Source organism: Alteribacter salitolerans (assembly GCF_016901055.1).
Taxonomy (GTDB): Bacteria; Bacillota; Bacilli; order Bacillales; family Salisediminibacteriaceae; genus Alteribacter; species Alteribacter keqinensis.
The window spans coordinates 571,720-619,122 of the sequence record NZ_JAFEUX010000002.1 but is presented as its reverse complement, the minus strand read 5'-3'; the positions used below and the strand labels follow the sequence as shown (position 1 = coordinate 619,122).

The 47,403-nt window shown below is 47.5% G+C and carries 47 protein-coding genes (1 of these 47 only partly in view); 10 read left to right on the top strand and 37 right to left on the bottom strand.

Annotated elements, in window-relative coordinates:
* Positions 1-581: 581 nt before the first annotated feature.
* Entirely contained in the window at positions 582-1,424 is an 843-nt protein-coding gene (locus JSY36_RS06250; protein ID WP_336511450.1) for a pirin family protein, read from the bottom strand.
* 319 nt (positions 1,425-1,743) lie between these two features.
* On the opposite strand from JSY36_RS06250, the gene JSY36_RS06245 reads away from it, so the two are divergent.
* Positions 1,744-2,181: a MarR family winged helix-turn-helix transcriptional regulator gene (locus tag JSY36_RS06245; protein ID WP_205165705.1), complete on the top strand. Its 438-nt coding sequence runs from the start codon at positions 1,744-1,746 to the stop codon at positions 2,179-2,181.
* 90 nt (positions 2,182-2,271) lie between these two features.
* Positions 2,272-2,898, top strand: a complete 627-nt coding sequence (locus JSY36_RS06240; RefSeq protein ID WP_205165704.1) for an FMN-dependent NADH-azoreductase — start codon at positions 2,272-2,274, stop codon at positions 2,896-2,898.
* Positions 2,899-3,121: 223 nt separating this feature from the next.
* On the opposite strand, the gene JSY36_RS06235 is transcribed toward JSY36_RS06240, so the two are convergent.
* The 3 genes from JSY36_RS06235 to betB all read right to left on the bottom strand — a co-directional run bounded on the left by JSY36_RS06235 (position 3,122) and on the right by betB (position 6,372).
* Positions 3,122-3,433: a hypothetical protein gene (locus JSY36_RS06235; protein ID WP_205165703.1), complete on the bottom strand. Its 312-nt coding sequence runs from the start codon at positions 3,431-3,433 to the stop codon at positions 3,122-3,124.
* A 125-nt stretch (positions 3,434-3,558) separates the two neighbouring features.
* Positions 3,559-4,767, bottom strand: coding sequence for an iron-containing alcohol dehydrogenase (locus JSY36_RS06230; RefSeq protein WP_122901191.1), 1,209 nt, complete (start codon positions 4,765-4,767; stop codon positions 3,559-3,561).
* 144 nt (positions 4,768-4,911) lie between these two features.
* Positions 4,912-6,372 (bottom strand): betaine-aldehyde dehydrogenase, encoded by a 1,461-nt coding sequence (gene betB, locus JSY36_RS06225; RefSeq protein WP_236784641.1) that lies wholly within the window; start codon positions 6,370-6,372, stop codon positions 4,912-4,914.
* Positions 6,373-6,654: 282 nt separating this feature from the next.
* On the opposite strand from betB, the gene cudC reads away from it, so the two are divergent.
* A complete protein-coding gene (cudC, locus tag JSY36_RS06220; protein WP_122901187.1) occupies positions 6,655-7,209 on the top strand; it encodes a choline uptake/conversion transcriptional regulator CudC in 555 nt (184 codons plus the stop codon).
* A 127-nt stretch (positions 7,210-7,336) separates the two neighbouring features.
* Positions 7,337-8,968 carry a sodium:solute symporter family transporter gene (locus tag JSY36_RS06215; RefSeq protein ID WP_205165741.1) on the top strand — a complete coding sequence of 544 codons (1,632 nt, stop codon included), beginning with the start codon at positions 7,337-7,339 and terminating at the stop codon, positions 8,966-8,968.
* Positions 8,969-9,092: 124 nt separating this feature from the next.
* Here JSY36_RS06215 and JSY36_RS06210 read toward each other — a convergent pair whose 3' ends face one another.
* The 4 genes from JSY36_RS06210 to JSY36_RS06195 form a co-directional block, all read right to left on the bottom strand.
* A complete protein-coding gene (locus tag JSY36_RS06210; RefSeq protein WP_205165701.1) occupies positions 9,093-10,361 on the bottom strand; it encodes an MFS transporter in 1,269 nt (422 codons plus the stop codon).
* Entirely contained in the window at positions 10,358-10,858 is a 501-nt protein-coding gene (locus tag JSY36_RS06205; protein WP_205165700.1) for an ArsR/SmtB family transcription factor, read from the bottom strand. Before JSY36_RS06205 ends, JSY36_RS06210 begins: the two co-directional genes overlap by 4 nt.
* A 233-nt stretch (positions 10,859-11,091) precedes the next feature.
* On the bottom strand, positions 11,092-12,513 hold the full coding sequence (locus JSY36_RS06200) for a serine hydrolase domain-containing protein (RefSeq protein WP_205165699.1): 1,422 nt from the start codon (positions 12,511-12,513) through the stop codon (positions 11,092-11,094).
* Positions 12,514-12,541: 28 nt separating this feature from the next.
* Positions 12,542-13,108 (bottom strand): TetR/AcrR family transcriptional regulator, encoded by a 567-nt coding sequence (locus tag JSY36_RS06195; protein WP_205165698.1) that lies wholly within the window; start codon positions 13,106-13,108, stop codon positions 12,542-12,544.
* Positions 13,109-13,268: 160 nt separating this feature from the next.
* On the opposite strand from JSY36_RS06195, the gene JSY36_RS06190 reads away from it, so the two are divergent.
* The 3 genes from JSY36_RS06190 (at position 13,269) to JSY36_RS06180 (ending at position 17,144) form a co-directional block, all read left to right on the top strand.
* Positions 13,269-14,702 carry a 4-hydroxyphenylacetate 3-hydroxylase N-terminal domain-containing protein gene (locus JSY36_RS06190; RefSeq protein ID WP_205165697.1) on the top strand — a complete coding sequence of 478 codons (1,434 nt, stop codon included), beginning with the start codon at positions 13,269-13,271 and terminating at the stop codon, positions 14,700-14,702.
* A 277-nt stretch (positions 14,703-14,979) separates the two neighbouring features.
* On the top strand, positions 14,980-16,107 hold the full coding sequence (yfkAB, locus tag JSY36_RS06185; RefSeq protein ID WP_205165696.1) for a radical SAM/CxCxxxxC motif protein YfkAB: 1,128 nt from the start codon (positions 14,980-14,982) through the stop codon (positions 16,105-16,107).
* A 212-nt stretch (positions 16,108-16,319) separates the two neighbouring features.
* The gene (locus tag JSY36_RS06180; protein WP_205165695.1) at positions 16,320-17,144 is read left to right on the top strand and encodes an AAC(3) family N-acetyltransferase; all 825 of its coding nucleotides are present in this window, start codon (positions 16,320-16,322) and stop codon (positions 17,142-17,144) included.
* Positions 17,145-17,636: 492 nt separating this feature from the next.
* Here the strand turns inward: JSY36_RS06180 and JSY36_RS06175 are convergent, their stop codons facing one another.
* The 3 genes from JSY36_RS06175 to JSY36_RS06165 all read right to left on the bottom strand — a co-directional run bounded on the left by JSY36_RS06175 (position 17,637) and on the right by JSY36_RS06165 (position 20,331).
* Complete coding sequence (locus tag JSY36_RS06175) at positions 17,637-18,449, bottom strand: YfkD famly protein (protein ID WP_205165694.1); 813 nt, start codon at positions 18,447-18,449, stop codon at positions 17,637-17,639.
* A gap of 78 nt (positions 18,450-18,527) precedes the next feature.
* Positions 18,528-19,892, bottom strand: coding sequence for an MATE family efflux transporter (locus tag JSY36_RS06170; protein WP_236784581.1), 1,365 nt, complete (start codon positions 19,890-19,892; stop codon positions 18,528-18,530).
* A gap of 58 nt (positions 19,893-19,950) precedes the next feature.
* A complete protein-coding gene (locus JSY36_RS06165) occupies positions 19,951-20,331 on the bottom strand; it encodes an OsmC family protein (RefSeq protein ID WP_205165693.1) in 381 nt (126 codons plus the stop codon).
* A 353-nt stretch (positions 20,332-20,684) separates the two neighbouring features.
* Here JSY36_RS06165 and JSY36_RS06160 point away from each other — a divergent pair, with 353 nt between their 5' ends.
* On the top strand, positions 20,685-21,887 hold the full coding sequence (locus tag JSY36_RS06160; RefSeq protein ID WP_205165692.1) for an MFS transporter: 1,203 nt from the start codon (positions 20,685-20,687) through the stop codon (positions 21,885-21,887).
* Between the two features lie 568 nt (positions 21,888-22,455).
* Here the strand turns inward: JSY36_RS06160 and JSY36_RS06155 are convergent.
* The 23 genes from JSY36_RS06155 to JSY36_RS06045 form a co-directional block, all read right to left on the bottom strand.
* Complete coding sequence (locus tag JSY36_RS06155) at positions 22,456-23,736, bottom strand: TRAP transporter large permease (protein WP_205165691.1); 1,281 nt, start codon at positions 23,734-23,736, stop codon at positions 22,456-22,458.
* Positions 23,733-24,212 carry a TRAP transporter small permease gene (locus JSY36_RS06150; RefSeq protein WP_205165690.1) on the bottom strand — a complete coding sequence of 160 codons (480 nt, stop codon included), beginning with the start codon at positions 24,210-24,212 and terminating at the stop codon, positions 23,733-23,735. Before JSY36_RS06150 ends, JSY36_RS06155 begins: the two co-directional genes overlap by 4 nt.
* A gap of 25 nt (positions 24,213-24,237) precedes the next feature.
* A complete protein-coding gene (locus tag JSY36_RS06145; RefSeq protein ID WP_336511449.1) occupies positions 24,238-25,278 on the bottom strand; it encodes a TRAP transporter substrate-binding protein in 1,041 nt (346 codons plus the stop codon).
* 38 nt (positions 25,279-25,316) lie between these two features.
* Positions 25,317-25,847 (bottom strand): FAD synthetase family protein, encoded by a 531-nt coding sequence (locus JSY36_RS06140; protein ID WP_205165689.1) that lies wholly within the window; start codon positions 25,845-25,847, stop codon positions 25,317-25,319.
* 15 nt (positions 25,848-25,862) lie between these two features.
* Entirely contained in the window at positions 25,863-26,063 is a 201-nt protein-coding gene (locus JSY36_RS06135) for a 2-hydroxymuconate tautomerase (RefSeq protein ID WP_122901159.1), read from the bottom strand.
* A gap of 12 nt (positions 26,064-26,075) precedes the next feature.
* Positions 26,076-26,855 carry a 2-keto-4-pentenoate hydratase gene (locus JSY36_RS06130; RefSeq protein WP_236784579.1) on the bottom strand — a complete coding sequence of 260 codons (780 nt, stop codon included), beginning with the start codon at positions 26,853-26,855 and terminating at the stop codon, positions 26,076-26,078.
* Between the two features lie 9 nt (positions 26,856-26,864).
* Positions 26,865-27,884, bottom strand: a complete 1,020-nt coding sequence (gene dmpG, locus JSY36_RS06125) for a 4-hydroxy-2-oxovalerate aldolase (RefSeq protein ID WP_205165688.1) — start codon at positions 27,882-27,884, stop codon at positions 26,865-26,867.
* A 2-nt stretch (positions 27,885-27,886) separates the two neighbouring features.
* Entirely contained in the window at positions 27,887-28,798 is a 912-nt protein-coding gene (locus tag JSY36_RS06120) for an acetaldehyde dehydrogenase (acetylating) (protein ID WP_205165687.1), read from the bottom strand.
* A 39-nt stretch (positions 28,799-28,837) separates the two neighbouring features.
* Positions 28,838-29,620 (bottom strand): 2-keto-4-pentenoate hydratase, encoded by a 783-nt coding sequence (locus JSY36_RS06115; RefSeq protein WP_205165686.1) that lies wholly within the window; start codon positions 29,618-29,620, stop codon positions 28,838-28,840.
* 20 nt (positions 29,621-29,640) lie between these two features.
* A complete protein-coding gene (locus JSY36_RS06110) occupies positions 29,641-31,122 on the bottom strand; it encodes an aldehyde dehydrogenase (protein WP_205165685.1) in 1,482 nt (493 codons plus the stop codon).
* Positions 31,123-31,196: 74 nt separating this feature from the next.
* Complete coding sequence (locus JSY36_RS06105; RefSeq protein WP_205165684.1) at positions 31,197-31,658, bottom strand: RidA family protein; 462 nt, start codon at positions 31,656-31,658, stop codon at positions 31,197-31,199.
* Positions 31,651-32,667 carry an amidohydrolase family protein gene (locus JSY36_RS06100; protein WP_205165683.1) on the bottom strand — a complete coding sequence of 339 codons (1,017 nt, stop codon included), beginning with the start codon at positions 32,665-32,667 and terminating at the stop codon, positions 31,651-31,653. The genes JSY36_RS06105 and JSY36_RS06100 overlap by 8 nt, the downstream gene beginning before the upstream one ends.
* Positions 32,652-33,191 (bottom strand): 3-hydroxyanthranilate 3,4-dioxygenase, encoded by a 540-nt coding sequence (locus JSY36_RS06095; protein WP_205165682.1) that lies wholly within the window; start codon positions 33,189-33,191, stop codon positions 32,652-32,654. The genes JSY36_RS06100 and JSY36_RS06095 overlap by 16 nt, the downstream gene beginning before the upstream one ends.
* Positions 33,192-33,264: 73 nt before the next feature.
* Positions 33,265-34,014 (bottom strand): IclR family transcriptional regulator, encoded by a 750-nt coding sequence (locus JSY36_RS06090; RefSeq protein WP_122901141.1) that lies wholly within the window; start codon positions 34,012-34,014, stop codon positions 33,265-33,267.
* A 22-nt stretch (positions 34,015-34,036) separates the two neighbouring features.
* Positions 34,037-35,521 carry a 4-hydroxyphenylacetate 3-hydroxylase family protein gene (locus JSY36_RS06085; RefSeq protein WP_205165681.1) on the bottom strand — a complete coding sequence of 495 codons (1,485 nt, stop codon included), beginning with the start codon at positions 35,519-35,521 and terminating at the stop codon, positions 34,037-34,039.
* Positions 35,522-35,535: 14 nt separating this feature from the next.
* Positions 35,536-36,015 (bottom strand): flavin reductase family protein, encoded by a 480-nt coding sequence (locus tag JSY36_RS06080; protein WP_205165680.1) that lies wholly within the window; start codon positions 36,013-36,015, stop codon positions 35,536-35,538.
* 703 nt (positions 36,016-36,718) lie between these two features.
* Complete coding sequence (locus tag JSY36_RS06075; protein ID WP_205165679.1) at positions 36,719-37,513, bottom strand: VLRF1 family aeRF1-type release factor; 795 nt, start codon at positions 37,511-37,513, stop codon at positions 36,719-36,721.
* Between the two features lie 643 nt (positions 37,514-38,156).
* Positions 38,157-39,488 carry a CitMHS family transporter gene (locus tag JSY36_RS06070; protein ID WP_205165678.1) on the bottom strand — a complete coding sequence of 444 codons (1,332 nt, stop codon included), beginning with the start codon at positions 39,486-39,488 and terminating at the stop codon, positions 38,157-38,159.
* A gap of 138 nt (positions 39,489-39,626) precedes the next feature.
* The gene (locus JSY36_RS06065; RefSeq protein ID WP_205165677.1) at positions 39,627-40,313 is read right to left on the bottom strand and encodes a response regulator; all 687 of its coding nucleotides are present in this window, start codon (positions 40,311-40,313) and stop codon (positions 39,627-39,629) included.
* Positions 40,310-41,968 (bottom strand): ATP-binding protein, encoded by a 1,659-nt coding sequence (locus JSY36_RS06060; RefSeq protein WP_236784573.1) that lies wholly within the window; start codon positions 41,966-41,968, stop codon positions 40,310-40,312. Before JSY36_RS06060 ends, JSY36_RS06065 begins: the two co-directional genes overlap by 4 nt.
* 923 nt (positions 41,969-42,891) lie before the next feature.
* Positions 42,892-43,353, bottom strand: a complete 462-nt coding sequence (locus tag JSY36_RS06055) for a hypothetical protein (protein ID WP_205165676.1) — start codon at positions 43,351-43,353, stop codon at positions 42,892-42,894.
* A gap of 170 nt (positions 43,354-43,523) precedes the next feature.
* Positions 43,524-44,495, bottom strand: a complete 972-nt coding sequence (locus tag JSY36_RS06050; protein WP_205165675.1) for an MBL fold metallo-hydrolase — start codon at positions 44,493-44,495, stop codon at positions 43,524-43,526.
* Positions 44,496-44,782: 287 nt separating this feature from the next.
* The gene (locus JSY36_RS06045) at positions 44,783-45,241 is read right to left on the bottom strand and encodes a ferritin-like domain-containing protein (RefSeq protein WP_205165674.1); all 459 of its coding nucleotides are present in this window, start codon (positions 45,239-45,241) and stop codon (positions 44,783-44,785) included.
* A gap of 177 nt (positions 45,242-45,418) precedes the next feature.
* On the opposite strand from JSY36_RS06045, the gene JSY36_RS06040 reads away from it, so the two are divergent.
* A complete protein-coding gene (locus JSY36_RS06040) occupies positions 45,419-45,559 on the top strand; it encodes an FbpB family small basic protein (protein ID WP_122901118.1) in 141 nt (46 codons plus the stop codon).
* Positions 45,560-45,593: 34 nt separating this feature from the next.
* On the opposite strand, the gene JSY36_RS06035 is transcribed toward JSY36_RS06040, so the two are convergent.
* On the bottom strand, positions 45,594-45,923 hold the full coding sequence (locus JSY36_RS06035) for an SCP2 sterol-binding domain-containing protein (RefSeq protein ID WP_205165673.1): 330 nt from the start codon (positions 45,921-45,923) through the stop codon (positions 45,594-45,596).
* An 87-nt stretch (positions 45,924-46,010) separates the two neighbouring features.
* On the bottom strand, positions 46,011-46,754 hold the full coding sequence (locus JSY36_RS06030) for a lysophospholipid acyltransferase family protein (RefSeq protein WP_205165672.1): 744 nt from the start codon (positions 46,752-46,754) through the stop codon (positions 46,011-46,013).
* 146 nt (positions 46,755-46,900) lie between these two features.
* Between JSY36_RS06030 and JSY36_RS06025 the strand changes: the two genes are divergently transcribed.
* A complete protein-coding gene (locus JSY36_RS06025) occupies positions 46,901-47,179 on the top strand; it encodes an acylphosphatase (protein ID WP_205165671.1) in 279 nt (92 codons plus the stop codon).
* Positions 47,180-47,270: 91 nt separating this feature from the next.
* On the opposite strand, the gene JSY36_RS06020 is transcribed toward JSY36_RS06025, so the two are convergent.
* Positions 47,271-47,403, bottom strand: partial view of a lysine N(6)-hydroxylase/L-ornithine N(5)-oxygenase family protein gene (locus JSY36_RS06020; RefSeq protein WP_205165670.1) — the final stretch only. The gene runs 1,187 nt beyond the window's last position; 133 of the gene's 1,320 nt are visible here — the last part of the coding sequence; its start codon lies off the right edge, out of view; the stop codon is at positions 47,271-47,273.

Here is a 47,403-nt window from a genome sequence, read left to right as displayed (position 1 = left end):
TTTGTAATTTCGATTATGATGCATCAAAAGGTCCTCCTCTTGGTGTATTGGGTTCGCAACCTGCATCATAACGGAGGACCTTTTTTTGTGCAAGAGGCCACTTCACCTACTAACAGGAATGCTCCTGCGGGATGAAAGGAAGCCACTGAAAAAGTACAAAACAACTTTTTTAGTGGCTTTTATTATAGTGGCAATGGCTTCAGCGGTTGCGCGCCTGATACGAGAAACCCACTCATACCAGGCTTTAAAAAATGGCAACCGTTACGCTCATTGCTTAGAAGGCACTGGAAAAGTTAAAAATCGAACTTTTTCAGTGCCTTCTGAAAAGCAAAGGTGAGACCCCGCAGGGCGTAGCACGCGGAGGGTAACCCGCTTCCCGCGGAAAGCGAAGTATATTTCAGGAGCGGTTTATTTGCACCGCACATGATCCGTTCGGATTCTCGTTGGCTAAAAAACTGCTGTCCCAGCCTCTATTTAGACTATCGTTTGGTTTAGGTTTTGACGTTCGTATTCTTTCACTTTTTGATTGGTCTCGGATTTGGATATTCTATAGTATTGTGGCATTCAAGATACCGCTGGATTTATTTAGGCGCTTTAAATTTCCCGGCATGAAAATCCTGAAAAGCCTGTTTGATTTCATCCATGGAATTCATCACAAACGGACCGTAGGGAACGATGTCCTCTTGGATCGGCTTCCCGGAGTAGACGAGCACTTTTGGCCGGCGGCTCTTTGCTTTGATCTGAAGCTCGCTCTTCCCCTCTGCTCCTCCTTCGTACGTAAGAGTTGCGACACCGTGCTTTTTCAGCGTGACCGGGTCTTCGCCAAAGGCCATTTCTCCTCTTAATACATAAAGAAAGGCGTTGTGACCGGCAGGCAGCTCGTGGATGTACGAAGCTCCTTCCTCAAGAGACACTTCAGTCACAGTCATAGGAACAACGGCGTTTAACGGTCCTTTCTTCCCGTGTACCTCTCCGGCAAACACCTTCGCCGATCCTCCTTCTACTTCCACAACGGGTGCGTCTTCACTTAGCACGTTCTGATAAAACGTTTCCGAGTTTTTCAATTCAGCAGGAGAATTAATCCAAAGCTGCAGTGTGTGAGCGATGTCGTCCTCCACGCCTTCTTCGGCATGGCGTGCCGTCCAGCCTGCGTTCATATACTGAATGTCACCGGGCTCGAGGATTCCGTGTCCCCCAGCGTTATCGCTGTGCTCCAGCCGTCCGTCAATCACATAGGTGAGCGTCTGAAAGCCCCTGTGGGGATGATCGGAGAATGCCCCCTTTTTAAACCAGTCTTCGGCCATCAAAATGAATGGATCAAAATCCTTCCACCGGTCAGCGGGCAAAACCCAGCCTTTCTGGATAAAGGGAAAATCAGCCTCTTCATACTTCACGTACCAATGCTCTTTTACATTTCGTCTCACGGTAATCACTCCTCTGATTATGAAGGTACCAGCAATTCGTTGCTATAGCAACTTATTTGCTCAAACCTATTGACAAAGGACCTGAGCTTTCTTTATACTCGTACCAGCATCAGCGAAGGTACTGAAAAAGTTCGATCTTTACCTTTTTCCAATGCCTTCTAAGCAATGAGCGTAACGGTTGCATCTTTTAAAAGCCTGTTATGTGTGGGATTCCCGTAACAGGCCGAATGGAGCCATTGCAACTTAAATAAAAGGCACCGAAAAAGTTGTTTTGTACTTTTTCAGTGGCCTCAGCATCAGCAGCCAGGAGGCGAACCCGATGAAGCTATCATTTACAGACTATATCAGCATTAAAATTCATAAGACAGACCTCATTCTCACGAGCTTTATTAAAGAAAAGCTCAAGGAATTTAATCTGGCACCTGAACAGAACCTGATTATGATGCTTCTCTGGGAAAAAGACGGCATGGAACAAAGCCAGCTTGCCTTTCACTTAAACAAGGACAAGACGAACATTGCCAGAATGGCGTCCAGCCTTGAGAGGAAAGGGTTTATTAAACGGCTCCCTGTAGAAGGTGACCGCCGCTCGCTGCGCCTTTGTCTGACCGAAAAGGGAAAAGCTCTCGGCGATCGAGTTATTCCTGTGGCAGAGGCGTTCAACGAAACCGTCTGTGACGGCATTTCCAAAGAAGAACTGCTGGAGCTGGAAAGACTGCTTACGAAAATGAACAGCAATGTGCTTTATGCTGGACAATAAGCTGTATTATCCTTTATAGTTGCTACAGCAACATTATCCATCCCTTAAGGTTGCTATAGCAACTAAAATACTCTAATGGAGGAATTCACCATGGCAAACGTATTATTCATCAAAGCAAATCCTCGTCCCTACGAGCAATCCGTGAGCGTGCAGCTATACCACACGTTCCTTGAGAATTATAGAAAATTCCACCCGGACGATCAGATTACAGAGCTCGACTTGTTTGAGGAAAACCTTCCTTACTATGACCTTGATAAAATCAACGGTATGTTCAAACGTGCGAAAGGAATGGAATTGACCGAGTCTGAAATAGAGGCAACAGAAACGGTTTCCCGTTACCTGAATCAGTTCCTTGATGCAGACAAGATTGTCTTTGCTTTTCCACTTTGGAACTTCACCGTTCCTGCGGCGCTTCATACGTATCTTGACTACCTTGCACAGGCCGGCGAAACGTTCAGCTACACGCCGGATGGACCCGTTGGTCTTTTAGACGATAAGAAGGCTGTGATCCTGAACGCCCGCGGCGGTGTGTATTCCGAGGGGCCGGCGCAGTCTGTGGAGATGGCGGTAAATTATGTGCAGAATATGCTCAGCTTCTGGGGTATCAAGGATATTTCTACGGTTGTTGTTGAGGGCCATAACCAGTATCCGGATAAAGCAGAAGAAATTATCCGTGATGGTCTTGAGCGTGCGGAAGAGCTGTCCCATCAGTTTTAGAGTCTGAATATGCACATTTCCCCCGGGACGATCACCATTCACAGGTGATCGTCCCGGGGTTTTTGGTTTTATGAACTCGACCGGAGGATTGCTCCTGCGAACAGCATCATGCTCAGGTCTAAACGTTTGTTTATCCTGAACATTTAGAGATATATCCTGACAAATTCTATTTTATCTTAAACAATCGAAGGCTTATGCTGAAAACCATATCATTTCAGCCCCATTATATCAGGATAAAAAACCGGACGAGCAAAACGAAAAAAATGGTTCCCAACAATATATAGGAAACAACTCTTCCAACCTTCTGTTTTTTCGAAGGCTTTTTCGAAGGATCGTTCTTCACCGCTTCCGGCTTCCATTTCACGGCTAAAAAATTACCGATGAAAAACCCCGTCATAATTCCAAACATTGATACAGGATTCGGCCAGCCAACCTCAAGCAAGATGAGCGTAACAAAACCGACGGCGCTCATCATCACCGGCCTGTATAAATAAACACGGCGTTTCTCTTTCTTCGTTAATGAAACGTCTGCCATAACAGATCCTCCCATATAAATCCATCTTCTACACTCATTCCCTTTTTCCTGGCCAGATTAAACGCATCCTACCAACAAAAAACACCCCGGAACCAGTGTCCCGGGATGTCTGTCTGAATCAATAATTAAACTTTCTTATCAACCTGGCCGAAGCAGCGCTTGTAGATCCACTCGTAGTCACGGACAGTGAGGTCACGTGGGTTTCCTACAGTCTGCGGATCATTCATCGCTTCTTTAGCAAAGCGCTCAAGCTGATCTGCAGGTACGCCTTGCTCTTCAAGGGATGGAATGTCGAGGTCTTCCACAAGCTCGTACATCCAGTTTACTGCAGCTCGTGCCGCTTCTTCTGTTGTCATGTTGAATGTGTTAATGCCGAATGCCTGTGCCATACGGGCAAACTTCTCAGGGTTTCCTTTCCAGTTGAACTCCATCACTGGTCCCATCATCGCTGCCACAGCCTGACCGTGTGCGACAGGGATGATACCGCCCAGTGTCTGACTCATGGCGTGGGCAGCACCGGCAGATTCACTTCCATAGGAAAGCCCTGCAAGCATCGCAGCCTGAGCCATACCATAGCGCGCTTCAAGGTCTTCCCCGTCAGCGTAGGCACGGCGGATATACGTTGCTGCGTATTCCATTGCTGTTAACGCAACAGAGTCCGTAATCGGCTGGGCAAATTTCATTGTGTAGCACTCGATGGCGTGGGCAAGTGCGTCTACACCTGTCATTGCCGTTACATGTGGAGGCATGGATACGTGCAACTTAGGATCAATGATTGTCAGGTGAGCCGCGATTAATGGCCCGCCAGTGTTAAATTTGAATTCACGGTCTTCGTCTGTGATAACCGCCCACTGCGTAACTTCAGAACCAGTACCGGCAGTTGTCGGGATGGTTGTCAGTGGAGGAATGCGGTTTTCCAGCGGCTTTTTGCCTTCTGCTGCTTCATAGTCAAGAACCGTTCCTTCGTGTGTCGCTTCTACCCCGATCGCTTTCGCTGTATCCATGGAGCTTCCGCCTCCAACAGCTACAAGACCGTTACAGCCTTCTTCTGCATACACTTTAGAGCCTTCAGATACAAGGCGTACTGGTGGGTTTGGCTCAACTTTGTTAAAGACAACCACGTCAACGCCGGATTTTTCAAGATGTTCAATTACCGGGTTTACAACACCTGCATCATAAATACCAGGGTCAGTTACGAGAAGAACTTTGTCTGAGCCCAATGCTTTAACTTCTTCCCCGATATGCTCAATCGCACCGATTCCGTGCTTGATAGTAGTAGGTATTTCAAATGTGTGATAGTTCATCATGTGTTCGACTTTCATGTTTAAACTCATGGTAAAAAACCTCCTGAAAAAGTTTTAGTCTTGTATTTGTTACCCAGGCGGCGGACGGACCGCCAGCCCGGTTTTTAAAATCTGGATGTTGATTTCCGCTCCTATGCGCTTCAATCAACACTTTTATAAATCAAAGAATACGGCCTAGGAATTAAACCAGTTAACCGGTGCCGGCTTTTTGTTCCGGAAGATGTGCTTCGCTTCCGTGTACTCTTCAAAGCCGATTTTCCCCAGCTCACGGCCGAAGCCGGACTGCTTGAAGCCGCCCCATGGTGCTTGCGCGAAGTATGGGTGGAAATCGTTGATCCATACTGTTCCCATGCGGAGTTTCGCCGCGGCGTCTTCCGCTTTACTGATGTCATTTGACCAGACAGCGCCGGCAAGACCGTAAATCGTGTCATTTGCCTTTTGAACCGCTTCGTCAGCTGTCTTGAACGTTTCTACAGTGAGGACCGGACCGAAGACTTCTTCCTGGACGATACGCATGTCCGATGTGCATCCTGTAAAGATCGCCGGCTCAAGGAAGAAACCGTCTTTCAGTTCGGAAGCTTCAGGGCGTTTACCGCCAACGGCCAGCGTCGCGCCTTCATCCTGGCCGATCTTAATATAGCTTTCTACTTTATCACGGTGTTCCGCTGAGATTAGGGGACCGCTTTCTGTCGCATCGTCAAATCCGTTACCAAGACGGATGCGTTTCGCACGCTCCACAAGAGCTTCAACGAACGTGTCGTGGATGCTTTCTTCCACAAGAAGACGGGAACCTGCTGAACATACCTGACCTGCGTGGAAATAAACCGCATTAAGGGCCTGGTCCACAGCTGTTTCAAAATCAGCATCTGCAAAGACGATGTTCGGGTTTTTCCCTCCAAGCTCAAGGGCAATCTTTTTCACATTGCCGCTTGCCGCCTGCATGATCTTCTTGCCTGTTTCAATTCCGCCTGTGAAAGAAACGAGATCAACCAGATGGCTTTCAGACATTTCAGCGCCGACAGTGCTTCCCGCACCAAGGACAAGGTTGGCTACGCCCTTAGGTACTCCTGCTTCTTCCATCAGCTCAAATACTTTTACTGTCGTAAGCGGTGTGATTTCACTTGGCTTCATAATAATTGTGTTTCCTGTTGCAAGAGCCGGAGCAATCTTCCATGCTGCCTGTAACAGCGGATAGTTCCAAGGTGTGATCTGTGAACATACTCCTACAGGCTCTCGGACAACCCGGCTTTCAGAATCAGGAATTGGTGATGCGATTACTTCGCCCGCATCTTTATCTGCAAGTCCGGCAAAATACTGAAAGACATTTGCAATGTCCGCCATATCTGCACGGCTTTCTTCTACTGTTTTTCCTGTATCAAGGGTTTCAAGCTTTGCCAGTTCTTCTTGATCCCGACGGATAAGATCGGCAATCTTCTGAACGAGTTCTCCCCGTTCACTGGCAGGCGTTTGGGCCCAGGAACCTTCATCAAAGGCACGACGCGCAGCTTCAATCGCTTTCTTCGCATCGTTTCGGTCACCTTCTACTGCTGTTGCAATGACTTCCTGGTTAAATGGATTAATGATTTCGCGAGTCTCACCGGACTGTGCATCGATCCATTCACCATCGATAAACATTTTTTGTAGTGTCAATGAACCTTCCTCCTTTGGCATTCATTCCAGGAATTAAGTTTGTTAAATTTTTATTTAACGTTCTGAACGAACAATACAAACCTAACATGACTAAAAAAAGTTGTCAAAGGATAACCTAAAAAGATTTTCACCGCCAAATCAGCCTATATAAGAAGAAAAAATAAATTCGGACATATGTTTGACAAATCTCTATCTTTCGTTAGTATAAAGGTTGTAAAGAAAAAACTTAACGAACTTAATTTTGATCTGGGCGAAGGAGGTTGTTATATGAGCCCTAACGAAGATCAAGATAAGCAGATCATCGATGACGCTAAAGATCTTGTCATTGATTCTATTGCAGAAACAATGGATTTGTACGGGGTCACACGAAGTACGGGTACGTTATACGGTACGATGTACTTTGAAGAGGATATGACGTTGGACCAGATGCGCACGAAGCTGGAAATGAGTAAACCGAGCATGAGTACCGGTGTCAAAAAACTTCAGGATTATGAAATTGTGAAGAAATCGTTTAAGCGGGGCAGCCGCAAAAACATCTACCAGGCTGAAAAAGATTTCTTCCGCTTCTTTAATAAGTTCTTCACACATAAGTGGGAACGGGAAGTAAAGCTGAATCTTGAAGCGATTGCCGATGCTCAGAAGATGCTGGACGAAGTATTACACTCAGAATCTTCTTCACATGAAGCCAGAGAAGAAGCATTGAAAGTGTACAGACAGCTTGAAAACTCGAAACCTTACTACTACTGGCTTGAAAGTCTCGTTGCAAGCATCCGAAGCGGAAGGATTTTTGAATCTGTTCCGGTGGAAAACAAAAAGGAGTAACGTCTTATTAAGAAAATGCGCGCACCTTTGGAATAGGTCCGTCTATTTTTTCAAAAAGGCGCATTTCCGAATGTAAATAACTGAATATTTAGAATTTTTCATTATTAAAACATCGTCGTTGGAGTTGATACAAGTGACAGAAACACAGAAAAATTCGTACAAAACGATAGGGTTTATTGCAATATTTGCAGGACTATTTGTGTATTTGGCTTTTAGCAACACCGACATGCACTGGGGCGGCTTTATAAGCATGCTTGTCTTTTATGCTCTCATCTATTACATCGGAGCCTTTGTTGCAGCCAAGCAGTCGAATACACTGAGTGATATGATGGTGGCAAAACGAAGCATCCCGATTACCGTTGCCATGTTCACGATGGCGGCAACCTGGGTCGGAGGCGGATACATTAACGGAACCGCCGAATTTACTTACAGTGACGGGCTCGTCTGGGCGCAGGCTCCGTGGGGCTACGCACTCAGTTTAATTATCGGGGGTATCTTTTACGCACGAAAGATGCGCCGCTATGAATTTATGACAATTATTGACCCTCTTGAACAGCGATTCGGAAGCAAGCTGGCCGGGGTTCTATACATTCCGGCACTTCTCGGTGAACTGTTCTGGAGTGCGGCAATCCTGACTGCTCTCGGGACTACCTTTGGCACGATTTTAGGGATTGATTTTACAACTTCCATCATTATTTCAGGTGTTATCGCAATTGCCTATACGGTACTCGGCGGTATGTGGGCCGTTGCCTACACCGATTTGATTCAATTAGGTATTTTAATAGTAGGTTTATTCCTTGTTCTCCCGTTTGCTTTGCCACATGTCGGAGGTCTGAGCACGGCATGGTCAACATACTCAGCTGAGCTTGGCTCCTATGCGAACCTGTTTCCTCCGCTGGATGGCTGGCGTCATGAAGACTGGGGCAACTGGTACTGGCACTGGTGGGACTACGCCCTGTTACTAGTATTTGGCGGTATCGCCTGGCAGGTCTACTTCCAGCGGGTGTTATCGGCGAAAAATGAAAAAACAGCCATGTGGCTTTCCATCGCGGCCGGTTTCATCTGTATTTTAGCTGCTATTCCGGCTGTCCTTATCGGGGTTATCGGCTACAATGCAGACTGGGCAGCTGTCGGTACAACGGCACCTGACAACCCGGCAATGGTTCTGCCGATGGTACTGCGCTTTTTAACACCGGAATGGATTGCAGCAATAGGGCTCGGAGCCCTGGCTGCGGCAGTCATGTCTTCCATGGACTCCTCCATTCTCTCTGCTTCTTCCATGGCAGGATGGAATGTGTACCGTCCACTGGTGAAAAAGCGTGTATCTGATGAACAAGTAAAGAAAATGATCAAGCGAAGCATCATTATTGTGGGAACAACAGCCATGATTATTGCTTTAAGTGTACAGAGTGTATATACGCTCTGGTACCTGGCATCGGACCTCGTTTACTGTATTTTATTCCCGCAGTTAACGATGGCCCTCTTTTACCGGAACGCTAACTTCTACGGTTCCCTGAGCGGTCTGATTGTAGCCGTGTTCCTCCGTCTTGGCGGCGGTGAACCGACATTCGGACTGCCGGCATTCCTCCCGTATCCAATGGTGGAAGACGGTCTCGTATTGTTCCCGTTCCGTACGTTTGCCATGATTATGGCATTCATCACGATTTTTGTGGTATCTGAACTTACAAAGAAAAAATGCAAGCCGCTTCCGCTTCTCATGCCGCATGAGAGAGACCGGAATACACCAAAGGAAGGGTAAAACGAAGGCGCCTCAAGTGAGGTGCCTTTTTCTTGGTGCCTGTCACCACCCGGTTTTTGTCGAAATCGTAGTTATTTTCTCTTTCTCTAATTCAGTATCCAATGAAACATTCACTTTCTTTCTATTAAACAGCCATCACTTTGGCTGTTTCTTTTTTTATAAACGACTCCTCATTGATCTCTTCAATTTTAGGCAGTGATCGTGTTTTCCGGTCCAGCAGCCAGAACAGGCCGGTGAGGGTAACGACGAGGCCGCTCAAAAAGATGATCGCCGTGCTTCCGACAACTACCCCGAGCGCTCCTCCTGTCAGTGAACCGAGCGGAAGTGCAATCCCGCTGATGCTGTAAACCGCTGAAAGGACCCGTCCGAGGAACGCTTTCGGTATCCCTTTTTGCAAACACGTCATGATTAAGATATTTGTCACGCCCCCAGGAAGCCACGCTAGTCCGTACAACACAATCATCATCCACGTCCAAGGACTCAACACAGAAACAGCCCACAAGAAACCGCTTAACACGAATGCAATTCCATATACACGACCCAGACCGAATCGTTCAAGCTTTAAATATGGCGTAAGGAGCGCTCCTGTTAAACTACCTGCAGCCTGAGCCATGAGAAGGAAACCGAAAATCTCCGCCCCTCCCCGCTCATCACCGAACGCCGGCAGAACAACAAAGGTGGCCCCTCCCACAAGATTAATACCGATGACCCCGAGGAGTAACCGGGACAGGGTTTTGTTAAATAAAACCGCAATTCCTACTTTTAATTCACGGGTGTAAGTCTTAATGTGTGACGCGGCACCCGGTTTCTGAGGGGATGCTTTTTTCCCAGGCAGCCGGAGAAAGAAGAAAAGAACCGCTCCGACTAAAAACATGACGGAATCAAGGAGATAAATCGAGACAGCCCCTAGAGCAACGATGAGAACGCCGGCTATGGCGTTACAGGCTACATCAATTCCCTGATAGGCCACGGTGAAATATGAGTTGGCTTTTGTCAGCTCCTCTTTTTTCACAATTTCCGGCAGCGCGGCCATCTGAGCAGGATAAACAAACGTGTTTAACGTAGCCAGGAGCGGCGTGATTACGAGCACAAGCGTGACGGTCAAAAAACCGGCGTACGCTGCCACCGGGATGAGCAGCAGTAACCCTGCCTGCAACAGCTGTGTCGTCAAAAGCAGCCTTTTTACAGGAAGCCGGTCGATGATGGGGCCGCCCAGAAGCTGAATAATTCTTGGCACAATGGATAAAAATCCTGCCAGACCTGTGTAAAACGTGGATCCTCCCAGATCGTAAACGAGCCACATGGCAGCAACCGCGTAGAGACTGTCCCCGATGTTTGTCACAACCCGGCCAAAAAACATAAACGAAAAGTTCTTATTCAAAAAGAGCTTCATTCCCCGTCTCCCTTCGCTTCCGTTGACACGACTTTTACCCCGACGCTGAACTCCTCGCTTTCACCGCCAGGTTCGGCAGCGGTTCGTTTCACCCACTTTTCAAGTAAATCCATCACCTCTTCGTGAAAATCCTTCCGTTGTTCAGGACTAAGCTGAAGACGGACACTCGTGAAGGACGAATCTTTTGATTTGAACCCTTCTTCCAACGCGGGGTCGGTGGCTCCTTCAGGTGAATGGAACCTTGAAGCCACGGATCGGTAGTATTTTTCAACCACGCCGCCGAGCTTTTTTTCCTCAACCAGTTCAAGGAGTCCCCCGTCATGAAGCTTTTTAATGTGATAGTGTACATTGCCCGGAGACTCTCCAATCAGGTTCGCCACCTGCTTTGAAGTTTTCGGTTCGTCGATCAGCTGGCTGATAATTTTAACTCTGAGTGCACTTCCCAACAATTTCGCCTGTCCGATAGAGATGTTCATAGACTTGTTTTTTCCGCTCATTGTTTTCCCCTCCCAATCTGATCTAATTATTTAGTTCAATGATCTGTAAAATTAGATTAACACAAAAAAGGAAAAATGTGTATGTTTTTTCAAAAATAAAAAACACGGAAATTCTCTCCCGTGTTTCACGCAACAGCTATGCTCAGACATAACGCAAACGCCAGTCCGGATATCGGCACGTCAGCGATATCCGGAAGAAACCGGACAGCACCTGAAATATCACCGCACCATCATCAGTCTGATATGGGGACTCTCTTGATACCTGCTTTTTTCATCTTAAACACACCAATAACACAGAGCAACATCCCATACCCGAAAAAAACAGCTGCATGAGCCTGAATCAAAACAGCGATGTCCGGTGTATAGAGACGGATCATAGTCCAAGGTGTTTGGATTAAACGTGAAAATAGAAAAATGAAGCTCAGGCCGAAAACGATGGAAAAAACCCCTATTCCTGTCCACAGTTTAATTGCCTTCATTTTTTTTGCAAGAACAGTCCCAGAAGTTACAGCGGTGAAAAGAAAAACGGTCACTGAACCTAAGAGAAACCACTGGATGGTATTCGTTAAGTCCGGTAAGGTGTGGATCTCTTCTTCATTCAAAATGGTACGAACCCCTTCCATGATGGAAAGGTACTGCTCTGCCTCCATCTGGTGAAACTTATTTGTGAGAAGCACTGCGCCTAGGTTTTCTTCAGGAAGCAGGAAAACTTCTGACCGGTAGCCCGGTGTTCCACCCGGATGCCATGGAAACGTGGAATTACGAAACGGATTCTTATAACGCCAGCCATACCCGTACGACTCCCCCTCTCCAGGTTCGGATAAATAAACCGCCCGCATTTCATCAGATAAAAGCACTCCCCCTTCTAAAAGAAAGGACAGAAACGTTGCCATGTCTTCAGCACTTGAAACGATATATCCGTACGGAGCTCCGGAGGGGTCATAGAACCCGTCGCTTTTTACAGCCATACCAAACCAGGACTCATAGCCCGGCAAATACCCAAGTGCCAACTCCTCATAGTAATCCGCCGTTGTGTTGGTCATTTCAAGTGGTGAAAAAATGCGATTGTCCATAAATTCAGCAAAGGACTCGCCTGAAACGTCTTCAATGATCGCTCCCAGTAAAATGTAATTCACAGACAAATAGTCGTAGTGCTCTCCAGGAGCTTTTGCCAGAGTAATACCGTTTAACTCTTCTGCAGCTTCTCGTATCGTTGCCGTAGTGAAATCATCCGTCACCCGGTGACTGTCCTCAGGAGCGATTCCGCTCTTTAGTTCCAGCAGGTGCTGAATGGTGATCATCTCACCAGTCGGAGAATCATATGAAAACCACGGAAGATGCTGGTCAATCGAATCCTCAAGCCCAACAACGCCGTCATCAGCCAGTATCATTATCGCCAAAGCGGTCAGGGGCTTGCTCACAGAGCCAATGATAAATGGAGAAACTTCGGTTACATGTGACCCATCACTCCTATCTCCCCAGCTGTTTTGATAAAAAAGTCCGTCCCCTTCCACAATGGAGAGTGAAGCTCCGGGAATATCGTATTTCTCCAACGCTTCTTCCATGTAGCTGTCGAGCTCGTCACTCATGTCTGCAAGCGTAACGGAAGGAACAATCATCAGAAACAAAAAGAAACAAACCATTGCTTTTTTCATTTAACAAGTCCCCCATAACCTAATTCGACTATTTATTTTTTATCATCCCGTAAAGGTATAAGAAGGCTGTCTGCTTCCCCAGTTCTTCAGCTGTTTTCTCACCGGTGACGAGATACTGGTATGTCAGTTGTTCGATTGATGCGGTAATGGCTTCTGCCAGGAGGTTTGGATCAACATCACCCCTCACAGCTCCGTTTGCCTGATGCATTTTCATGTTCGCTGAAAGGATATCGGTAATCTTTTTTCTTACCTTGATTCCTTGTTCGCTTGCGAGTACAATTTTCAGCTCATTTGAATGGTCTCCCAAAAACGTGAATATTGCCGTATAGGTCCGTGGCATTTCTTCTTCTAGTTTTCCTGACGGGTCTCTCAGCGTTTTACTGGCATCCGTAAGAGCTGCCAGGCGTACTTCAAACGTATCTACAATCTCAGCGAGCAAGTCGTCCTTGCTTTTAAAATGAAGATAAAAAGCGGCTTGTGTATAGCCCGCAGCCTTCACCACTTCGCTTACGGTTGTGCCCTTAAAGCCTTTTTCGGCGATTAATTGTGTGGCGGTATCGAAAATGATTTGTTTCGTTCGTTCGCCTTTTTTCATGATGATCACCTCTGTCGAAAACTAACTAATTAGTTAGTTATATTTTAAATAGTAAAGCGTTGGAAATCGATAGGTCTTTTCCCTTCAAGTTCGAAATTGTCACCTCCCGCCCGCCCAGTCATAAACTATATATTATTTGACTCGGATAGAGGTGTTTGTCGTGGCAGTAATTTCAGGTGATGAGTATAAACAGCGGATCGACCGGCTACAGTCAGATGTATGGATTACCGGAAAAAAGATTGAGGGTCCCATTTCCCGGCATCCGGCATTTAAGGGAGCGATTCAGAGCCAGTCAGAGCTTTACGATCTTCAAAAAACTCCTGATTATTGTGATGTTTTTATCCATACTGACGAGTCGGGGCGTTCATTCGGCACGTCTTATCTGATTCCAAAAAGCCTTACGGACCTGGCGAAAAAGCGGAAGATGGTACAAATGCGGGCCCGGCACACGGGTGGATTGATGGGGAGAAGTCCGGATTACATGAACACGGTTCTGGCTGCCTTTCGAAGCTCTGTTCACATTCTTGAAGGGGAGGAAAACTGTTTTCCTGAAAATATCGTAAAACTTTATGAGCGAGCGACAGAACATGATTTTTCCTTTACTCATACGTTTATTAATCCTCAAAATAACCGGAGCCTTCTTGCGTTTATTGATGATGACCAGCCAAACGCCCGGGTGATTGACCGGACCGATGAGGGAATAGTGGTCCACGGTGCCAAACTCCTTGCGACACAGGGCGGGATGACGGACGAGATCATCGTTTTTTCCCCTCCTGGTGTGGTCGATCAGTCTCAGGCGTTTGCCTTTTCAATTCCCAGTGATACGAAGGGTCTCACCTTCGTGTGCCGCAAGTCATTTACTGGAAACGGATCAGGCTTCGACTCTCCGTTAAGTACACGGTTTGATGAAATGGACAGTCTCGTTATGTTTGACCATGTCGTTGTTCCATGGGAGCGGGTGTTTTACTACGATAACAATAAAGTGGCCAATGATTTTTTTACTGCAAGCAGTTTCGCTCCTTTTACCCTGCACCAGATTGTTTCCCGGCAGGTGGTGAAAACAGAGTTTGTTCTCGGAATTGCCCGGCTGATTGTGGACTCCATTAATATCTCGGAATATGAACACGTTCAGACGAAAATGACAGAGATCATTAAAGGACTGGAATGTGCACGAGCGCTTCTCATTCAGTCCGAGGTGGAGGCGGAAAAGGATGAGCGAGGTGTGATGATTCCAGGGTGCGGGCCTCTCTATGTGGCTGTGAATCTGTTTCAGGATACGTATCCACGCTTTGCTGAGATCATCCAGATTCTCGGCGCAAGCGGCATGGTCTGTCTTCCTGACGAGGGCCAGTTCGACTCTCCTATCGGGGAGGATTTATCGAGATACATGAAGGGGTGCGACATTGGAGGAAAAGAACGGGTGCACCTGTTTAACCTCGCGGCGGACTTGTGCATGAGTCAGTTTGGCAGCCGGCAGACGCTCTATGAACGGTTCTTTTTCGGGGATCCGGTCAGGCTGTCCAAAACAATTTACCAGGCTTACAACTTTGATGGTTACAAGACGTTTGCAAAGTCATTTTTGGAAAGAGAATAATGGTGGGTCCTGTGCGCAGGCGTGCATGGGGCTTTTTGTTTAGCTTGGTGGAGGGAAATGATGAATGTTTGTATGCTTATCATGAATTTTCTTTTATTATCATGAATCTTCTCCTTTTATCATGAATCCTCCCCCTTTTTCCCTGAAGCAGAATCGTTTTTCCTGAATCCACCGGCTATCAGGAACTCCCCCTCCCCGCCGTCACTGCTGAAAAATTCTCTCCTTAATCTACTGACAACCGCTCCTGCACCCTGTATGCTATGTAATGAAGGAGCGTATGAACATGACTACTTTTAAACCGATTACTCCTTCCCACGATCCGTGGGAAGCTTATGAAGACATAAAGCAATACGGGGAGATGCGTCTGACCAATGTGGAGCTTACTACAACCACCCTCTGCAACATGAGGTGCGAGCATTGTGCAGTAGGCTATACCCTCCAAGCAAAAGACCCGGATCCTCTTCCTCTTGAACTGCTTCTTAAGCGACTGGACGAAGTGGAGCATCTGAAAACACTGAGCATCACAGGCGGAGAGCCGATGCTCTCCATGAAGAGTGTGAAGGAATACGTTGTTCCACTCCTCCGCTATGCCCATGAGCGCGGCATCAGAACCCAGATTAACTCAAACCTTACCCTTCCGTTAAAGCGGTATGATTTAATCACACCTTATCTGGACGTGCTGCATATTTCCCACAACTACGGCAGTGTGGACGACTTTGTGGATATCGGCTTTGCCGTGATGGATAAAAAACCGACCCGGGAACAGCGTGAACGTTATTTTCACCGAATGGTTGAAAACAGTAAGGCCCTCACGAGTGCCGGCGTAATCGTATCTGCAGAAACGATGCTCAACAAGCGGACACTGCCGCACCTTGAGAGCATTCACGAGCAAATTGTGGAGATGGGGTGCCAGCGCCATGAAGTGCATCCGATGTACCCCTCAAGTTTTGCAAGTGCTCTTGAAACCGCAACCCTTCCTGATATTCGAAAAGGAATTCACCGCCTTCTGGATCACAAAAAAGAAGACGTTTGGATGCTGTTCGGGACGCTTCCGTTTTACGCCTGCAGCGACGACGAAGAAGACCTGGCTTTATTGAAGAGATTGTACGACACAGAAAATGTGACAGTCCGAAATGATCCGGACGGCCGGTCCCGGGTGAACTTGAACATCTTTGACGGAACGATCAACGTTACTGACTTTGCTGATGCACCGCCCCTTGGGAACATCGAAGACACGACACTTCAGGAAGCCTACGACACGTGGCGTGCAAGCAGCGTCTCCAAGTCCATCGACTGCCACTGCCCTGCGGTAAACTGTCTTGGACCGAACATTCTTGTAAAAGACGCCTATTATAAAGACATGGACTTTACGAAACGGGAATCCCGGATCGCATTCAGTAAATAAGAATCTTTTTCTTATAAATTTAGTGGATGGAGTGAAAAGCGGCGAGCTTTCACATCATGAATAAACGTCGAATTGCTTCATTTCAACGCAGAACCCAACTTCCAGGAGAGGCTGAAGTGATCCCGGCGGAAAGGGTCCGTCTGTAGCGGATTTTACCTTTTAAGAGCAACAATCTTTTTAATTTAAGAGTCATTAGAATCGAGGATAACGCTATGAGCTCAGAAAAACAAACCGTGTCAAAACTACATGAACCAAATACTGTTCTTTCATTACTAAAAGCGTTTCGTTCCATGGGTATTGAAAAAGGGGACAGTCTGATCGTCCATTCCTCCCTCAGCTCTCTAGGATGGGTTTCTGGAGGAGCGCAGGCCGTCGTTTTGGCTCTGATGGAAACGGTCGGTGAAGAAGGAACCCTTGTGATGCCCACTCAATCCTCGGATCTTTCAGACCCGATGCACTGGTGTGCCCCACCTGTTCCCCGGGAATGGTGGCAGACCATCCGTGACACGATACCCGCCTTCGATCCGCACTTAACACCAACGAGAGGAATGGGACGCATCGTGGAAGTGTTCCGATCCCATCCGGATGTTGTCCGGAGCAGCCACCCCCAGCACTCGTTCGCAGCCTGGGGAAAAAATAAAGACTGGATGGAGGCCCAGCCTCTCTCGTTCGGCCTCGGTCCCGATTCCCCTCTTCAAAAACTGTGCGACAATGACTGTAAGGTTCTTCTCCTAGGTGTGGGCTTTGACAGCAACACGTCCTTTCACTTGGCCGAATACCGGTTAAAGGACCCGGTCATTGACGTAAGCTCCGCACCTGTCATAATCGATGGGGAAAGACGCTGGGAATCCTTTGAAGACGTAGAGCATTACGAAGAGTGGTTCATCGAACTGGGCATTGCCTTTGAGAAAAGTACTTCCGTGAAGACCGGAAAAGTCGGAGCAGCAACAGCGAAGCTCTTCCCTGCAAGAGAGTCTGTTCATTTTGCCCGGGAATGGCTTCAGGTAAAGCGGGACAACCGGCCGAAAGACTTGTAAATCATTTTAAAGCCCTTGGGGATGCTGATCTCCAAGGGCTTTTTGTTGGGAACTTTTCTATGGCAGTTTTTTTAGCATAACCAGAGAAAGACTTGCTATTTGAAGGAGCACCATCGTAAACCCTGATGCTCTTTTTTACAGTTAGCCTGCTCTTTCTTACGGATAGAATCTTCTTTTCTACAGTTAGTCCCCCTCTTTCTACGGTTAAACAGCACAATTCTACGGTTAGCTTCCTTTTCCACCTCAATCGAACAAAAACACAAGCTCATCATAATATCTGAATACGATCAATGGGAAATTTGGAAGGAACAATGTAAAAAGTAGGAATTAAACGGCTTTCTCCTCTTTATTAACGGCTTGGGGGACGGTTATTAACGGCTTGAAAACGGCCATTAACGGCTTCCCCCTTCCATTTAACGGTTTAGACCCACAACAACCACCAACCCCGCCATCCCACAAAGAAACGGCCCCACTAAAGGAGCCGCCTTCCTCTTATTTCGGATGGTTGGCCGTGATGAACTTGAAGTCAAGATAGTCCTGAATTGGAATCCACGCGCCGATGCCCTGCTGGGTGACGTTTTTCACTTCGAGCCAGCGTTTGTCGCCTTTCATGCGGAGATACACTTCTCCGTAGGTGACTTTTCCTTTTTCGTTTACGGCAGGAACATACGCATACAGATAACCGACGTTTTTCGTTGGAATGTTATACGTGCGCTCCACCTTTGTGCCGTAGCCGATGACCGTGTGAAAGCTCAGCGGCAGCTTCGTTTTTTCCCCTGCCTCAAGCATCATCATTTTCTGGACCATGTCGGCGTTTGGAATGTCGGCAGTCAGTCCGCCTTTGATTTTCTTCTGCTGTTCCTGGTTAAAAGAGATCGGCTTTACTGCTGTGCCGCCGCGGTTATCCTGATAATTCGTATTTACCTTCTCGAACTCCCAGTTTACCGTTGTTTCATCGGAATCGTATGCCAGGGGCCACTGTCCGAGAAAAATCGACACATTCATTCCAAGAGCGAGCTTTGATCCTTTTATGGTCGATTCGTTAAACATTTTAATCAGATCGGGATTTTCAATTTTAATATCCGTCGTGCTCAGTAATTCCGAAGCCAGATCGCTCGGATGAAGGCGCGGAAGATCCTGCGTCGGATTTGGATAAGTATTTTCCTTCGAGATATTCATGGCAGAGCCCGGAACAATGTTTTCATCCTGCTTCGGCTGTTCGGCCTCTCCTTCTGCAAAAGCATAGGTCGAGAAACTGAGTAAACAAATCATCACTGCAAGTGTTAATAAGATCAGTCGTTTCATGGTGTCCTCCTTAAGATATCTTCGTAAGTGTAGTTTTTCTTGGAAAAATAAAAAATATCCAAACACCATGAAACAGTCTTATTTTTCTATCCCCTCATTCTCATCATCCAGGATCTTAATCTCACGCCATTTACCGAAATAGTAATAGCCGACAGCGATCACACTGCTGATCACAAAGCTTACGGCCATCCCAATCGGAATCCCCTTCTCACCGTACAGGCTGGAAAAAAGCAGTGTCATCGGGTAGCGTAATATCCAAAACGAAATGGTATTCAGTACAAACACCTGAAACATCGCCCCCGCAGCCCGGACAATCCCGTTCAGGACGAAGTTGATCCCCAGAAACGGATAAAAGAATGCGACGGTTTTGACATAAGTGGCACCGAATTCCACCGTTGCCGGATCGTCTACAAACAACGCAATAAGAAATTCGGCACTGAAAAATACGACTGCCCCGATGGAGAACGACACAAGGAGAATGAGAACCATTCCGCTCCGGGTTATATCAGACACCCTCTCCCAGAGCCTGGCCCCGATATTTTGCCCGGCCATGCTGTTCACAGCGGAACCGAGGGTAAATGCCGGCAGCATAATCAGGCTGTCGAGACGCTGGGCAGCGCCGAAACCGGCGACGACTTCTTCCCCGAAGTTGGTAACAACGGTCATGATCGCCAGCACACCGCCGGAAATTACCATCATGGAAAGCCCTGACGGAAGCCCGAGCTTAAAGATCATTTTTAAGTATTTCACCTGCGGAATTGACGGCTTCGTGAACGGAACCCCTGCCTTCGCGATCGAATAGATAAGCCCGTACACAAAAGCGGTTCCCTGTGACACAATCGTCGAGTAGGCAGCGCCGCTGATGCCCATATCCAATACCGAGATAAATACCGGCGTTAATATGATGTTCAAAATTACGGCAAGAAGCACAAACCGGACAGGCGTCTTACTGTCTCCCAGCGCCCTCAGTACAGTGGCAATAAAGTTATAGCCAAATAAAAACACTATCCCTATAAAGTTAATCTGTAGATATGTGATGGCCAGAGGCAGGATTCCCTCCGGCGTTCCCATCCATCTGAGGATGGAGCCCGACAGGAAGAAGCCGACAATTCCCATCACAATGGTCATGGAACCCAAAACCACAACAAAAGCGTTCAACGATCTTTTCAGTCCTTCTTCATCATTGGCACCTTTTCGCTGGGACAAAACCGTCAGAGCGGCCGTGTTGAGGCCGATAATAAACGAAAGGATCGTGAAGATAACGGTCCCGGAAATGGCAATCGCCCCGAGGGCATTAGCCCCGAGCAGGTTTCCTACCCACAGGCTGTCAATGATCTGATAGGACGTCTGCAGCATGTTGGTTAAAAAAATCGGAGCCGAGAAGAAGATCATTTTCTTCATAATACTGCCTTCAGTAAAATCATACTGCTTGTTCGCCTGCAAGATTCAGTCACCTCGTTTCGAAAAAAGAAGGAAGGGGAGCCCCCTTCCTAAAAACCATTTACACTAGTGTAAACGTTTCTTCCAATTCCACTCGTCCTTCGACGGTCTGGGCCATCGGGCAGTTTTTGCGGGCAAGATCGATCGCTTTCTCCACACGGGATTCTTTTAACTCTTCCCCTTTAATCGTATAGTGAAGGGCGATTTTAGTAAGCCGGTTTGCTTCCGAAGGCTCACGGGTGACGTCTGCCTCAATTTGAATATCCTCCACCTTCATTCGCTGCTTCTCCATCACCTTTCTCAGCACGCCGCCGCTGCATACGGCAATGGCACTGACCATAAGCTGATAGGGGCGATACCCGTATTCTTCGTTTCCTGAAACGGTTAGCTTTCCGTATTCAGTTTCTGTTTCAAATGCGTTTTCTCCCATCGAAAATTTCATCTCTGCATCCCATCCTAACTGATTAGAAGTCTCGCTTTATTTTACCCTCTTTTTGTCCTCTCCGTCACGCGAAGCGGATTGGTGTTTGCGAGTGAGTCACTTAGATCCCAGCTTAGATTTCCAGTAATCTTGATGAGGATCTGGTTATCTTAACAAAAAACGTGCATAAATTAATATTCGTCCGTAATAAATCCACCCAAACCGGTCAAATCTTAACACGAACCCTCATAACCTCCCCCATTAACGGACGTTCCGCTCCCTCCAAGCCTTTTTTGATTTCCCATAAAAAATCATTTGCAAACCGAAATAAACCGTCTACAATGGAAAAGGATTGTTTGAAGGGAGGCAGCAAAATGGAACAAACAGCACAGCCGGTTAACAACCCTGTATTCAGGTATTGGGTTCTAGTAGGGATGGTTCTCATTGCCGGGTTTTCACAGGGAATGCTGCTGCCGGTTCTTGCGGTTATGCTTGAGAATGCCGGAATCGCATCCTCTGCGAACGGTCTGAACGCAGCCGCTCTTTATATTGGTATTTTACTGATTTCACCGTTTATTGAACGTCCCGTCCGGACGTTTGGATATAAGCCGGTTATTATTACCGGCCTTTTGTTAGTCACTGTTTCACTTATTCTTTTTCCTTTCTGGCAGGCTTTCTGGTTCTGGTTTATCCTGAGAATCATTGTCGGCGTAGGGGACAACCTGATTCACTTTTCCACGCAGGTGTGGATCAGTACAACCAGTTCAAAGGAAAAGCGGGGGCGTCAGCTGTCCATTTACGGACTGGCCTTTGGTATGGGATTCGGTCTCGGACCGCTGATGACGAGTCTCTTAAGCGTGAACGAGTTTCTGCCGTTTATCATTGCGTCTTCCACAAGCTTCATTGCGTGGATCTTCATTTTGTTTTTAAGAAATGAATGGCCCGATAACGAGATCGAAACGGCAGCTAAAATGGGAACGATGGGACGCTACAAAAAAGTGGTGAAACTGGCATGGTTTGCGTTTCTGCCAAGCTTTTGCTTTGGTTATCTTGAGGCATCCCTGCACGGAAACTACCCTGTATATGCACTCCGGGCAGGGATTGATATTGAATGGGCGGCCGTGCTTCTCTCAAGCTTTGTGTTCGGAAGCCTGTTTACCCAGATCCCGCTCGGCATGCTCAGTGACCGGGTCGGCCGGAGCAAGGTGCTCAGGGTGATTATCTTCTTCGGTCTGATTGCGTTTCTGTCCATGAGTACGGCGGAACAGAACATGTGGGTTCTCCTCACTTGCTTCATCATCGCCGGAATGCTTCTCGGTTCTCTGTTTTCCCTCGGGATTGCCTACATGGCTGACCTTCTCCCAAGTTCTCTTTTACCAACGGGGAACGTGATGATGGCCGTTTTGTTTGCCCTTGGAAGTATGACAGGGCCTCTGGCCGGCGGTTTTTTCATTGAACTCATCGGGGACGGGGCGATCTACTATTCCATCAGCGGCATGCTTCTTCTCATGCTGATTGCAGGCTTTATTTTCGACCGGACGACGGGGAAAAATCAGGAAAAAAGCGAAGCGGCTTAACACAAACAAACAGCCCCTCCATCAAAAGGAGAGGCTGTTTGTTTACTTAGCAAAACTTATTTGACCTTCCATGCCTTTCCCTTTCCGTGGAGGTGTCATCAAGGCTCTTCAAGCTACAAGACGTCATAAAAATATTCTTAGGAGAGTCAGGTGTTAATTTCCGCTCATTGCACTTTCCGCGGGGGCACCGGTGAGCCTCCTGAAATTTTATACCTGCTTCTTCCTCTGCCAGTAACGCTACGTAGATATATGCGTCGAAGCAAACTCGCAGCATACTCCCGCAGGAGTGTCGCGCATTCGCTCCAATTAAGAATTTTATACAACAATGACGGTTTAAAACTTCATAAAAACTAAGTCTGTTTAGATTAAGTTTTTTAATAACGGTTGTGATGAAATTTACCATTTTTTCTACAAAAAGTCTCGAAATGGTAAAAGTTAATTTTAGAGAGCTTGACTTTTTCAGTGCCCTCCTCCGCACTAACCCTGGCGCCTACTCCCACAGAAATCTCAGGCAATCCGGCTGCATCAGCACACTTCTCGCAAGAAAGCTCTTAAGAACCACCTTCTCCTAATGCCCCATCATACGCGGGATAAATAAAACCGCATCCTCCCAGTATGTAATCACGATCAAAATCAAAATCCCCATCCCCAGAAAAGGCAGAATCGACTTAACAAGGCTTTCGAACCTGACCTCTGCTATGGAGGATACAATAAACAGCCCTGTTCCGACCGGCGGTGTAAGAAGGCCGATAGTCAAATTGATACAGATAATCACCCCGAAGTGAATCGGATCGATCCCAAACGCAATTACAAGGGGCATCAGCACCGGAAGCAGGATAACAAGCGCTGCTATCCCATCCAGTATTGCCCCTAAAAGCAGCAGCATCAGGTTAAGGAGAAGCAAAAACGCAATCGGATTATCCGTAAGGGAGAGCATCCCGTTTACAATCATCTGCGGAATCTGTTCAAAGGCAATCATCCATCCGAAAATATTGGCCATAGCGATCAAAAATGTTACTGTCGCCGTGCTGACAACCGTGCTGTATAAAATCGAGGGTGCTTTTCGAAGCTTCAGTTCTTTGTACCAGAACGTCCCGATCAGATAGGCAATAAAGCACGCAATCGCAGCCGATTCTGTGGCGGTAAATGCTCCGCTCAAAATTCCGTATACAATCACAAACGGAACAAGAAGGGCCGGGAGCACATTGACTGCACTTTTCAGCATCTCCCGGACCGGTGCCCGTTCACTTTTCGGGAAGCTGTATTTGTAACCGAGGAGGGCAATAACAGTAATAAACCCAGCACCGTAGATGAGACCCGGTATGATCCCAGCCATAAACAAGCCGCCGATGGATGTCCCCGACAGTGTGCCGTAGATGATAAAAATCATACTCGGCGGAATGATCGGTGCCACGATGGAAGAAGACAGTGTCAGGGCAGCGGAAAAATCTTTCCTGTACCCCTCCTTTTCCATCTGAGGGACCATCACTTTACTCATCATCGCCGCCTGGGCATTGGCGGAACCGAGAATAGACGCAAGAAACATGTTGGAAATGACCGTTACGTAAGCCAGTCCCCCTCGGACGTGGCCGATAATAACACGTGTAAACTTTACAAGGCGCGAGGTGATTCCACCGCCATTCATGAGCTCCCCTGCCAGCATAAACAAAGGAATTGCCAGGAGTCCGAAGTTTTCCAGCCCAGAAAACAGCCGCATCGGTGTGGACTCAAGAAGCATGGGATTTCCAGCCAGGATAAAATACAAGACTGTTGTAATCCCCAACACGAGAGAGATTGGAATTCCGATCAGAAGAAACGCAAAGAAAAGGATAACAAGCAGTAATGTCATTTTGCTTCTCCCTCCTTTACGATGGTTGTCAGGTTCGCTGTAATATGTACAAAAGCACAGGCAAAGCCAAGAGGAACCACGGTATAAGGGATCCACATGGGGATATTAACCGAATTTGCCCGCTGATAGCTGACCCCTGATGATGTAATCCACTTCATGCTGTAATAAAGCATCAAAAGAAGAAACGAAATCATGATCAGGTGCCCGATGATGTGCAGCACTTTTTTCACCAAAAACGGCACATTGTCCAAAAGTATCGTCACAGAGGCCTGGGACTTGTATTTAAGCCCCAGGCTTCCGCCGATAAAGGTAATCCAGATTAACAGGAAGATGGAGATTTCCCCCACCCATGACAAGGGAGCATTTAAGAAATACCTGAACAGCACCGATGTTGTCATGAAAACTGCCATGAAGAAGATGAGAACAATAGCGAGACCTTTTTCGAATTTTGCAATGCCAGCACTGAGTGTATTCAAGGAAAAGCTCCCCTTTCTCTCTCTGTTATCTGAATGTGTCGATGAATTCCTTAATCAGTTCGTCACTTGGTCCGTACGTCTCATCGAACTGCTCAATCTGTTCTGCAAAAACGTCCCGATCAAGCTCGTAGATGGTCATACCTTCATCCATCAGCTGCTGCTTGAACTCTTCTTCCTGACTTGCCCGTTTTGTTACAGCGTGATCGGCAGCCGCTTCAAGAGCGTCTTGGACGATCTGCTGATCTTCTTCAGGCATGCCTTCAAATAAGTCCTGGTTGGCAATGGCGACCGCCGGCCAGACCATGTGGTTCGTTACCGCCCCGTAATCAACGACTTCAAAATAGTTGTTTGTAATTGTGGCATCAAGGTCCATATCCATACCATCGATCACGCCTGTTTGAACGGCTGCATAAACTTCAGGCAGCGGCAGCCCTTCTGAAGCAGCTCCCGTGAATCGGTAGAAATCCTGCATCGGCGGACTTGGTGTCACGCGAAGCGTCATCCCCTGCATATCTTCAGGAGTTCGTACTTCTTTATCTTTAAACAGCATGACCCGCTGGCCGGCAAACAGGTAATCAAGACCCGTAAGCCCCTGCTCGTCCAGCGTATCGAGAATCTTCCTTGCTACATCGGACTTTCGTGCTTCGTGGGCTTCTTCCAGTGAATCAAAGGCATAAGGGGTAAACCAGGCCGCAAACGGGTTTGATCTGGAGCTCATGTAGGCTGCCGTGATGAAACCAAAGTCTACAGAACCGGATTCAATCTGCTGTACCATGTCAGCCTCTGTTCCTAACTGACTTGCAGGGTAAATTTCAAGTGACATCCGGCCGTCAGAGCGTTCATCGAGCTCTTCCCCGAATTTTTCAGCAGCCTCATGCCACATATGGGATGTAGGTGTAATGTGAGCCAGCTTAAACGAATACGTTTCTTCAGAGCCTCCGCCATTGTCGTTTCCGTTACTTGCATCAGCTGTCGCATCTTCATCTCCGTCATCTCCACAGGCTGCCAGTACGATTACCAAAACGGCCATCAACATTAACGTAAGTAAATGCTTAACATGTTTCACTTTGTTTCCCCCCAATTTAATTAGTCAGACGGTCAATCCTATACAGGCCAGCCCAGAAGGGTTACCGCCTCTTTTCTTTTTCCGGTCTTCATCAGCCCCCTGATTCTTGTGGATGAAATGACCGCCCCCTTGTCACAGCAGATGGTCTCTGCTTTATTGACAATATAATGAGTGCTTAACAAACCCACATCGCCTGCTCTGTTTTTTCCGAAGCGAAAGTCTCCTCCCACGTAAATTTCACGCGGGGAAAAAACAGACAGGTCCAGAATAAATTGTGACGCTGTTCTCTCTGTATACGCCCGGTCAAAGCTGGCCACGATCACTTTATCAACGCCCAGCTTCTTTATTCTTCTTACCTTTTCACCGACAGGCGTCAGTACATCCGCTGCTCTGAAAAACGCCTTTGGAGGAGGATCAAACGTGAATACGGCACTCGGGATCCCGAGCAGCTCACTTTTTCTGATCATCTTCCGGATGATTTCCTGATGCCCCCGGTGAACGCCGTCAAAAGCCCCTATCGCCATGACACAGCCGGCCTCTTTCGTGCAGGCGTTTCCATATACGTTCATGATGCAGACCCCCGCTTACGTTGATTCTTTCATCTCTGCTGCTTTTGATATCCCGTTCGAACCCCAGTTTTCGTGCGGCATTTCATGAAGCAGCACCTTCACTCTTTCTCCGGGAACATCAAGGTTTTCGCTGATTGCAGTTGTAATATCCTGAATCAGATGCTGTTTCTGTTCCCGGCTTCTTCCTTCAAGAATATGAATGTGTGCAATGGGCACCGTTTTCGCCTCCTACTTGCTCAGGCTCATGGAAAGAGTTCCGAGCCCCTCGTAATCTACAAGAATCTCATCCCCTTCTTCCACATTCACAGCTTCTGTAAATCCACCTGTAAGAACAACCATCCCGGCTTTAAGGCCAAGGTCTTCTTTATGCAACATGTTCACAAGTTCAGCTACGGACCTTACTGGATGACCGAGAACGTCAGATCCGACACCTTCGTGCTGTACTTCGCCGTTCTTCAGGATTGTAACGCCCATCTTATCCCACGCCTTCTCATACGGTGAAAAAGCCTGATCACCGAGGAGGAATTTGGTTGACGATGCGTTGTCCGCCACTACATCCTCAAGCGTAAAGCTGAAGTTGCGGTAGCGGCTGTCGATCACTTCAATTGCCGGCAGTACGCACTCCGTAGCCATCCATACGTCCCGTGGCCTGATGTTTTCCCCTTTCAGGTCTTTCTTTAAAATAAACGCCAGTTCCGGCTCCACTTTCGGATGAATCAGCCCTTCCATTGAAAGAACAGAGCTGTTCATTTCCATCGAAGACGTGAGTCGTCCGTAAATCGGCTCCTCAACACCCACCATCTTTTGTTTGGCTGCGCTGGTGAGCCCCATTTTCCAGCCAATCAGACTGTCGCCGCGGCTGGCCGCCTCTTCCATACAGATTTTCTGAATCTTGTAGGCGTCTTCCACTTTTAATGAAGGGTAGGAGAGGGTTACCTTGTCCATCTCCCTGCCTTGCTGCTGGTGTTCATCAATATGTCTTGCAATCTCCTGAAGATCCATTGCCATGCCCCTTTCCTAAATCAATGCCTCTTTCTTTTTTGCCAGATTCTGAGCCACATCCACAATCATGTCTTCTTGTCCCCCGACCACTTTCTGCCTGCCCAGTTCGACTAAAATTTCCCGGATATCCAGGTTGTATTTTTGCGCCGCTCTTTCAGAATGAAGCAAAAAGCTTGAATACACACCCGCATAGCCGAGGATAAGACTTCCTTTTTCAATCTCCTGCGGCTTGGGGAGAATCGGAGCGACAATGTCCTGTGCCAGATCCATCATGGTGGAGAGATCTACTCCTGTGTTAATGTCCATCTTATCCAGAACGGCCACCATGACTTCCGTCTGTGTGTTCCCGGCGCCGGCACCTAACGATCGGATGCTTCCGTCGAGATAGGTGGTACCTGCTTCCATGGCTGCTAATGAGTTGGCCATGGCAAGAGACAGGTTGTTGTGGCCGTGAAAACCGATATTAATTCTAAGGGACTGACGGAGAGCCTTGATTCGTTCAGTCACTTGATGGGGAAGCAGTGTCCCGGCTGAATCGACAACATAGACCGTATCAGCTCCGTAGCTTTCCATCAGTCTGGCCTGCGTGACAAGCTCTTCGACCGGTGCCATATGAGCCATCATGAGAAAACCGACTGTTTCCATACCGAGATCCCTGGCCATATGAATGTGCTGCTTTGATACGTCTGCTTCGGTGACGTGGGTGGCTATCCGCGCCATTTTCGCCCCTGCCTCTTCTGCCGCTTTCAGTTCATGAACGGTCCCAATTCCTGGAAGAAGAAGGACGGCAATTTTTGATCTGCTGCACACAGAAGCAGCTGCACGGATCAGCTCCAGCTCATCTGTTGCCGAACGGCCGTACTGTAACGATGAGCCCCCGAGTCCGTCCCCGTGAGCGACTTCGATATAAGGAACATTTGCTTCATCAAGTCCCCGGGCGATGCGCGTTACCTGATCGACCGTGTACTGATGGGCCATGGCATGACTGCCGTCCCGAAGCGCCACTTCTGTTATATACACATCCCGTTTATTCATACTTACTGCCTCCCCGCTGTTTTTGCTTTACCAGTGGATGTCTGACCCAGCTTGGATAAGGCAATTTCTTCAGCTACTTTTACGGCAGCCGCTGTCATGATATCGAGGTTTCCAGAGTAGCTTTCCAGATAGTCTCCAGCCCCCTCCACTTCAATAAAGACGGTCACTCTGTTTTCATCAAACACAGGTTCTGACCGGAGCCTGTAGCCCGGCACGTAGCGCTGTACTTCCTGAACCATGGCCGCAACTGACTCTGTTACTGCCTCTTTATCCATGGCTCCTTCACTCACTTCACAGTAAACCGTGTCCCTCATGATGATCGGAGGCTCTGCAGGATTTAAAATAATGATGGCTTTGCCTTTTCTGGCTCCGCCGATCGTTTCAATCCCTTTTCTCGTGGTGATCGTAAACTCATCAATATTTGCCCGGGTACCGGGTCCCGCACTTTTACTTGCGATCGTCGCTACAATTTCCGCGTAATCTACAGGTGCAACCCGGTTTACGGCATGTACGACCGGAATTGTCGCCTGGCCTCCGCACGTGATCATATTTACAACTGCCTCGTCACTGAAGTCATCCATATTCACCGGTGGTACCACTGACGGCCCTACGGCAGCCGGGGTTAAATCAATCAGCTGTTTACCGGACCCCTTTAACGCTTCCACGTGTTTCACATGGGCTTTTGCAGAAGTAGCATCAAACAGAATGTCTGCAAGTTCCGGCCTTTCGAGAAATCCGTCAATGCCGTTTACGATTACTTTCAGTCCGTTTGCCTTCGCACGCTTCAGCCCGTCCGAATGACGGTCGATGCCGATCATGGTCGTGACTTCCAGTATTTTTGAACGCATCAGTTTCATAAGGAGGTCTGTTCCGATATTTCCTGATCCTATGATGCCGACCTTCACTTTTTCCAAACAGGCACACTCCAATCTGTTATGTTTTCTATCTCTCATTTACGGTCCGAATGTAACCTTTACCGTCCCCAGCTGATCAAACTCAGCATGGAAGGTGTCTCCCGGCTCCATATCCACTGCCGCAGACAGGGCTCCGGATAAAATAATGTCCCCGGCTTTTAAGGAAGACCCCAGTTCATGCAGCTTCTCTCCAAGCCATGCCACACAGGCAGCCGGGTGTCCGAGAACGTCTTTTCCGGATCCTTCATTTACAAATTCTCCGTTTTTATAAGCCCTCATCGTAAGTTCCTCAAGATTCACGTCGTCTGTGTTAAACGGCGTATTCCCGAGAACGAAAAGGCCTGACGAGGCATTGTCTGCGATCGTATCGGGGAGCTTGATTTTCCAGTCGGCAATCCGACTGTCAACGATTTCGATGGCCGGTACCACATATGCGGTCGCTTTGAGAACATCGTCAACGGTGATCGCTTTCTTTGCAAGGTCCTCTTTAAGGACAAACGCAACTTCAGCCTCGGCCTTTGGCTGCATCACATGTTTAAAGGAGACCACGCCTTCGTTTTCGATTTTCATCGTATCCAAAAGATGGCCGTAATCAGGCTCGTCCACACCGAGAAGCTTCTGCATCGCTGCCGACGTGAGGCCGATTTTTCTCCCTACGACCCGGTTTCCAGATGCCACTTTTCGTTTGATCGTTTCCATCTGTACCCCGTATGCTTCTTCAATACTGAGTTCAGGATTAATTTCCGTGAGCGGCTGGATGCCGTTTCTCTTTTTTTCCGCTTCCAGCAGGCAGTCGGCGTATTCCTTTACTTTCAGACTCATAGGTGAGTCACCTCATCTCTTTATAACTTAATCGTGACATTGGACAGTTCACTGTAAAAATCAAAGCTGTGCGCACCGCCCTCGCGACCTACACCGCTCTCTTTCATACCTCCAAACGGCGTACGGAGATCCCGCAGGTACCACGTGTTCACCCAAATGATCCCTGCTTCAATCCGGTGTGCCACACGGTGGGCACGTCTGAGATCATTGGTCCAGATGGAAGTACCAAGGCCGTACTTCGTGTCATTGGCGTAACCGATCACTTCTTCTTCTGTGTCAAAAGGCATGACTGTCACAACCGGACCAAAAATCTCTTCCTGCACACAACGGGCCGACTGGCCGAGACCGGTAATAATTGTTGGTCGGACAAAACAGCCTTTGTCCAAAGAATCGGGACGGTTTGTTCCACCTGTTACGACCGTGCCCCCTTCTTCTTTGGCCAGATCGATGTAACGAAGAACGTGTTCGTAATGCTCCCGGCTCACAAGGGACCCCACATTCATTTTTTCATCAAACGGATCACCGACTTTCAGCTCCTTAGTCCGTGCCGTAAACTTTTCCATGAATTCGTCATAGACGGTGCTTTCTACATAGATCCGTGACCCCGCGAGGCATACCTGCCCCTGATTGAGAAAGCTTGATTTAAGCGTAGTCTCGATCACTTCATCCAGATCAGAGTCTGCGAAGATGATGTTTGGATTTTTTCCCCCAAGCTCAAAGGAGACCTTTTTTAATGACGGCGCTGCCGACTGCATAATCGCCGTTCCTGTTTTTGTATCTCCTGTAAAGGTAACGGCATCCACTTCCGGATGCTTTGTAATGGCCTCTCCCGCTGAATCGGCACCGAAACCGTGGACAAGGTTTACAACACCGTCCGGAACCCCTGCATCTTTGCAGATTTCAGCAAGTACCGTTGCTGTCATCGGTGTCCACTCCGACGGCTTCATCACTGCTGTACTCCCGGCAGCAAGGCAAGGAGCCAGTTTCCACGTGAGAAGGAGCAGAGGCAGATTCCACGGATTGATCATTCCTACAACACCGACAGGACGCCTGATCGCGTAGTGAAGCGCTTTTTCATCCTGCTGGTAGGCTTCAGTCCCCATGGAAGTGAGGTAGTCTGCGAAAAAGTAAAAGTTATGTGCTGCCCTTGTAATATCCATCTCGAGAGCAAGAGCATAGGGCTTTCCTGTATCCGTGGCTTCCAGGAAGGCCAGTTCTTCTTTTCGTTTTAAAATCTCGTCTCCGATTCTTCTGAGAATGGAGGAACGCTCAAAGGAGGACAGGGACTTCCATGGACCTGTTAAGGCCCGTTTGGCTGCCTGAACAGCTCTGTCTACTTCCTGTTCTCCGCCAATGGCAATGGTCCCGATTACATCTTCAGTGGCAGGATTGATGTTATTGACCTTTTTTTCTGAATCGATGAAAGCGCCATCGATAAAATGCCGGCAATCGACAGGCTTATATTTTTTTAACGCTTCGTGCTCCATCACTTTTGATTGCATACCGGTTCGTCCTTTCAATCTGGTTTGATGCAGCCCGATTTGTGCCGCTCTGTGAAGACTGGCACAACAGGACTCTACTCCTCAACTTCAACAACGAGCTCAATTTCAATTGCGGTGTTGTTCGGGAGCTGGGCCATGCCCACGGCTGATCTTGCATGTTTCCCTTTTTCTCCGAAAACCTCAACGAGTAAGTCAGACGCTCCGTTCATGACTTTGGGCTGATCCGTAAACATCTCCGTGCTGTTTACAAAACCAAGGAGTTTAACGACCCGCTTCACCTTACTCAGTTCGCCCACCTCGTGTTTGATCACACTGAGGAGGTTAAGCATGGACTGTCTTGAAGCAAGGTATCCTTCTTCCACATCCAGGTCACGGCCGAGTTTTCCGTGGTATTCATCGACTCCCTGTCCTGATGTATATATCAGGTTTCCTGTTCTCACATAGCCAACATAGTTACCGGCAGGTTTCCGCACAGGCTTGAGCTTCAGTCCGAGATTTTCAATTTTCTCTTCCGGTGTGAGGGTCTGATTAACCATTTTCGGTCTGCCTCTCTTTCACTTTAAGGAGACTTGCCGCTGTTTCTCCCATAAGTTTCGCCCGGTCTTCATGAGACAGGCTCTTCATCTGGCTGATCGTTTTACCCGGCGGTGATTCTTTTAAAAGGAACGGATAGTCAGACCCCATGACAAGCTTGTCTACGCCGAACTTTTCAATCAGGTATTCCGTGTTCTGCTCATCGTACGTTAGGGCATCAAAATAAAAGTTCTTCACGTAATGACTCGGCGGATGCTCGGTGACTCTCAGATCCGGCCAGACATTCCACCCCTGATCGAGCCGCGGCAGGATGTATGGAAAAGATCCTGCTCCGTGGGCAAACCACACTTTCAGATCGGGGAATTTCTCAATCACACCGCCCCAGATAAGGCTGGCAGCAGCAAGGGCAGTCTCACTCGGCATTCCGACGGTGTACATAAAGTTATGGCGCGGAGTACGGTCTTTGGCCAGCGTTTCCCACGGGTGGATAAACACCAGAACGTCCCATTCCTCAGCTTTTTGGAAAAAGGGCAGCAGTTCAGGAGAATCGAGGTTCTCACCGTTCACATTGGTTCCGATTTCGATGCCGGAAAGGCCCAGCTCATGAACACAGCGGTCCATCTCTTTAATCGCTGCCTCCACATCCTGCATTGGAACAGTACCAAGTCCGATAAACCGGTCCGGACGTTCCTTTACCATCCCCGCAATAAAGTCATTTTGAAGCTGAATCATTTCAAGGGCCTGTTCAAGAGGCGCCCAGTATGAAAAGGTCACAGGAATCGGTGACACGACCTGCATGTCGATCCCTTCTTGGTCCATGTCTTCTACGATTTTTCCTGGTGACCAGACCTGATCTGTTACTTTTCTGAACAGCTTTCCCGCCACCATAATGTCTGCTTCCGTTTCACTCGTTTTAACGACCACCGGCCAGCGCTCCTGTCCGTATTTAGCCTGAAAGTCCGGCATGTCAGGAGGCATGACGTGGGTATGGGCATCTATTCGCATTTCCACACTTCCACTTCTTCCGCCATTACATGTCCGCAGTTATCACACGTACGAAGCTCCTTGCTTCCGTTAAATTCTTCGATTGCCCCTTTTACCTGGGTTTCAATGTTGGTGAGCTGAACGGTCGCTTTATGCATAAGGTGATCACAGTTATCGCAAAACCATACGAAGTCCTCCAATTCACCTTCGCCCCGCTTTCTTTCAAGGACGATACCGTACGTATCAGCCACACGGTGCGGAGAGTGAGGGACGTTTGCCGGCAGCATAAAGACTTCCCCTTCTTTTACCGTAATCACTTCACGCTCCCCTTTGTCATTGATGCACTCCACGTAGCAGTCTCCTTTCATCTGATAGAAAAATTCATCAGAGGGATCCACATGGAAATCCCGGCGGCGGTTCGGACCGCCAAGAAGCATGGCAATGAATTCAGAGTCTTCCCAGAGAACTTTGTTGTTCACCGGCGGCTTGAGTAAATGCTTGTTTTCCTCGACCATCTGCATTAAATTAAACGCTCTCGATTTTAAATCCATTTTTCATTCCTCCTGGTATTTTGGCGGGGAGGATAAAGGGCCTCCTCCGCATTTTTAAAATTTGTAAACGCTTTCAAATCGAATTAATGTAACCTAGCTCTTTTGAAATGGACTGTGCTGTTCCCTTCACGCTTTGAATAATCTCGTTTCTGTGCCGTCCTTCCATATAGCTGACCGGACCGACCATGTTCAGCGCTGCGACCGTCTGTCCCGTGTAGGACTGGATCGGGGCTGCAATGCCGTACAGGCCGAGCTCGTTTTCGTTATTGCTGATTGAATAGCCCTGCTTTCGGATTTCTTTTAATTCCTGTCTGAACTTTTTCACACACGTAATCGTATTGGCAGCTCTCTGGGTCAGTCCCTTTGATATCGTTGGCTGGATGTACGAAGGATTGAAGGATAACAGTATTTTCCCGGTACTCGTACAGTACGCCGGCTTTTTTGCCCCTACATATGTAGGTACCGCTACAGATCCCTTGGCCGCTACTTTCAGGACAAACCGGACTTCCCCCGCATCAAACATGCCGATGTGAACAGTCCCGTTATACTTGTTTATCAGTCCTTCCACAAGAGGAATCGCCTCGTTGTAAATGTCCTGCTGATACATCACATGATTACTCCATTCAAGGAGCTTCCACCCAAGGCGGTATTTCTTTTTGTTGTCCTGGATGAGCAGTCCTTCTGCACAAAGGGTTTTCACCAGGTGATGCACCGTACTCACATTCATTTCGAGCATTTCTGCAATTTCCTGATTACCAAGTACAGGTTTTTCGTTTGTGAAACAATCAAGAATCCTCGTAATCTTCTGTACCGACGATATCATGCACTACACCCCTTAAAGCCCCTTATTTTGCTTTGGTCACCTGTTTTTTTAACGGCGGTGATGCGGCTAATGCCTGCTCCACTGACGTAAACTGCTTGTTTCTCTTGTACTGGTTATAGAAGATCGCCCGCTTACGGATCGGGTCTCCCGTGTAGTAACGCTCATATTGAAGAAGACGCTGTCCGAACGCTTCACCGCATAAATCCCATGCCAGCTTAAAGAGATGAACTCTTTCTTCTGCCGATACTCCTTCTCGTCCGGCGTAGTATTTATCCAGGTGGCTTCTCAGCTCCTGATTCTCAAAGTCAGCCGCTGTCGGAGACATGAGAAGGCCCCCCGCACCAATAATCTGCATGACCTCGATCGCTCTCGGATACATTTTCGGAAGCATCCCCCGGATCGTTTCGAGAGGTGCGGCCGCCGGTCTTACTTCCCCTGTGGGCATCGTCTCGTATTCCTGCTCGGCAACACGCAACAGGGCACGGATCGTCTCCACGTTTTGAACGAGTTCCCCAAGATCGGTCTGAACGTTTAAGTATTGATCGACCCCGATTGAATCAGCGAGCTTGCAGGCAACCTCGGTAGCAAACTCGAGCTTTACATAGCCCCGCACACCGGACTGGTGGGCAGGCTGCTGATTGATTCCTGTTTTCGAGTAAAGGAGGTTCGCTGCTTCTACATTGTTATACATAAACACCCGGTTCCAAGGCACCAGAACATCTTCAAACGCAAGCACCGCATCCATTTCTTCAAAGCGGGATGCAAGTGGATGGTCAAATACTGATCGCGTCCCGTCCTGCATCTGCTCCCGGCAGAGAAGCTTAAGTCCCGGCGTGTCAACCGGCACAGCAAAAGCAAGGGCATAGCGCTCATCCCCCGGCTGGAATCCAGGGAAAGAATAAATGATCACTTCATCTGTAATCGGAGCAAGCGTGGCAAGCATTTTTGCCCCCCGTACGATGAGCCCGTCAGGCTTCTCCTCCACCACACCGAGGTGGGTAAACAAATCTTCCTGTTCATAGGACGCTTTGCTCCGGTCATTTTGCGGGTTGATGATCGCATGGGTTAAAAATAAATCGTTCTTTTTGATGTAGTTGTAGTACTCGATAAGGTTTTTGGCCCAGTCAGGATTATACTTGTCCAGAAACCATGGATTCCCGGCCATGTTGGTAACAACCGTGTTTAAAAAGTCCGGTGTCCTCCCCATAAGACCAAATGTGGCTCTCGCATGAACTTCAAAGGCTTCACTCCGGGCTTTAATGTCTTCTGCTGTTCTCGGCAGTAAAAAGGAGTTATTCGCCCGCTCTCCGGTTTCGCTGCAGATGTGGGTAATTCTGTCCTGAAACTCAGGATCGTGCTGGAGATCATAAAGCTTTGCAATTTCCTTAATCGGCTGCCTGAACACATCGTGATTCACCACATCCGTGACTTTCTCTCCCCCAAGCCAGATCTCCGGCTGGCGGGATTTTAAGGCATTGATATACTCATTCCCCGTTCTGATTCCCATTGCCCTACCTCCGTTTATTGGTTTACTTTCTCTTCTTCACTTTTATCTTTCAGGAACTGCCCTTTATAAAACATCAGGGGCGTTCCTTCATCGTAGGTATAGTCCGTTACTTCTCCGATGTAGAGAATGTGATCTCCGCCTTCATACCCCTGCCATGGACGGCATTCAAATGTAGCAAGCGCTCCTTTAATTTTCGGGCCGTGGTCCGTTTCTTCCCAGTCAATCGTCAGGCCTTCCTGAGGACGGCCGGCAAACTGCCATGCTATACTTTCCTGATCCCCTGCTAAAATGTTGACGGTAAAAGGATGATCCTCCAGCATGCTGCACGCTTTTGCTCTTTTGTCGATTGAAACAAGGAGCAAAGGCGGATCGAGTGAGACAGAGGTAAATGAATTCACCGTAATTCCGTGAAACTGGTCTTCTTTTTTCCAGGTTACGACGGTTACACCCGTGGCAAAATGGCCGAAGCAGTTTCTTAATTCACGAACATCCAACTGCACACACCTCCATAAAATGGTTTGCTGGTCCTGCAGTGACTTTTGACCTGGCTGAGGTCCTATGTATCATCAGCAACCAGCGATTTAACCATAGTATAGATAATTTAATATTCTAAAAAGTTAAACTATTTCACATTCTGAAATCCAGAGAAAAAATTTCAGGCTTTTTATTTATTTAAGGGTTTTATGTATTCTTCTGTTCTTTTTTGTAATTTTCGGAATCATCTTACATTTTACAGTCCGCGTATGAAATGGGCAATAGACCTATAGAATGAAGTGACTTTTTTCACTCAATAAAAATAGAGGCTGGAACAAAACCCAGCTAAAAAGAATGGCCCTCACCGCTGGTGAGAGCCATTTCTTTTTATTTGATGTTTACATGAGTGTTGATTGATCAAAAATACACTCGCTTGCCGCGGGCAAGGCTTCAGCTAATCGGGGAAAGATCGCCCCGATGGATCTTCAGCTCTTGCTTTCCCGCAGGCGTCTCGTGATTTTTGATCAATCAACTGATTTACCTTCAAAATTGAAATTGTGCACACAAAAGAGATACCTTCTGATAAAGTTGAGTGACCACAACACAACAGAATCGAAGGTATCCTTATGTTTAAAAATTATAACATCATTAATCATTTTTACTTATTTAGAGACTGTTCTGTCCCAGACTCTTTTTATGGGCCGGAATCGTCTGTGCCAGGGCTTATTTAAACACCTGTGCCAGCACCTGGGACGGCCGGGCGTTGCTTAAGTTTTTGTTTACAGACTTGCCGACTTTCACACGGAGCTGGGACTCCATCGTTCTTGTCATTTCGGTTTCACCCACAAGGTAGACGGAATTCCACTTACGGTCCCGGTTCATCTGCTCAATGTTGGTGGCCATATCTTTATAAAAGCGGTTCAGGTTTTCTTCGAATCTCTGCTGAAATTTATCCACGTGGCTTGCGCCGGACTGAATCGCGTTCGTTGCACCCATTCCGTCTTTAAATGACCAGTTTTCTGTTTCCGGATCAAACGTGTACGTTCTTGTGTCGGTCACTTCCCCGAGTGCAGTATCGAGTATGGTAACTTCGTCCATATTCGTTAGAACAATTCCGCTCTTAGGATATTGTTTCGCCAACGCTTCGAGCTGGTCCACAACCGGCACGTTTTCCCAGTGAAAGCTTGTTTCTACGGGCAGCTGCAGGTAATGAACCGACCAGAGATCTCCTTCTTCCGAGCCGAAAATCACGACACTTTTCTGCAGGTTCGTCTGGTTTCCTGTAATTTCTTTTTCCACTTTTGTTTTAATCTTGCGGTAATTTTTCAGCTGTTTCTCGTTACCGCTCGAATCTAAGTATTCATCAAGCTTCTTCAGACCGTTTTTCAGGCGGATCTTCCACTCGCCCTTTTGCTGATCCTGATTCGCTCGGTCTGTGTTTAGATAAACGGTCAGGACACATTTTCCCTCAGGACAGTGAAATTCTTTCAGTGACTCAAGTTCTTTTGATAATGCCATGAATGAACCTCCTTATTAAGCTTGTAGTAGGTCTGTTTCCGTTACAAGCTCCGCTCAAACTTCCTTTTCGTCTCACTATATGTACGCCCGTTCACATAGGGATATGCCAGTTGTTTTCCGGATAATGGGTGGCTTTTCATACTGAGGAGTGCCGGTGCAGGGGATTGACGACTTATGAGACTTGATTAACGGCTTTCTGCTGCTGATTAACGGGTTAGCCCTCATACTTCAGGAAAGACACTAAATAGCTGAAAACATATGCTGGAGCCGGAATTTCCTTAGCTTTCCGCGGAGGTGCCGTCGAGCCTCCACTTCTGCAAGAGTCTTCGAACATTCCGGCTACCTCAACTTTCATTCACAAAATAAGTAGTTTAATAAAGAAAAGTCCATTAAAAATCATTGTTGTTTTAAAAACTCGTTGATTGCAGCGAATGCGCGGCCCTCCTGCGGGAGCAACGAGCGGTTACACCACGAATAAGCTGCGAGTTGTTTCGACGCACATATCTGCGTAGCGTTACTGGAAGAGGAAGAAGCAGATATAAACCTCCCGGAGGCTCACCGGCGCCCCCGCAGAAAGGGAGCGCATTGAGTGCCTTTCAAAAAGAAAACCCCCTTCCAAAATGGAAGAGAGCTCTCCTGCAATTTAAATAACCCCGATTAAAAACGCCACAATAAGAAGCACAATACTGAATCCCCATACCCAGAAAAAGGAGTAGCGGATATGTTTGCCCATCTCCAGTCCCGCAAGACCGAGGGCAAGCCACAACGCCGGAGAGAAAGGACTGACGAACGTACCGATGATGTTTCCGATAATCATCGTGTACGCGGCCGTTATCGAATCAACACCATGTGAAGTCACAATCTGCTCGACCACCGGCAGCAGGGCAAAGTAATAGGCATCCGTACTGAGCACGAGATCAAACGGTACGCCGAACACACCCATGATAACGTGCAGATAAGGCACGACAAACGCCGGTAAAATCATAACTAGATCTGTCGCCAGTGAATCAAGCATCCCTGTTCCATTCATGATTCCGAGGAACGAACCGGCAGCAAGAATGATCGCCGCCATCATTAACGCATTCGGTGCGTGAGTTTTGATCCGTTCCATCTGATCGTCTACTTTTGGGTAGTTGATCGGAAGGGCAATACTCAGCCCGAGCATGAATACCAGTCCTGATGGAAGGATGTCCCAAACAAGCACAGTGATTACTGCTAAAGAAATGAGTAAATTCAGCCAAAGCAGTTTCGGCCGGGCAAGGGCCGGATCCCTTTCCACCACTGATGGATCCGCAGTTTCACTGGTTGCAGCAACCTCTGCCTCAGCATCAGCCTTGGCCACTTCATCATCTGACATCCTGGAAATCCGACGCTTTTCCCGAATCCCCAGGAATGCGGCTAAAACAATCAGCAGCAGCATAGCCGAAATCTGCACCGGAATCAGCGGACGCCAAAGCGCAGACGGATCCACACCGAGAACGGCACCGGCTCTGCCGATCGGCCCCGCCCAGGGAACAAGGTTCATAATACTGGCACTCAAACCGACCAATAGTAAAAGTAAATAAGGGCTCATCCGTAATTTCAAATAAAGCGGCAGCAGTGCCGGAATGGTAATGAGGAAGGTTGACGCTCCCGACCCGTCCAGGTGGGCAACGGCACCGACAATGACAGTCCCCACAGCAACGGCAACGACACTTCCCTTTGTAAGGGCAATCATTTTGTTGATTAACGGGTCAAACAGCCCCGTGTCCTGCATAATGCCGAAGAATAAAATCGCAAAAATAAACATGATCACAACACTGATAACCGAATCGATACCTTCGTTAAAGAAACCTCCAATGTCTACGATGTTAAAGCCGGCAAGCAAGGCCCCGCCCACAGGAACAAGGACAAGTCCCATAATCGGGGTAATTCTCCCGCTTATGAGCAGTACAACAATGGTGATAATGGTTAAAAAACCGATAATACTGAGCATTCTTCATCCCTCTTTTCATACTTGATCAGGAAGCGCTTTCAAAACCGCGGCTCTTCCTTCGTCTGTTAAGGCTAAGAGTACTACGAACGAAAAGAGGAGTGAAGATTACTCACATAAGTTCTATTTTGTTCATTTTGTTCACCGGGATGTCACATAACGCCGTTCCGGCCGTCCCACATCACCGTACTTGAGCTTCGCTTCCACTTCATTCACTGAAACCAGGTATTCAAGATACCTCCTTGCTGTTGAACGGCTCGCCCCGATCTGTTTTCCGACATTCACAGCAGTAATCCCGTCTTTTTCTTTCATCAGAAGCTTTTTAACCTGCTCGAGGGTAATCGCGTCAATCCCTTTCGGCAGATCTGTCTCATCAGACAGACTCCCTTTCCTGCCCCCCTGCAAAAGATCGTCAATTTCCCCTTGATCGAGTTCCTGTTTCATCACAAGCGTCTGCCGCTGGGCTTTATACCGCTCCAGGGTCTGGGCCAGCCGCTCCAGGTCAACCGGCTTCACAATGTAGTCAAAGATCCCGCCCTTAAGCGCTTCTTCAAAGGTAACCACTTCCTTTGCAGCCGTAACCATGACCAGGTCAACGGCCGGATACTCCCTTCTGATTTCCCAAAACAGGCTCAGACCGTCCGCATCCGGAATATACACATCGAGCAGAATAAGATCCGGCGCCGGATTCTTTTCCAGAAAATTACGTGTCTCCTTAGCCGTCCTGGCCGACCCCGCAACAGTAAAGCCGTCTACTTTATTTACAAACTGCTTCGTAATGTCAGCCACACGAAAATCATCTTCTACTATTAAAACAGCAAGAGTCATGATCGTCCCTCCTCTTTTTTCGGAATCGTAATCACAAAGCACGTTCCCTCTTCCCCGGTCGTTTCCGTACTCATCGTTCCCCCGACATTTTCAAGCACCCGTTTGGATAAAGCAAGCCCGAATCCTCTATGCTCACCGTCCTTTGTTGAAAATCCCTGCTCATAGATCCGCTCCACAAGCTCTTCAGGAATGCCGCCCCCCTGGTCTTCGATTTCAAACAGCACCTCATCCCCTATATCCGTGAAAAATACCGAAACAGTGCGTTCGTCTTTCGGCAGATGCTTCACCGCATCGATGGCGTTATCCACCACGTTGCCAAGAGCAGTAACAAGAGCATGCCGCTCTCCCTTCGAAAGCACCGACGTAAGCGTACTCTCCGGGTCAATGATCAGCCTGACCCCTCTTTCATGAGCCTCGTTGAGCTTTCCGAGAAGAATCGCACTTACCATCGGATCCGCCACCTGGTCAATAAGCTGATGGATCCACTTCTGCTGGCTCACCGTCTCTTTTTTTATAAAATCAATAGCCTCCTGCTTCTGACCGAGCTGCAAAAGCCCCGAAATCGTATACAGCTTGTTTGAAAATTCATGCGTCTGTGCCCGGAGCCCCTCCGCATACTCCCTCACTTTGGTCAGCTCCCTCGTCAGCCGCTCAATCTCCGTTTTGTTCCGGAACGTGGAAACCGCCCCCGCCAGATGCCCGTCATCATAAAGAGGAACCCGGTTCACAACAACAATATGCTCACCAAACTCCATCTCCTCATCGAACTGACTCTCCCCACTCTGAAGCACTTCAGGAAGCTTCGAGTTCGGCAGGAGGTCATGAACAGGCTGACCAATATAGCGCTCCAAAGGCTCATTTTCCACATTCAGCAGCCGCTGCGCCGCCTTATTCAACAGCGTAATATTCCCTCCATTGTTAACCGCAATAATGCCTTCGTGAGCTGACTGAAGAATCGTTTCCTTTTGAAGCAGAAGATACGAAATTTCCTCAGGCTCAAGACCGAACAACACCTTCTTAATGTAAATCGAGATGAGGATTGCGCCACCAAGACCCAGAGCCATAATAAGTGCAAGGGCTGAGACGAGCTCGTCCCGGTAATTGTCCACCACTCCCCGGACATCCTCCACAAGGAAGCCGACCGACACCACACCGATAATCTCGCCGCTTTCGCTGAAGAGCGGCGTCTTCCCCCGAATCGACGGCCCGAGAGACCCTTCCGCCTGGGAGATGTACGATAATCCTTCAATTAAAGCATCATCGCTGTCTTCTCCAACCATCCGCTCTCCAATCTGATCAGGGTTGGGGTGAGAGTAGCGGATCTCATTGATGTCCCCCACTACGATAAATTCAGCCCCCGTTGACTGCCGGATCGGTTCCACGAGGTTTTGTACGGTCCTGTCACCGGGATCGCCCTGGGCAACGGCATCTCTTACCTCAGCGATTTCAGCCACACTTTTCGCTACCCCGAGTGCCCGCTCCCCCATCTCCTGCTCAAGGGAGTCCGACAGAAGAAAGTAAAAGAACACACCGATAATGGCAAGCATCCCCACAGTAAGAAGCCCGATCAGAAGCGTCATCCGAAGCTTCAGGCTGATTCTCGCCGGAGACCGGCTTATGTATTTTTTCATCTGGGTCCGATCAAATTCCGCCATGTTGATTCTCCTTCTCCGTTCATCTTTCGTCATTATACTATAGTCAGTAAATTCGAAATAGAGCGGGAAGTCTGAGGGTAGTGTGGCAGGCTGTTATTTGGGGTTTGTGTTAAGAATTGTGGTGTGATTGTTAATAATTGACCGATCTTTATAAGCATTCAGCCGCGAAAGTTAAGAGTTAAGCATCTGTCCCCATATTAATGGTAAACAGGAGATTTCTCGTGCAAAATGAGAGCAGATACTGATTTGCGCTCATTGCACTTTCCACGGGGGCGCCGGTGAGCCCCCTGGAATTTTTATACCTGCTTCTTCCTCTACCAGTAACGCTTCGCAGATATGTGCGTCGAAGCAACTCGCAGCATATTTGTGGTGTAACTGCTCGCTGCTCCCGCGGGAGTGTCGCACATTCGCTACAATCACTACTCTCTTATAAAAAATATTGAAATTAACGGTTATTAATTGTGACGTTTTTTTTTGTGACAATAGAAGTTAATTTTTGTGATTGACTCTTCAGAGACATCCACACAGCCTCCTATCCTATATAAGAAAAAAAGCCCCCTAAAAAGGGAGCTCTGTCTGTTACCGCTCTGGTGCGTGATAGTTGTTTCGTCCGTTGGCACTGCTGCTTGTCTTGTTGTTTCCGTGCGGACGGTGCTTGTTGTTGTTCTTCACATTATGATTCTGTTTGTTTTTACTCACTCGTAACGCCTCCCATAATCATAATCCAAGCGGTAACAAAAAAAGGGAATCACATCGTGAGAGTGCGATTCCCCTTCTTTTCCTGCATTCTATCCACTTCCCGTCAACAACCAACGCTTTTCATTTGCAGCCGCAAAAGAGATACGAATGATCTAAAGAAGCTTCATCTTCAGAAAACAGGGCCGGAATGAGAACCGCTGAGTTCCCCTTCCGTACTTATATCTTTAGCTTTTGAGCTCGTCCGTATCCACATCAGAAGGAGGTAATTGTTTCCGTTCACCTTCAGCTGCCTCCTCAAGCTGGATCATCTCTTCGGGTCCTTCGCTTCCCCGGAGTCTGGAGGAAAGCTCTTCAAATTCTTCTTTCGCTTCCTGGATCGTACCCAAAATGTCAAAGGTATGTTCCTTTAGCTGCTGGGACGTTTCCACAATCGTCTGAATGTCGTCGGACGCTTCCTCTACGATGCTTGCCACACGGTCCGCAGACACTCTGATGTGCTCCACAAACGATTCCCGGTTTTCTTTAATAAATTCCACCCACTCGCCTGTCGTCCGCGAAATGGTCTCAAACGTTGTTGTCACTTTTGTCCGTGCATTTCTATTCGTGGCAAAAAAGATGAGTCCTGCTGCCAAACCCGTTGCAACTCCGCCATAAAGCCAGCTTTTGTTCGTTTTTTTCTGTTCCATGGTTTAAGCCTCCTCGTCTTCTATAAAGGCACTGAAAAAGTTCGGTCTTTTACTTTTTCCAGCGGCCTCTTCTACACTGTTTCTTCTATACATTTTAACAAGAAAACGAGGTCGCAAACAAATTTTCGCTATTTTTACGCAATTTTTTTACGTTGAATTTGAGTGAACATTCAGTCGACTTTGCGATACCGGTAAACACTGTTTTCATTTACCGCCTTCACTTCGTTCATTTCCTCGAGGAGATCAAGATGACCGAGGGTCTCTGATAACGTCAGACCCGGCTGCTTTGTATACATCTGTGGATAAAGCCGTTTGCAAAGCTCAAAGGACGTGAGTGTCTCTTCACCAAGAAGATTTTTAATCGCTTTCGCTTTCTCGATTTGCTTTTGAAGGCGTTCTTCGATCAGGGCTTTCGGATCTTCCACCGGCTTACCGTGACCTGAGAACGCACGCTTAACATGAAGACATTTTTTCAGGGAATCACGGTATTGAAGCAGCGTCTTCGGCCGCTCAGTCTCCCCTTTGTAAGGAGCCTCAATGATGGCATTGGACGAGATGTGGGCAATTAAATGATCTCCGGAAATGAGAACACCGTCACGCTCACGGTAAAGTGAGATCTGCGACTGTGCATGCCCCGGTGTCTCAATTACGGACCATCCAGGAAGACCTTCAATCCGGTCGCCTTCAGACAATGTTACATCTATGCCTATTCTGCTTGTGTACTTTAAATAATAGGCGTTTGATTTTTCTATAAGAGCGACAATGTTTTCGTCTACACCATGGGCTGTGTATAACTCCCGGAAGAAGTCATTCTTCTGCTCAAAAAAATGCTGATCTCCTTCAAGCCACGGCTTTGTTTTTTCATGAGACGCAATCGTGGCGTGGTCAAACTCTTCTACAAGACCAATATGGTCGGGATGGTGGTGGGTTAAAATAACGAGCTCAATGTCTGAAAATCGATAATCAAGCTCCAGGAGCTCTGCCTCGAGTACCCGCTTCGCTTCTTCTGTTTTCACTCCTGTGTCGACTAGTGTCAATCTTTCTCCCTCAATAATATAGACGTTTACCGGCCCTACCAGAAAAGGAGTAGGGATGGTAATGCCATAAACAGAGGGGGCAACTTCTTTCGTTTTTACCAACATGGCGCCTCCTTAAAATGAATGACCATTCAGTTTTATTATCTTTATTTTATCCAATTTTAAGCCATTTGTCAGCTAAACCGGCTTTATTTTTTATCAACAGGATTTATCCACAGATGTGAATAAGTTTTCGTCTGTTCTTTTATACCAAGGCGTGAACATGTGGATAGATTCTGTGGATAACAAGGGATCTCCCTGTGGATTTTGTTGATAACTATTTTCCGTCATGAAATATCAGCTATGGAAATGTGTATAACATTGTGGATCACCGAAAAAAGCGCGAAATGTTATTATAAGCAACATTTCCTGATAAGTAAATAATTAATCATTTGCATGTGAGTCTGCTCTTCGGCCAGAAAAGGATAGAGGATACTCTGGTATTGAAGAGGACTGTGGATGTACAAATGAACATACAGTTTCATCATCTTTCCTTTTCGCTGCAGAACTTCACCGAGACCGGCCTCGTAGCTTTCGGGAATGCTTCCTGACGGGGTCTGAACGTTGGAACGCTGCCCGCTTATATCTGTATAGATTTTTGCCAGGGTATCGTAATGGTTTCGTTCATCCTGACGCATGTCATAGAGAATCTGCTCCGCTCCGGGATCCTTTGTCTGCCCGATGAGGTAGTCAATCATCAGCTCATCAAAACTCTCCCACCCCATGATCTGCCGGATGAGCCGAAGAACCATCTGATAGTTATGCTGCTGTCCGAAAGCCTCCGACTGAGGCGGGTATCCGCTGTCATACATCCTAAAACCTCCACATAAAACAGAGTCTTCTGTATGTATATGAGGACAGCCGGGGGAATATTTTTCAACAATGTTCGCAAAATTGTAACATCTTTTTCATATACTTTTTCCCTTTAACCTAGTAAACTGAATTTATCAGAAAGTTTAGAACAAATAATCAAAAGGATGTGAACAAATATGCGCAAGCGTTTCCATAAAACATTTGAAGAACTTGTAAACGAAAATAGAGCCCAACTTTTAAATGATCCAGAAGCGATTCACCAGATTGAAAAGAAAGTTGAAGACAAGCACGCGTTAGAAAAACAGGACTCAAAATAAAAAAAAGGAGCGGCACAGGGCCCGCTCCTTTTTTTTATGCGTATTCACTCAGCAGTGTCTGAAGTTTCATGGCTTTGCCCAAGTCTCCCCGCACTTTCAGCTTTCCGCTCATATAAGCCATCGTCGGATTGAGGTTCCCTTCCGAGAGCTTGAGGAAATCTTTATCTTTCATGATCAAGGTAATGTCCTCGTCCTCTGTATCCCCCTGTGTATAACGGGCAGACTGATCTTTAATGTGAAGCTGATAAGTCCCTGCTTCGTCCCCGCTCAGCTCAAACTTATAAAGAACGCTCATCGTTCCAAGGTGCTCCGGATTTGCGTTCATTTTCTCCGTTAATGTGTCAAACTTCTCTTTTACTGCCATTAAAAATCCCCCTAAGTAAAAATGAATAGTCATTCACTTTACTAAATACGACACGATTCAGGGGATTCCTTTTATTTTCATAAAAAACTATACGGTTTCTTTTACCGGCTGAACGTCAAGGTTTCTCTCGATCTCTTCCTGTACGATGCCGGCAAGGGTAATGCCGTCAATATCCTTGTTCTGCTGGTGAATGCGGACCGGCTCTCCGATTGTGACTTTCACATCCGCCGGCTTCATCAGGTTGTTGTTCGCTTCCATTATTTTAAATGAGCCGTTAATGGTAACCGGCAGAATCGCGGCTCCTGATTTGGTGGCAAGCTTAAAGCTTCCCTGTTTAAACTGGCTTACAGGCCCCCCCTTGCTTCTCGTTCCTTCCGGGAATACGACAAGGTTGTGACCATCCTTGAGCTGTTTTGCTCCCTGAAGGATCGCTTTTACGGACTGGCGGCGATTTTTCCGGTCCATAAACACGCAGTTCATTTCTTCCATCCATGATGCAATGATCGGCAGCTTTTTCACTTCCACTTTGGAAATAAAGCCGATTTTTAAATCGAGGTAGCCAAGAATAATCGGGATATCGAAGTTCCCCTGATGGTTGGAGACGATCAGCACCGGTTCGTCTTTCGGGATTCTCTCTATCCCCTCGACTTTCACCCGTGCTCCGGTTAATTTTACAAGTCTTTTCGCCCACTTATTGGACTGCTGTTTGACGATCTGGTCTGCCTGCTCGTCATTTCCGTTTTTGCGGAGCTTTTTCACTTTCCGCAATGCGGGAATGGTGGTAGGAAGATACAGCCAGAAATACGTAAACCATACGATTGTTCGAATCATGTTCTTTCTCCTCATTTTTTCCATTCTTTTATCCAGCCCTATTATAACAGAGGCTGCCGGGATCGTGGTGAAAATACGAGATTTGTGTGTGACTGAAAAAAAGCACGGGTAATACACTACTAATGGCTTTATTGGAGGTGCTTAAGTTGAAACGCATACACGGAATTGTAAGCGGACGAGTGCAGGGAGTCGGGTTTCGTTACTTCACCATGCATGAAGCGGTAAACGCTGATGTAAAAGGGTGGGTAAGAAACCGCTCTGACGGTACAGTGGAGTTTGAAGCAGAAGGAACAGAATCAAACCTGAAAGCATTTACGGAAGAAATAAAGAAAGGGCCAAAGCGCTCCCAGGTGGAAAACGTCGTAACTTACGACATTGAACCGAAGAAAAATGAAACGAAATTCCGGAAGAGAAAGACGAAATAATAAAGAGACACCTGAGGTGGCATTTTACCTCAGGTGTCTTTGCAATGAGCGGAGCTATTGCCAACTGCTTTTGGACTTTTAAGTCAGCCTCTTATTCTTTATCCGTCCCAAACCGCTGGAAGACGGTTTCCTCTGATTCCTCGTAAACGCTTCGGCCGGCAATTTTATTAATGATCGTCACATTCCGGTGGACGGCGAGGCCTAGATTCGTGGCTCCTGCACCG

Excerpts from the sequence above, each read along its gene's own strand:
- JSY36_RS06195 (WP_205165698.1), bottom strand. The coding sequence starts at position 13,108 with ATGAAAAAAGGCGAACGAACGAAACAAATCATTTTCGATACCGCCACA.
- JSY36_RS06040 (WP_122901118.1), top strand. The coding sequence starts at position 45,419 with ATGCGCAAGCGTTTCCATAAAACATTTGAAGAACTTGTAAACGAAAAT.
- JSY36_RS06180 (WP_205165695.1), top strand. The coding sequence starts at position 16,320 with ATGAGCTCAGAAAAACAAACCGTGTCAAAACTACATGAACCAAATACT.
- JSY36_RS06130 (WP_236784579.1), bottom strand. The coding sequence starts at position 26,855 with ATGGCAATGGATCTTCAGGAGATTGCAAGACATATTGATGAACACCAG.
- JSY36_RS06085 (WP_205165681.1), bottom strand. The coding sequence starts at position 35,521 with ATGGGAATCAGAACGGGGAATGAGTATATCAATGCCTTAAAATCCCGC.
- JSY36_RS06140 (WP_205165689.1), bottom strand. The coding sequence starts at position 25,847 with ATGAACGTATATGGAAACGCCTGCACGAAAGAGGCCGGCTGTGTCATG.
- cudC (WP_122901187.1), top strand. The coding sequence starts at position 6,655 with ATGAGCCCTAACGAAGATCAAGATAAGCAGATCATCGATGACGCTAAA.
- JSY36_RS06175 (WP_205165694.1), bottom strand. The coding sequence starts at position 18,449 with ATGAAACGACTGATCTTATTAACACTTGCAGTGATGATTTGTTTACTC.
- JSY36_RS06035 (WP_205165673.1), bottom strand. The coding sequence starts at position 45,923 with ATGGCAGTAAAAGAGAAGTTTGACACATTAACGGAGAAAATGAACGCA.
- JSY36_RS06200 (WP_205165699.1), bottom strand. The coding sequence starts at position 12,513 with ATGAAAAAAGCAATGGTTTGTTTCTTTTTGTTTCTGATGATTGTTCCT.
- JSY36_RS06055 (WP_205165676.1), bottom strand. The coding sequence starts at position 43,353 with ATGGAACAGAAAAAAACGAACAAAAGCTGGCTTTATGGCGGAGTTGCA.
- JSY36_RS06075 (WP_205165679.1), bottom strand. The coding sequence starts at position 37,513 with ATGGCATTATCAAAAGAACTTGAGTCACTGAAAGAATTTCACTGTCCT.
- JSY36_RS06050 (WP_205165675.1), bottom strand. The coding sequence starts at position 44,495 with ATGTTGGTAAAAACGAAAGAAGTTGCCCCCTCTGTTTATGGCATTACC.
- JSY36_RS06155 (WP_205165691.1), bottom strand. The coding sequence starts at position 23,736 with ATGACATTACTGCTTGTTATCCTTTTCTTTGCGTTTCTTCTGATCGGA.
- JSY36_RS06065 (WP_205165677.1), bottom strand. The coding sequence starts at position 40,313 with ATGACTCTTGCTGTTTTAATAGTAGAAGATGATTTTCGTGTGGCTGAC.
- JSY36_RS06240 (WP_205165704.1), top strand. The coding sequence starts at position 2,272 with ATGGCAAACGTATTATTCATCAAAGCAAATCCTCGTCCCTACGAGCAA.
- JSY36_RS06110 (WP_205165685.1), bottom strand. The coding sequence starts at position 31,122 with ATGCAATCAAAAGTGATGGAGCACGAAGCGTTAAAAAAATATAAGCCT.
- JSY36_RS06090 (WP_122901141.1), bottom strand. The coding sequence starts at position 34,014 with ATGATATCGTCGGTACAGAAGATTACGAGGATTCTTGATTGTTTCACA.
- JSY36_RS06245 (WP_205165705.1), top strand. The coding sequence starts at position 1,744 with ATGAAGCTATCATTTACAGACTATATCAGCATTAAAATTCATAAGACA.
- JSY36_RS06160 (WP_205165692.1), top strand. The coding sequence starts at position 20,685 with ATGGAACAAACAGCACAGCCGGTTAACAACCCTGTATTCAGGTATTGG.
- JSY36_RS06045 (WP_205165674.1), bottom strand. The coding sequence starts at position 45,241 with ATGTATGACAGCGGATACCCGCCTCAGTCGGAGGCTTTCGGACAGCAG.
- JSY36_RS06095 (WP_205165682.1), bottom strand. The coding sequence starts at position 33,191 with ATGGATTTAAAATCGAGAGCGTTTAATTTAATGCAGATGGTCGAGGAA.
- JSY36_RS06105 (WP_205165684.1), bottom strand. The coding sequence starts at position 31,658 with ATGGTTAATCAGACCCTCACACCGGAAGAGAAAATTGAAAATCTCGGA.
- JSY36_RS06235 (WP_205165703.1), bottom strand. The coding sequence starts at position 3,433 with ATGGCAGACGTTTCATTAACGAAGAAAGAGAAACGCCGTGTTTATTTA.
- yfkAB (WP_205165696.1), top strand. The coding sequence starts at position 14,980 with ATGAACATGACTACTTTTAAACCGATTACTCCTTCCCACGATCCGTGG.
- betB (WP_236784641.1), bottom strand. The coding sequence starts at position 6,372 with ATGTTTATCGATGGTGAATGGATCGATGCACAGTCCGGTGAGACTCGC.
- JSY36_RS06205 (WP_205165700.1), bottom strand. The coding sequence starts at position 10,858 with ATGAGCGGAAAAAACAAGTCTATGAACATCTCTATCGGACAGGCGAAA.
- dmpG (WP_205165688.1), bottom strand. The coding sequence starts at position 27,884 with ATGAATAAACGGGATGTGTATATAACAGAAGTGGCGCTTCGGGACGGC.
- JSY36_RS06210 (WP_205165701.1), bottom strand. The coding sequence starts at position 10,361 with ATGAAGCTCTTTTTGAATAAGAACTTTTCGTTTATGTTTTTTGGCCGG.
- JSY36_RS06230 (WP_122901191.1), bottom strand. The coding sequence starts at position 4,767 with ATGAGTTTAAACATGAAAGTCGAACACATGATGAACTATCACACATTT.
- JSY36_RS06165 (WP_205165693.1), bottom strand. The coding sequence starts at position 20,331 with ATGAAATTTTCGATGGGAGAAAACGCATTTGAAACAGAAACTGAATAC.
- JSY36_RS06070 (WP_205165678.1), bottom strand. The coding sequence starts at position 39,488 with ATGCTCAGTATTATCGGTTTTTTAACCATTATCACCATTGTTGTACTG.
- JSY36_RS06060 (WP_236784573.1), bottom strand. The coding sequence starts at position 41,968 with ATGGCGGAATTTGATCGGACCCAGATGAAAAAATACATAAGCCGGTCT.
- JSY36_RS06030 (WP_205165672.1), bottom strand. The coding sequence starts at position 46,754 with ATGATTCGAACAATCGTATGGTTTACGTATTTCTGGCTGTATCTTCCT.
- JSY36_RS06115 (WP_205165686.1), bottom strand. The coding sequence starts at position 29,620 with ATGAGTCTGAAAGTAAAGGAATACGCCGACTGCCTGCTGGAAGCGGAA.